Here is a 55,735-nt window from a genome sequence, read left to right as displayed (position 1 = left end):
GCCAGCTCACCGTGGGCGCGATCATGGGCGCCGCGCCCGACCTGCTCGCGCAAGCCGTCGCCACGCTCAAGACCGAACGGCCGCTGCTGCACGTGCGCATTCTCGGCGAAACGAGCGACCAGGTCGTGCAGCTGCTGCATCGCCGCGAAGTCGATCTCGCCCTCGGGCGCCTCACCACGCCGCTGCAGCACAACGACTTCAGCTTCGAACCGATCGCGCGGGAAACGCTCGTGCTCGTGGTGCGCGCGCGCCATCCGCTTGCGCGGCGCGAACAGGTCACGCTCGCGGAACTGATGGACTGGCCGTGGGTGGCGCAGCCCATCACGAGTCCCGCGCGTGAGTTGTTCGAAGGCGAACTCGCGCGCGCCGGTCTCGGCACGCCCGCCAATCTCACCGAGTCGGCCTCGATCTTCGCCACGCTGCAGCTGCTCGAAAGCTTCGACGCCGTGGCCATGCTGCCCGAGTCGGTCGTGCGCGACCATGTGCGCGGCAAGCTGCTCGTCGTGCTGCCGCTCGAAATCGGCAAGAGCCTGCCGGGCTACGGCGTGCTCACGCGCAAGAACGAGCCGCTCGCCGAGCCCGCCGAGCATTTCGTCGGCTTGCTGCGGCGCTTTTCGCAGCCCTTCAAGATGGACGATATCGCTCACGATGGTTCGCACGCGACCGCGCTCGCTCCTCATTGAAACGCTGGCCCTGGGCTCATTGCAGATTCACGAACAGCCCGCCGTCCACGAGCAGCGCTGCGCCCGTCACATAGCGCGCGCGGTCCGAGGCGAGAAACACGACGCATTCGGCCACGTCCTCGGGCGCGCCCAGCCGCCCGAGCGGAATGCGCTTTTCGAAGTACGCGCGCTTGCCTTCATCGCTGAGGTCTTCGGCGTTCAGGTCGGTGGCGATGGTGCCCGGCATCACCGAATTGCAGCGGATGCCATAGGGTCCAAGCGCGATCGCGCACGACTGCATCAGCGAATGCACGCCGGCCTTGGTGGGCGTGTAGTGCGTCTGCATGCCGCCGCCCACCAAAGCGCTGATCGAACTCGTCGCCACGATCGCGCCGCCCGTGCCCTGCTCCTTCATTTGCCGCGCAACGGCCTGGGTCACGTAGAACGCGCCGTTCAGATTCACGCCGATCGTGCGTTCGAGCACGGCGGGCGGCATGTCGAGAAACGAGTGGAACGGGCAGATGCCCGCATTGCTGGCGAGCACATCGACCTTGCCGAAGCGCTCCACCGTCTGGCGCACGAGATCCACGCCCGTCTGCGGCGCGGCCACGTTGCCTTCCAGCGCGATCGCGCGACGCCCTAGCCGCTCGATCTCGCCCAGCACCTCGTCGATCGCCGAGCGGCGGCCGTACGAGGCGTCGTTGTCGCCCCAGTAGTTGATCGCGACATCGGCGCCCTCGCGGGCGCTCGCAATCGCAATGGCGCGGCCGATGCCGCGCGAACCGCCGGTGACGATCACCACCTTGTCCTTGAGCAGCACGTGTTTCTCCTCGTAGCTTGTGATGCACCTCGCCTGGTGCGCGTTCGGTGCGCTCAGTGCGTGTATGGCCGCGAAAGTTTGCAGTCCGGATTGAGCCGCACGCCGAAGCCCGGTGCGTCCGGCACCTTGAGCCGTCCTTTCACCGGCACCGGTTCGTCGAGCAGCAGCGGCGTGAACATCGGCACCACCTTGTCGGCCTTCGGCGCCATCATGAGGAATTCCGCGAACGGCGAGTTATGGCGCGTCACGACGAAGTGGTAGCTGTACACCGAGGAGCCGTGCGGCACCACCAGCACGTTGTGGGCGTCGGCGAGCGCCGAGATCTTGATGAGTTCGGTCATGCCGCCGCACCAGTTCACGTCGGGCTGGATCAGATCGCAGCAGCCCATTTCCAGCAGCATGCGAAAGCCCCAGCGCGTGGCCTCGTGCTCGCCGGTGGATACCATCATGCCGCGCGGCACATTGCGGCGCAGTTCGGCATAGCCCCAGTAGTCGTCGGGCGGCAGGCATTCCTCGATCCACTTGAGGTCATACTCTTTCGCGGCCTGGGCAAGGCGCGTGGCATAGCGCACGTCGAGGCTCATCCAGCAGTCGTACATGAGCCAGAAGTCGTCGCCCACGCGCTCGCGCATCGTGGCAAGCAGTTCGAGATTCTTTCTGAGGCCCTCCTCACCTTCGGCCGGACCATGCAGCAGCGGCAGCTTGCCGCCGATAAAGCCCATTTCCTTCGCGAGATCGGGTCGCGCGCCGGTCGCGTAAAACATCAATTCGTCGCGCACGGGGCCGCCGAGCAGCTGATACACGGGCTCCTTGCGGATCTGCCCGAGCAGGTCCCACAGCGCGAGATCGACGCCCGAGATGGTGTTGAGCACGACACCCTTGCGGCCGTAGTAGAGCGTGGCGTAGTACATCTGATCCCACATCTTCTCGATGTCGGTCACGCGCTGCCCTTCGAGAAAGCGCGCGAGATGCTTCTCGACGATGAATGCGCCGATCTCGCCGCCCGTGGTCACGGCGAAACCCACGGTGCCGTCGCTCGCCTCGACTTCCACGACGAGCGTGCCGAGCACATCGATGCCGAACGAGCGGCGGCTCTGACGATACTCGGGATAGCGCGCCATCGGCGTGGAAATATGGTCGTCGATCCAGTGGCCGTCGGGTTGATCGTGATAATCGGCGCCGCCGCCGCGCACGGTGAAGGCTCGCACGTGTTTGATGGTTGGCATGGCCATGTTACGTAGCTCCTGGGTAGAGGATTAGCGCGCGCGCCGCACGGGCGGCTCGAACGAGCGAGCCGCCGGCGCAACGGCGCGCGGCGCGACGACAAGAATGAGCAGCGCGGCGGCAATGCTGGCAAGACCGAGCAGTTCGAGGCCCGCCGCGTGGGAAGCAAAGTGTCGATCGGCGGCGGCGCGCAGCATCGGCGCGACGAAGCCGCCCAGACCGCCGAGCGAATTGATGAGCGCGATGCCGCTGGCCGAGGCCGCGCCCGCCAGGTCGCGCGCCGGGAAGGTCCAGAAGAGCGGCTGCGCCGCGATGAAGCCGCTCGCCGCGCAGCACAGGCCGAGCATCGCGACGATCGCGCCCGCGGTGCCGCCAAGGCCTCCCGCCAGGCCCGACACGGCAATGCCGACACCCGACATCACGAGCAGCCGCGCAGCCCACGCGCGATGACCTCCGAGCCGGTCCGCACGGCGCGGCACGATCCACGTCAGCGCCACGGCGCACAGCCAGGGCACGGCCGCGAGCAGGCCCACCTTGAACCCCACGGAGGCGCCCACGAGCGAGGCCACCTGTTGCGGCAGAAAAAAGATCACGCCGTACACGCTCATCTGGATCAGCGCATAGATGCCGGCATAGGCGAGCACGCGGCGGTCGAACAGCGCGGCGAGCGCATCGCGCGGACCGTGTGCGGCGGCTTCACGCGCGTCGAGCTGGATCGCGCCCGTAAGCGCACCGCGCTCGTCGGCGGAGAGCCAGCGCGCGTCCGCGGGCTTGTCGACGAGATACCAGAAGGCCCACACGCCCACGACCGAGGCCAGGCCGCCTTCCACGAGAAAGAGCCACTTCCAGCCCGCGAGGCCGAAGGTGCCGTGCATCTCGAGCAGAAGCCCCGACAACGGTCCGCCGAAGATGAACGCCAGCGGCGCGCCGAAATAGAACAGGCCGATGGCGCGCGCCCGCGAGGACTGCGGAAACCACTGCGTGAGGTAATAGATGATGCCGGGGAAGAAACCCGCTTCGGCCACGCCCAGCAGGAAGCGCAGTACATAGAACGAGGTGGGCGACTGCACCCACGCCATCGCCGCGGATATCAAACCCCACGTGACCATGATGCGGCACATCCAGATCCGCGCGCCCACGCGGTGCAGCGCGAGATTGCTCGGCACTTCGAAGAGCGCGTAGCCGACGAAGAACACGCCCGCGCCGAAAGCGAATGCCGCGTCCGAAAGGCCCGTATCGTGCAACAGCGCCTTTTGCGCGAAGCCGATGTTCGCGCGGTCGAGAAACGCGAGCACGTACATCAAGAGCAGGAAAGGCAAAAGGCGGCGCATGGCCTTGCGGCCGGCGGCTTCTGCCAGCGTAGTTGCCAGCTTGGGTGCCTGGGTAGGTGCCTCGATCGACATCGATGTCTCCTGTCGGCGCTCTTCTATTACCACCGCGCCGTTATCGTGATCCCGCGCGTTATCCGGCCGATGCGCGCGGGTCCTGCTTCCCGCCTCAGTAAGTCGCGCGCCCGCCCGAAAGATCGAACACCGAGCCGGTGCTGAACGCGCAGTCTTCCGTCGTGAGCCACACGATCATCGAAGCCGCCTCGTCCGGCATCAGGAAGCGGTTCATCGGGATCTTCGCGAGCATGTAGTCGATATGCTGCTGCGACATCGAATCGAAAATCTCGGTCTTGGCCGCCGCCGGCGTCACGGCGTTGACGAGCACGCCCTTCGTGGCCAGCTCCTTGCCGAGCGACTTGGTCAGCCCGATGAGCCCGGCCTTCGATGCGCTGTAGTGCGAAGCATTCGGATTGCCTTCCTTGCCGGCCACGGAGGCGATATTGACGATGCGCCCATAGCCCTGTTCGATCATGCGCGGCACCACGGCGCGGCAGGTCAGGTAGCTGCCGATCAGGTTCACTTCGATCACGCGGCGCCACACGTCCACGGGCAGTTCCCACGTGAGGCCATTGCCGCCCGTGATGCCCGCGCTGTTCACGAGCGCGTGAATCGCGCCGTGCGTTTTCACGGTTTGCTGTGCGGCGGCCTCGACCGAGGCTTCGTCGGTCAGTTCGACCGTCACCACCGAGACGTTGCCCAGTTCCGACAATTCGGCGCGCGCGCGTTCGAGCCGTTCGACGTCGATGTCCCAGAGCGCGACCGACGCGCCCGAGCGCAGTGCGCGTTGCGCCACGGCATAACCCAGACCGCGCGCGCCGCCCGTCACGACCATCACTCGATTGTTCAGATCCAATTGATTCATTGCGCCTGCCCTCCTTGTTCCGCCACGAGGCGTTGCTGTTGTTCGCCCAGGCCGCTCACGCCCAGCCGCATGGTCTGTCCCGCGCGCAAATAGATGGGCTCCGGCTTCTGCCCCATGCCCACGCCGGGCGGCGTGCCGGTCGAGATCACGTCGCCGGGCTGCAGGCTCATGAACTGGCTGATATAGGAAACGAGCGTGGCCACGTCGAAGATCATCGTGCGCGTGTTGCCGTTCTGGTAGCGCTTGCCGTCGACTTCGAGCCACATGTCGAGTGCCTGCGGGTCGGCGACTTCGTCGCGCGTGACGAGCCAAGGGCCGAGCGGCGCGAAGGTGTCGTAGCCCTTGCCCTTGTCCCACTGGCCGCCGCGCTCGATCTGCCACGCGCGCTCCGAAACATCGTTGACGACGCAATAACCGGCCACATGATCGAGCGCGCGCTCGCGCGGCACATTGCGCGCTGCTTCGCCGATCACCACGCCCAACTCGACTTCCCAGTCGACCTTCGTCGCGCCCGGGGGAATCAGCACGTCGTCGTTGGGGCCGGTGATGGAACTCGTTGCCTTGAGGAAGAGCACGGGCTCCGTGGGCACGGGCATGTTCGATTCGGCGGCGTGATCGGAATAATTGAGGCCCACGCAGACGATCTTGCCGACGCTGCCCACGCAAGGCCCCAGGCGGGTGTCCGCGGGAACAAGCGGCAAGGCGGCGAGATCGCAGCTGGCGAGTTGGCGCAGCGCGGCCGCGCCGAGGCCTTTACCGGCCACGTCCGGGGTGACACTGGAGAGATCGCGCACGCGCCCCTCGTTATCGATCACACCCGGCTTTTCAGCCCCCTTACTGCCCCAGCGGACCAGCTTCATGCGGCGTCTCCTGAGATTGGAATGGATCGTTGACAGCCAATATAGGGGTGCCGCGATAGCCGAACAATCCGAAAGCCGCATGAGGCGATAGCGAAACCGGATCGCGCCCTTTGCACGGTGATGCGCCGTGGGTGCGCAGAAAAACAAAAGCCCGCGAACGCCGGGGCGTACGCGGGCTTGGTGCACGGCAACGCGCCTGTCGCGCAGGCGCGGTGCGGGTCAGTGCATGGCGTGCAGGTAATGATAGAGACCGGCCGCCGCGGCACCGCCGGCAAGCGGCCCGAACACCGGAATCCACGCATAGCGCCAGTCGCTGTCGCGCTTGCCCGGAATCGGCAGCAGCGCGTGCATGATGCGCGGCGAGAGATCGCGCGCCGGGCTCATTGCGTAGCCGGTCGGGCCGCCGAGCGAAATGCCGATGCCGAGCACGAGCAGGCCGACGGGCAGCGCGTCGAGCGCGCCGAGTCCCACCTGCGGCGAGGCCAGATAGAGCACGCCGAGGATCAGCACGAAGGTGCAGATCGCTTCCGTCAACACGTTGTGCCGCTTGCTGCGAATGGCGGGTGCCGTGCAGAACACCGCGAGCTTGATATCCGGGTCGGCTTCGTTCGCGAAGTGCTGTCGATAGGCAAGCCACACGAGCAGCGCGCCCGCCATGCCGCCGAGCATCTGCGCGGCGATATAACCCCCGACCTTCGACCATGCGAACTTGCCCGCGAGCGCGAGGCTGATCGTGACGATCGGGTTGAGGTGCGCGCCGCTGAACGAGGCGGTCACGTAGACCGCCACGAACACGGCCATGGCCCAGCCCATCACGATGACGATGAGGTCGGCGCCCTTGCCCTTCGTTTTTGCCAGCAGCACGTTTGCAACGGCGCCGTTACCGAGCAGCACGAGAATGGCCGTGCCGATGAATTCAGCAATATAGGGTGACATGATTGTCGTAGTCTCTCTCTGCCCGCGCGGTGCATGTGCACGAAGCGCATGCGATCCCGCTGCGGGTTATGTTAATTAGTTATGCTTGTAGGTTGTAAAACTGACTGCGCTGCTCAGTGCGAGTCGTCCGCCCAGGCCTTGGCCGCGCGCACCGCACGCTGCCAGCCCGCGCGACAGGCGTCGACCTGCGCGCCCTGCATCGACGGCGCGAAACGGCGGTCGAGCTTCCACTGGCTCTGCAGTTCGCCCACGTTCTGCCAGTAGCCGGTTGCGAGGCCGGCGAGGTAGGCCGCACCGAGCGCCGTGGTTTCGGTGATCTTCGGGCGCACCGCATCCACGCCGAGCAGATCCGCCTGGAACTGCATGAGCAGATTGTTCGCGCTCGCGCCGCCGTCCACGCGCAGCTCGCCCACGCTGATGCCCGAATCCGCTTCCATGGCCGCCAGCACGTCGAGCGACTGGTACGCGATCGAATCGAGCGCCGCGCGCGCGAGATGCGCCGAGGTCGTGCCGCGCGTCACGCCGAACAGCGTGCCGCGTGCGTGCGCGTTCCAGTGCGGCGCGCCGAGGCCCGCAAACGCCGGCACGAGGTACACACCGTCCGTGTGCGGCACGCTCGCGGCGAGCGCTTCGATTTCCGGTGCGCTCTTGATGATGCCCATGCCGTCGCGCAGCCACTGCACCACCGCGCCGGCAATGAAGATGCTGCCTTCGAGCGCATAGTTGACTTCGTCGCCGATCTGCCACGCGATCGTCGTGACGAGGTTGTTCTTCGACTCGATGGGCTGCGTGCCCGTGTTCATCATCAGGAAGCAGCCCGTGCCGTAGGTGTTCTTCACCATGCCCGTGCTCGTGCACATCTGGCCGAACATCGCGGCCTGCTGGTCGCCCGCGATGCCGGCCAGCGGAATCTTCGAGGCGAACACCGTGGTTTTGGTCGGACCGTAAATTTCGGATGACGAACGGACTTCGGGCAGCATGCTGCGCGGAATTTCGAGGGCGTCGAGCAGCTCGTCGTCCCATTGGCGCGTGTGAATATTGAAGAGCATGGTGCGCGACGCATTCGTCACGTCGGTCACGTGCAGTTCGTGCTTCGTGAAGTTCCACACGAGCCAGCTGTCCACGGTGCCGAACGCGAGCTTGCCTTGACGCGCTTTTTCGCGTGCGCCGGGCACGTTGTCGAGAATCCAGCGAATCTTGGTTGCCGAGAAGTACGAATCGATCGGCAGACCTGTTTTCGCACGCACTTTCTCTTCGAGGCCGCGCGCCTTGAGCGAGTCGCAGAAGTCGGCCGTGCGGCGGTCCTGCCACACGATGGCGTTATAGATGGGATGGCCCGTCTCGCGGTCCCAGACGATCGTCGTCTCGCGCTGGTTCGTAATGCCGATCGCGGCGATGTTGGTGCCGTTCATGCCGGCGCGCGTCACGGCCTCGGCAGCGACGCCAGCCTGGGTCGACCAGATTTCCTGCGGATCGTGCTCGACCCAGCCCGGCTGCGGATAAATCTGTTCGAACTCTTTCTGGGCCACCGAAACGATGTTGCCCTGGCGGTCGAAAAGCATGGCGCGCGAACTCGTGGTGCCCTGGTCGAGCGCAAGAATGTACTGTTCCTGCATGTCTCTCATCTCCGTCTGTACTAGTTGTGATGACGCGCCGCGGGGACGGTGCGTGGGGGGTACGTGACCTACCTTGCGTGCTGCCGGCGAACTTCAGTGCTGCGCGGTCGCCGTCGCGCTTGTTGCGGCAAACCAGTGATCGATTGCGGCGGCCACGCCGTTGAGCGTGCCCGGCGCGACATGGAGGCCCAGCTTCGAGCGGCGCCACAACACGTCTTCGGCGCGCGTGGCCCATTCGGCGTTGCGCAGGTAGCGCAATTCGGCCTCGAAGATGCCCGGCGCGACTTCGGCGCCGAGGTCCGCGAGCGATTGCGCGTTGTCGAGGAGCCGTTCGGCGCGCGTGCCGTAGGCGCGTGCGTAGCGGCGCGCGAGCGCGGCGGGCAGCCACGCATGGCGTCTCGCGAAGTCCTGCGCAAAGGGCTCGAAACGCGCGTTCGCGATATCGCCGCCGGGCAGCGGCGCACCCGCCGTCCACGATGGCGCGGCGTGGTCGAGCACGCGGCACAGCACGTCGGAAGCCTCTTCCGCGAGCTTGCGGAAGGTCGTGATCTTGCCGCCGAACACCGATAGCAGCGGCGCGCCGGCAGTTTCGTCGAGTTCGAGCTTGTAGTCGCGCGTGACGGCGGACGCATTCTCCGCGCCCTCTTCCTCGAGCAGCGGACGCACGCCCGAGTAGGTCCATTGCACGTCGGCCGGCGAGATCTTGCGCTTGAAATAACGGTTGATCGACTCGCACAGATAGCGCGTTTCGTCGCCGTCGATCGAGACCTTCGCGGGGTCGTTGTGATACTCCACGTCGGTCGTGCCGATGAGCGTGAAGTCGTGCTCGTACGGAATCGCGAAGATGATGCGCTTGTCCGGGTTCTGGAAGATGTACGCGTGGTCGTGCTCGAACAGGCGCTTCGTGACGATATGGCTGCCCTTCACGAGCCGCACGCTGTGTTGCGCGCCGCGCCCGAGCGCACCGTGGAGCACTTCGCCCACCCACGGCCCGGCCGCGTTGGCGATGGCGCGGGCGCGCACGTTGAAGGTGCTGCCGTCCGGACGGCGCAGCAGCGCCTCCCATTCGCTATCCGCGCCGTTCGTGGCGCTCGTGCGCACGGCGGAAACGAGCTTCGTGCGCGTGAGGATTTGCGCGCCGCGCTCTTGCGCGTCGAGCGCGTTGAGCACGACGAGACGCGCGTCGTCGACCCAGCCGTCCGAATACACGAAGCCGCGCTGGATCGAGTCGATGAGCGGCTCACCGGCCGCATGGCGGCGCATGTCGATGCCGCGCGAGCCCGGCAGCAATTCGCGCTTCGCGAGATGGTCGTAGAGAAACAGGCCCATGCGAATGAGCCAGGCGGGGCGCAGATTCGGCATGTGCGGCATGACGAAACGCAGGGGCCACATGATGTGAGGCGCCGCGCGCAGCAGCGTTTCGCGCTCCTGCAGCGCCTTGCGTACGAGCCCGAATTCCTTGTACTCGAGATAGCGCAGCCCGCCATGAATCAGCTTGGTGCTGGACGACGAGGTATGCGAAGCGAGATCGTCCTGCTCGCAAAGGAGCACCGACAACCCGCGGCCGGCCGCGTCGCGCGCGATGCCCGCGCCGTTGATCCCGCCGCCCACGACGAGCAGATCGTACCGGTTCTGTTGAGTCACCCTGCTGTGTCCCTGAAAGAAAAACGAACCTCGAAATGTTCGAATTCGAAATTTATCGAACATGAACGAAAAAGTAAAGTTTCGTTTTACGGGAAATTGACCGAAAGCAGTGCGTAAACGAGCATGCACCGAACAGGATCGAACGGTCGTCAGGCGCGAATGAAAACGGGGCCTTGCGCGTTGGCACGCGCATCCGATGGGCAACACCTCGCCCATTCGCGAAACGCGCCGGATTTCAGATCGAAGACGGAGAAAACGCGCGGACGACGCGCCCGGAAAAGGCGCGGACGAAAATCCCGCGGCTTACGCGGCGACGTGAACCTGCGTGCCCGCTGCGAGCACCGCCTCGTTCATTTCCTCGGGCAGCGGCTGGTCGGTGAAGAGCGCGTGAATCTGGCTCAGATGCCCCTGGCGCACGAGCGCCGGGCGGCCGACCTTCGAATGGTCGGCTACGAGATAGACCGTGCGTGCATGCTCGATGATGGCCTGCGCCACGCGGACTTCGCGCGTGTCGAAGTCGCGCAGCGTGCCGTCGGTCTCGATGGCCGAGGTGCCGATGATCGCGTAATCCACCTTGAACTGGCGGATGAAGTCGATGGTGTGTTCGCCGACGATGCCTTTGTCCCAGGGCCGCACGACGCCGCCCGTGATCATCACTTCGCAGTCGGGGTAGCCGCTCATCACGCTCGCCACGTTGAGGTTGTTCGTGACGACGCGCAGGCCCTGATGATGATTGAGCGCGCGCGCGACTTCCTCGGTCGTGGTGCCGAGGTTGATGAAGAGCGAGGCCTGGTCGGGAATGTGCTGGGCCGCCAGCGCCGCGATGCGGCGCTTCTCATCATGGAACATGTGCTGCCGCGCGCTGTACGAGACGTTCTCCGAACTCGTGGGCAGGCTCGCGCCGCCGTGATAGCGGCGCAGCAGATTCATGTCGGCGAGCCAGTTCACGTCGCGGCGAATGGTTTGCGGCGTGACGTCGAAATGCGAGGCGAGATCGTCGACCGTGACGAAGCCGTCGCGTTGCACCCATTCGAGCATTTCCTGCTGGCGCGCGTTCAGGGTGAGGCGAGGATCTCGTGTCATTGGCTCGTTTGGCAGGCAAGTGAGGACCGACCTATTGTAAGGGCTTGCCCACCCGAATCAGGAGAAAGCCGATGCATGCCGTACGCAAATGGATTGCAGGCGCCGCCGTGGCCGCCATGCTGGCCCCGCTGTGGGCCCCGCTGCCCGTCGCCGCGCAAACGAACCCCGGCGCGACGCCCCCGGCTGCGCCTGCCGCCCCCGCCACGCCCGCCGGCGACGGCACCTTCCTCCTGACGATCTTCCTGAAGCACGACGAGTCGAAGCCGCTGCCGAAGATCAATCAGCAACTCGCGGAACAGGGCTTCTACAAGGCCTTTCCGCCGCCCGGCATCGAAGTGGTCTCGTGGTACGTGATGATGGGGATCGGCCAGGTCGTGACGCTGCGCGTGCCCGCCGACCGGCTGCGCGAGGTGAACCGCGCGATCGAGCAGACCGCGTGGGGCGGCTATCGCACGGAGTTCTATCCGACCTACGACTACAAGGCGCTCGCCGAGCAGGCGCGGGAGCGCAACGGCAAATAGCGGGACGCCGGCGCGCCGTTCCTGGGCGCGCCCTGAAGCGGGCGCGCCCAGGGTTCCCCCTGAGCTTCCGTTAGAATGCTGCGCTTTCCCTTTTCACCCGCCGCGCCCGATGCACTCCGCTCCATCGACCTCGCCCGCCGCTACCCGCGACGCGAACGACACCGAACTCACCCACGACCTCGTCTACGGCCCCAACGACCGCCCCGCGCCCACCATCGCCTTCGTGGCCGCGCTCCAGCATCTGCTCGCGATCCTCGTGCCGATCGTGACACCTGGGCTCCTGATCTGCCAGGCGCTGGGCGTCTCCAGCCGCGACACCACGCTGATCGTCTCGATGTCGCTGGTGATTTCCGGCATCGCCACGTTCCTGCAATGCAAGCGCGTCGGGCCGCTCGGCGCGGGCCTGCTCATCGTGCAGGGCACGAGCTTCAACTTCGTCGGCCCGCTCATCGCGGGCGGCAGCCTGATGGTCAAGCAGGGCACGGCCGTCGAAACCGTGATGGCCGCCATCTTCGGCGTCGTCATAGCGGGTTCGTTCGTCGAAATGGCCGTGTCGCGCATCCTGCCCTTCATCAAGCGGCTCATCACCCCGCTCGTCACCGGCATCGTCGTGCTGCTGATCGGCCTCACGCTCATCAAGGTCGGCCTGATCAGCATGGGCGGCGGCTATGGCGCCATCGCCAAAGGCAACTTCGCGAGCGTCCAGAACCTCACGCTCTCGGGCCTCGTGCTCGGCGCCATCATCGTGCTCAACCGCGTGCCCGTCGTCTGGGTGCGCAGCACGGCGCTCGTCATCGCCCTCGCCATCGGCTACATCGTTGCGGGCGCAATGGGCCGGCTCGACTTCACCGGCGCGCGCGAAGCCGCGCTGTTCCAGATTCCGACCCCGCTGCATTTCGGCCTGGGCTTCTCGTGGTCGCTCTTCGTTCCCATGCTGATCATCTACCTCGTGACCTCGCTCGAAGCGATCGGCGACGTCACCGCCACCAGCAAGGTCTCGAAGGAGCCGGTGGAAGGTCCCGTGTGGATGCGGCGCATCAAGGGCGGCGTGCTCGTGAACGGCTTCAACTCGCTGCTCGCTGGCTTTTTCAACACGTTTCCCAGCTCCGTGTTCGCGCAGAACAATGGCGTCATCCAGCTCACCGGCATTGCCAGCCGCCACGTCGGGCTCTGGATCGCGGGCATGCTCGTCGTGCTGGGCCTCTTCCCGCCCGTGGCCGGCGTGCTGCAGGCCGTGCCCGAGCCCGTGCTGGGCGGCGCGGCCATGGTGATGTTCGGCGCGGTGGCCGCTTCGGGCATCAACATCCTCGCGGGCACGCGCCTCGACCGCCGCGCGCTGCTCATCATCGCTGTGTCGCTCGCGCTGGGCCTCGGCGTCTCGCAGGTACCGGAGATTCTGACGAGCCTGCCGCATGCGCTCAAGAACGTGCTGGAGTCGGGCGTCGCAACGGGCGGCATCTGTGCGCTCGTGATGAACTGGTTCCTGCCGGAAAAGGCATAACCCTGCGGAGCGTGTGGCCCTGATACTGGGCCGCACGCTTTTTTATTGACCTTAATTTCCAATTTACTGGATAATGACTCCATCATCTTGGAAACAAACCCCATGGATACCCCGACCGACGCCGGCATCAACGAGCGCATTGCCCGCTGTGTGCGCGACCTGCGCGCCACGCGCGGCCTCACGCTCGACGCGCTTGCCACGCGCAGCGGCGTGAGCCGTTCGATGATTTCGATGATCGAACGCGGCGCCGCCAGCCCCACGGCCGTGGTGCTCGAAAAGCTCGCGGCGGGGCTGTCGGTCTCGATGGCGAGCCTGTTCGGCGCCAGCGGCGAGAGCGCGCCCGCCGAGCCGCTGGTGCGCCGCGCGCAGCAGGCGCAGTGGCGCGACCCGCAATCGGGCTATACGCGCCGGAGCGTGTCGCCGCCCAACTGGCCTTCGCCGATCCAGCTGGTCGAAGTGGATTTCCCGGCCGGCGCGCGCGTAGCCTACGAAACGGGCAGCCGCGAGACTGTGATTCACCAGCAGGTCTGGGTGATGGAAGGACGGATCGACGTGGAACTGGGCACTGAACGGCATGCGCTTCACGCGGGCGATTGCCTCGCCATGCGGCTCGATCAGCCGCTCATCTTCAGCAATCCGGGCTCGCAGGCCGCGCGCTACGTCGTCGCCATTTGCGACGCAAGCGGTCTTTGAACCCGCGTCATACGCCGCGATCTTTCACCCTATACATTTAAAGAGGATTCCCCATGAATTCGAACTCACGCAGCGATGGCGTCCGCTTCATCGATTGCAACGAAACGGACCACGCCTCGGCGATTCTCGAGATCCTCAACGACGCGATCGTCAATTCAACGGCACTCTACGACTACAAGCCGCGTCCGCCCGAGGCGATGGTCACGTGGTTCGGCACCAAGCGCGAGAACGGTTTTCCGGTGGTGGGCGCCGTAGACGAGGCCGGCACGCTGCTCGGCTTCGCGAGCTGGGGTACGTTTCGCGCGTTTCCCGCCAACAAGTACACGGTCGAGCACAGCGTGTACGTGCACCGCGACCAGCGCGGCCGTGGCCTCGGCGAACGCCTGCTGCTCGAGTTGATCCGCCGCGCCCGTGAGGAACAGATTCACGTGATCGTCGGCTGCATCGACGCCACCAATGCCGGCAGCATCGCGCTGCACGACAAGCTGGGCTTCACGCACTCGGGCACGATCAAGGAAGCAGGATTCAAGTTCGGACGCTGGCTCGACGCCGCGTTCTACCAGCTCAATCTGGAGATGCCCGCCCCGCCAGTGGACGGCTGACGCTCGCGCGCCCGGCGCCTCAACGTGCGCTGGAACGGGCCGCAGCCACTGTCATCGCGTTGCGGATATGGCGCGCCCGCAGCGGCGCGCGGGCCGCGCGCTTCGAGGCGCACGCCGCGCGCGTGGCACGCAGCTTCGCCTGACTGCGGTTGCGGGACTCGGCCTCGCGCGTGGCACGCCGCGCCTGCCGGCGCACGACGAGCAGCACGCAGACGATGGCCGCGACCACGGCCACGCGAAACGGCGACGACTCGAAGGCGCGTTCCGGCACGTGCAGCAGGAGAATGGAAATGAACACGGCGACCTGAATGAGGATCGCCGAAAGTGAAGCGACGAACAGGTAGGCGTGCAGGCGATCGGTCGGCGGCTTCATGGGGCTGCACTCCAGAAAGTTGCGCGGACAACGATATCGAGTCTGGCTGGTTACACCCCACGCCTCGCGAATGTCATACGCATGGCAACGCGCGAAGCTGGGCAGCGATCATGGGATCGTGCCTGCCCCAAGCTGAAGAGAACCTTAAGGAAAGGCGCCTGCGATAACGCTTTTATCGTCGGACGATAATTCTTTGCGCACCTTACCGACCAACGCCTTTCAGCGCCTTTCGTCTTGCCTCGATTCGTGTGCAACGCAGAAAGGTCTCTTCCGGTTCATGCAGTGCTTACCTAAGGTTGACTTAAGCTCGCACGCCGTACCCTTGCAGGTTGTAATCCGTACGGCAATGCAGTCATGAATCGCACCTATGAATATCGCGGCTACGCAATCCGCGTTGGCGTCGAAGCAAATGGCACGGTCCCGCTCGAGCGCCTGGAAATCGAACGGCCTCGCTATGCAGCGGTGGTAAGTATCGCGGCGCTCGACGAGCGCGCCTTCCCCTCGCCCCTGAAAATCGACAACGCCGCCGGGCTGCCCTTCCACTCCGATATCGACGCCCTGATGGGCGGCTACAGTGAGGCCCGCCGCCTGATCGACGAACAGCTCGCCGCAACGGCGCCCTGACCCGCCAAAGAAAAAACGCGCGACAGCCAGAAGCCGTCGCGCGTTTTTTATCGGGACGCACTGCGTGCGTCCTATGCCTGCACTCAGTCGCGGTTCGCCTGCAACACGGTCAAAGCGGCCATGTTGATGATGCGTCGCACCGTCGAGCTCGACGTCAGCACGTTCACCGGCGCGTTCACGCCCAGCAGGAACGGGCCGACCGCCACGTTGCTGCCCGCCCCCGTCTTGAGCAGGTTGTAGGCGATGTTGCCCGAGTCCACGTTCGGGCACACGAGCAGGTTCGCCGCGCCCTTGAGCTTCGAATGCGGCAGGATACGCAGGCGCAGGGCCTCGTCCAGCGCGCAGTCGCCGTGCATTTCCCCGTCGATTTCCAGATCGGGATTCGTTTCCGTCACGAGCTTGAGCACTTCACGCATCTTCGTGCCCGAGGCCGAGCTGCCCGAGCCGAAGTTCGAACGCGAGAGCAGCGCGACCTTCGGCTGCAGATTCAGCCATTCCATCTGGCGCGCCGCGGCCAGCGTGAACTCGGCGATCTGCTCGGCGTTCGGGTTGTCGTTCACGTGCGTGTCGACGATCGCGACCGTGCGCTTGTCGAGCAGCAGGATGTTCATCGCCGCATACGTATTCGCGTTGCGCTGCTTGCCGATCACCTCGTCGACGAAGCGCAGGTGGTCGTGATACGCGCCCACCGTGCCGCACACCATGCCGTCCGCGTCGCCGAGGCGCACCATCATCGCGCCGATCAGCGTGAGGCGGCGGCGCATTTCCACGCGTGCCATTTCCTTCGAAATGCCGTCGCGGCAGCGCAGTTCCCAATAGGTCGTCCAGTACTGATGGAAGCGCTCGTCGTACTCGGGGTTCGTGACTTCCACGTCTTCGCCGAGCTTCAGGCGCAGGCCGAACTTCTCGATGCGGGCGAGCAGCACTTCCGGACGGCCGATCAGGATCGGACGCGCGAGCTTCTCGTCGACGATCACCTGCACGGCGCGCAGCACGCGCTCTTCCTCGCCTTCGGCGAACACGATGCGCGACTTGCCGCCGTCACGCACGAACTGCTTCGCGGCCGCGAAAATCGGCTTCATGAACGCGCCCGAGTGATACACGAACTGCTGAAGCTCGTTCGTGTACGCGCCGAAGTCGTCGATCGGGCGCGTGGCCACGCCGTCTTCCATCGCCGCCTTCGCGACGGCCGGGGCGATACGCACGATCAGACGCGAGTCGAACGGCTTCGGAATCAGGTACTTCGGGCCGAAGCGCAGATCATAGGCGCCGTAGGCGGCCGCCACCGAATCGTTCAGCTCTTCTTCCGCGAGCTTGGCGATGGCGTGCACCGCCGCGATTTCCATGTTGCGCGTGATGGTCGTTGCACCCACGTCGAGTGCGCCGCGGAAGATGTACGGGAAGCACAGCACGTTGTTGACCTGGTTCGGGAAGTCCGAACGGCCCGTGGCGAGCACCGCGTCCGGGCGCGCTTCGAGCGCGACCTCGGGGAAGATTTCCGGCGTGGGATTGGCAAGCGCGAGAATCAGCGGCTTGTCCGCCATCTTCTTGACCATTTCGGCCTTGAGCACGCCGCCGGCCGACAGGCCGAGGAACACGTCCGCGCCTTCGATCACGTCGGAGAGCGAGCGCGCCGAGGTGTCCTGAGCGAAGCGTTCCTTGTCCGGGTCCATGAGCGTCGTGCGGCCCTGGTAGACCACGCCATCGATGTCGGTCACCCAGATGTTCTTGAGCGGCAGGCCCAGATCCACCATGAGGTCCAGACAGGCCAGCGCCGCTGCGCCCGCGCCCGAGGTCACGACCTTGACCTTCGAAATGTCCTTGCCGATCACCTTCAGGCCGTTCATGAACGCGGCCGAAACGGTGATGGCGGTGCCGTGCTGATCGTCGTGGAAGACCGGAATCTTCATGCGCTCGCGCAGCTTGCGCTCGACCGTGAAGCAGTCGGGAGCCTTGATGTCTTCCAGATTGATGCCGCCGAACGTGGCTTCGAGGCTCGCGATGATGTCCACGAGCTTGTCCGGGTCGCTTTCGGTGATTTCGATGTCGAACACGTCGATGCCGGCGAACTTCTTGAAGAGCACCGCCTTGCCTTCCATGACCGGCTTGGAGGCCAGCGCACCGATGTTGCCGAGACCGAGAACCGCTGTGCCGTTCGTGATCACGCCCACCAGATTGCCGCGCGCCGTGTAGCGGAACGAGTTCTGCGGATTGTCGACGATCTCCTCGCAGGCCACGGCCACGCCCGGCGTATAGGCGAGCGCGAGGTCGCGCTGGGTGACGAGCGGCTTGCTGGCCGTCACCGAAATCTTGCCCGGGGTGGGGAATTCGTGATATTCGAGGGCGGCCTGACGATCGGTCTTGTTCATGTTCCTCACTCTGGTGGTGTGCCCCGCGCACGGAAGGCGCGGCGGTCGTGTTCGAATGAGGCGATTCTAGAGAGCCCTCATAACGTGTCCATTTTGATTTAGTATGGGGCCATCATTTTTTGGTAATACCTTGGGGAATCGTGTCTTTCAGCATTGACGACGTGACGAGGCGGTTGAATACGCGCCTGAAAATGCGCCATCTGGTCCTGCTCCTGCAGATCCGCCAGCACGGCTCGCTCACGCGCGTGGCGGAACACATGGCGACGAGCCAGCCCGCCGTCACCAACGCGCTGGCTGAAATGGAGAGCATGTTCGGCGCGCCGCTGTTTGACCGTACGCCGCGCGGCATGACGCCCACGGCGCTCGGCAACGTGGTGCTCGCACGCGCCCAGGCCATGCTGCACGACCTCGACCACCTCGCGCGCGACATCGAAGCCGTGGTGGCCGGCCACGCCACGCGCGTGCACGTGGGCGTGATTCCGTTCATCTCGGGACGCACGCTCGCCGCCGCCATTCGCCTCACGCAGTCGCGGCTGCCGCAACGCGTGACCATGACGATTCACGAAGGCACGAGCGACGCGCTCCTGCCGCAGCTGCGCGACCATACGCTCGATATCGTGATCGGGCGAGCGTCCTCGGCCGTTGACGTCTCGCAATTGCGTTTCGAGGTGCTGCATCAGCAAAAGCCGCGGCTCATTGCCAGCCGCCGGCTCGCGGCGCGGCTCGCGCGCGGCAAGCTCGACTGGGAAAAGCTGGTCGAACTGGACTGGATCCTGGGCGCGCCACACACGCCCATCCGCGAGCAGATTTCCGACCTCTTCCTGCATGCGGGCGTGGCGCCGCCCGTGCCGATCGTGGAGAGCTACACGTCGCGGCTGATCGGCGAGATGATCAGCACGAACGAGAACGCCGTGTCGATCGTGCCCGCCGATATTGCCGAGGAACTCGTGCACTTCGCGGGCGTGGCGATCGTGCCGTACACGCTCGACTGGACGCTGCCGCCGGTGGCGATGTTCACGCGCGCGGGCGTGCTGCGCGATGTCGACGCCACTTTCGGGCAGTCGCTGCGCGAGCTGTATCAGGAGGCGGAGAAGGCGCGGGGTTAAGCCGCTTCCTGCAGCTCGCTTTCCAGCTCTTCCAGCTCCAGGCCGTGCGTACGGTCGTGGTCGAGCAGCTCGCGCACGAGTTCTTCCAGCGTCATGCGCCGCACGCCGTCGCGCAGCCCGCAGCGCAAGCGCTGCTCGGGCGTGAGACGTTTGAGCGAGGTGCAAAGACGGCGCCGCCCTTCGCTGAATTCGCCCATCGCGGCGGCGAGATCCTGCTTCATGTATTCGCGTTCTTCCGCGATCGCCGTGCCGTCCACCGATGCGATTTCCGGCAGCTGAGCCTTGCGTACGACGCTGAAGCGCTCGGCGAAAACGGCGTCGAGATCGCGCAAATGGCATGCGTGTTCGAGCAACGAGAAGCCCGTGCCGCCTGGCCGGCGCCCCCATTGGTTCGTGGGCACGCGCTTGACGAGCGCCTCGAAGCGTTCCGGCATGGTTGCGAGCGCTTCGATCACCGCTTCGAACGGCAAGACGACCGGCTGCGCGCTGAACACGGCGCCATAGCTGAACAGTGCCCCGCTCACGCGGCCGCGCGCCTGCGCGACTTCGTGGCCGTGGCGGCGCATCACCTCGGCAACCAGCGCGCCGCAGTACTGGCGCGCTGTGGTGTCCTCCCCGATTTCCGGAAACTTCTGCGCGATTTCCTCGGCCACGGCGGCAATCGCCGCCACACCGACGCGCGAAAGCACCGCGTATTCCACATAGCGCCCAGGCGCGTCGATCAAGGCTTCCAGCTGGCTGGCGAGCGGAGTCGCCTTGAAACGGTCGAAGCGTGAATGCACGTTGCCTCCTAATAGCTCGAATCGTAACGTATCAAAACAATACGTTACAAAACGCGAAGACGCAAGTGCTTGAACGTGAACGGGCGCAGGCTCGATCGCTGCGACGATTTAGGTGTTTACCCGTAATCGTATTGTCAGCTGGTTATCGGTATGCCGATAATACTCTCATGGATGTGAAAACTGCAGTGCGCGTCTTCGACGTGATCAACCTCTTTGCCGAAGTCCGGCAACCGATGATCTACAGCGAGATTGCGCGTCGAACCGAGATCCCGCTGTCGAGCTGCCACGCGCTGTTGCAGACGATGGTGGCCAAAGGCTATCTGTACGCGCCGGGCGTGAAGGCGGGCTACTACCCCACGCAGCGTCTCTTGCACGTGGCGCGCGACATCTGCAGCGAGGACCCGCTCACGCTGATGTTTCAGCCGCTGCTTTCGGCGTTGCGCGACGCGACCGGCGAAACCGCCGCGCTCGCCACGCTTGCGGGCAACCGCGTGGTCTATCTCGACGTCATGGAGTCGCGCCAGAAGATCCGCTACAGCGACGAGCCGGGCGGCTTCATGACGATTGCGAGCGCCGCGGGCAAGGCGCTGCTCGGCGCTCTCGCCCCGGCCGCGCGCCGCAAACTGCTCGACAGCTGCGAGCCGCAGCTGCACTCGGCCAACGGCGCGGTGATCGACCGCGGTGCGTTCGAGCGCGACGTCGAGCAGGGCGTGACGGACGGCTGGCATCGCTCGACGGGCGAGAGCGTGGAGGACGTAGCCGGCCTCGCGCGCGGATTCCTGATTCATGGCGAGGCGTTTGCGCTCGTCATCGGCGCGCCCAAGGCGCGTCTTCTCAAGAACGAGCAGCACGCCGTGAAGGCGCTGCTCGAGGTGTACGCGCAAATTCCGCCAACGCTGCTGGCCGCGTGAGGCACATCGAGCGCCTCGGGCGCTGAATGCAGCGAGGCGCGTAGCGCGAAATTCCTGAAGTGGAGGGTCAAGCATGCGTTGGAAGAACCGGCCGGAAGGCTCGAACTGGGGCGACTTCGGTCCCGGCGATCAATTGGGGCGCCCCAATCTCATCGGCGCCGAGCAGGTGCTCAAGGGCGCGCAGGAAATTCGCGCGGGTCTCACGTTCACCCTTTCGCTGCCGCTCGACTTTCCCGGCGACAGCAAGCTCAACGTGCGCCGCCATCCGCCGGTGCTGCGTCCCACCTTCCGCGACGGCCTGCCCTATGTGAACTTCCCGTTCGCACGGAACGTTGCGGGCGCGACCGACGTGGTGAGCGACGATCAGGTGCTGCTCTCGCTTCAATACTCCACGCAGTGGGATTCGCTCGCGCACGTGGGCGCGCGCTTCGACGCCAACGGCGACGGCGTGGCCGAGAGCGTCTACTACAACGGCTATCGCGCGAACCTGGACGTGGTCGGCCCGATGGAATATCGCGCGGACGACAACTTCGCGCCTCACGCGTGCGGCGGCGAGCATAGCCATGCCGATGTGCTCGGCATCGAGCATCTTGCCGTGAAGGGCATGCAAGGCCGCGGCGTGCTGATCGATTTCGCCGCGCATTTTGGCCGTGAGTTTCGCACCGTGGGCTACGACGACCTGATGCGCGTGATCGAGGCCGACGGCGTGGAAGTCGAGCGCGGCGACATGCTCGTGCTGCGCACCGGCTTCGCGGAGATGGTGCTCGAAATGAACCGCCAGCCCGACGAAGCCGTGTTGTCGAGCCACTGCAGCGCACTCGACGGGCGCGACGAGCGCCTGCTGCAATGGATCACCGACTCGGGCATCGCGGCGCTCGCCGCCGACAACTACGCCGTCGAACGCTATCCCGCGCGTGCGCCCGCGGCACCCGGCGACCACCCGCTCATGCCGCTGCATCACCACTGCCTGTTCAAGCTCGGCCTGCCGCTGGGCGAGCTCTGGTATTTGCGCGATCTCGCCCAGTGGCTGCGCGAGCACCAGCGCTCGCGCTTCATGCTCACCGCGCCGCCGCTGCGGCTGCCGGGCGCCATGGGCTCGCCCGTCACGCCTGTCGCCACGGTTTGACGAACTGCTTCGCTTTCCTTTGTTTTATCCGTATTCCCGAAAGACATGGCTAAAGAAAGAGTCCTGATTACCGGCGGCGCTGCCGGCATCGGCGCCGCCTGCGCCGCGCGTTGCGAGGCCGACGGCTACGAGGCCGTCGTCATCGACCGCGTGGGCGACGGCATCATCGCCGATCTCTCCGACATCGAGGCCACGGCAGCCGCGCTCGCCCGCGCGCTCAAAGGCGGCCCGATCACGCGCCTCATCAACAACGTGGGCGTGGTCGTGCCCAACGACGCCGAGCACCAGTCGCTCGAAGAACTCGAACGCGCATGGTCGCTGAACGTGCGCTGCGCGCAGCAGTGCATGCAGGCGCTGTTGCCCGGCATGAAGGCCGCGGGCTTCGGGCGCATCGTCAACATGTCGTCGCGCGCCGCGCTCGGTAAAGAGCTGCGTACGGCCTATTCGGCCACCAAGGCCGCGTTGATCGGCATGACGCGCGTATGGGCGCTCGAACTCGGCGCACTCGGCGTGACCGCGAATGCCATTGGCCCGGGTCCGATCCGCACCGAACTGTTCGACCGCGCCAACCCGCCCGGCGCGCCGCGCACCGAAGCGATCATCAACGCCGTGCCCGTCAAGCGCGTAGGCACGCCCGACGATGTCGCGCACGCGGCCTCGTATCTGCTCGACGCGCGCAGCGGCTTCGTGACCGGCCAGGTGCTCTACGTGTGCGGCGGCATGACCGTCGGCGTCGCGGGAGTTTGACGATGGCGGCTCCCCAAACGCCTGTGCAAGCCTGCGAACCACGACGCGCCGGCATTATCGGCGCGGGCAGCATCGGCGTGGCGTTCGCGATCTGCTTTGCGCGGGCCGGCTGGCGCGTGCGCCTCTACGATCCCGACGTCGCACGCCGCGCCGCGGCGCGTGCAGAGATTGCGCTGCGTCTCGACGATCTCACGCAATACGCCCTGCTCGACGAAAGCGCGCAGGCAATCGCCGCGCGCGTCACGATCGTCGAGACGCTCGAAGCCGCCGTGGCGCAAACCGATCTCGTGCAGGAATGCGCACCCGAGCGCGCCGAACTCAAGCGCGAGCTCTTCGCGCAGCTCGACCGCGCCGCGCCGCCCGAAGCGATTCTCGCGAGCGCTTCGTCGTTTCTCGCGGCCTCGAAATTCGTCGACGCTACGCTGCCCGGTCGCGCGCGCTGCCTCGTCGCCCATCCCGGCAACCCGCCCTACCTCGTGCCCGTGATCGAGGTCGTGCCCGCACCGTTCACGTCCGAAGCGGCGGCCGCGCGCGCAATCGCGCTCTACGCCGAAGCGGGAATGAAGCCCGTGCGCGTGAAGCACGAAGTGGAAGGCTTCATCTTCAACCGCCTGCAAGGCGCCGTGCTGCGCGAAGCGTATTGCCTCGTGCGCGACGGCGTGGCGTCGGTGGAAGACATCGACACCGTGATGCGCGAAGGCCTCGGCCCGCGCTGGTCGGTGATCGGCCCATTCGAGACCGTCGATCTGAACACACGCGGCGGCATCGCCTCGCATGCGCAGAAGATGGGCCCTTCGTACGCACGCATGGGCGCCGAACGCGGCCAGCACGACCCGTGGACGCCCGAACTCGTCGCCCAGGTCGAGGCGGCGAGGCGCGCGGCGCTGCCGCTCGATCAATGGGACGAGCGTGTGGGCTGGCGCGACCGCCAGCTCATGCATCTCGCCCGCCATCGCAAGACCCAAAGCCACGACGACTCATAAGCGCGTCCAACGCGCGCCGAGAGCCGAAGAGACCCGACAACTACTACGATTCAAATAGAGACACTTCCATGCAGAAAGTCACCGCTTTCTTTACCGAGCTGATGCGCCGGTATTTGCCCGATCCGTTCGTGTTCGCGATCGGCCTCACCTTGCTGACGATGGCCCTTGCCGTGATCGTGCAGGGACAAGCCGTCACGGCGCTCACCACGAGCTGGGGCAAGGGCTTCTGGGCGCTGCTCGCGTTCACCACGCAAATGGCGGTGATTCTCGCGATGGGCTACGTGCTCGCGACCGCGCCGCTCACCGACCGCTTTCTGAACCGCCTGGTGGCGCGCGTGAACGATCCGCGCATGGCGATCGTCGTCGCCACGCTGGTGGGCGGCATCGGCAGCTATCTGAACTGGGGCTTCGGCCTCGTGGTGGGCGGCATCGTCGCGCGCAAGCTCGCGCTGCGTGTGAAAGGCGTGCACTACCCGCTCATCATCGCTTCGGCGTATAGCGGCTTTACGCTCTACGGCCTCGGGCTTTCGGCCAGCATTCCCGTGCTGATCTCCACGAAGGGCCATCCACTCGAAGGGCAAATGGGCGTCATTCCGCTCTCCGAAACGATCTTCTCGCCCACCATGCTCATCACGAGCCTCGTGACCCTCATCACGCTGCCGCTGCTGAACGCATGGCTGCACCCCAAGCCCGGTCAGCCGATCAAGGAAATCGACCGCGCCCAGGAAGAAAAACAGCAGAAGGCCGCGGCGCTCGGCGTGGATCTTGACGAAGGCAACACGCTCGCCAACCGCCTGAACAACAGCCGTCTGCTGAGCTACGTGATCGGCCTGATCGGCATGGGCTATGTCGCGCTGCACTTCGTGCAGGGCGGCTCGATCGACCTGAACGTCATCAACTTCTTCATCCTGTTCCTCGGCATCCTGCTGCTCGGCACGCCGATCCGCTATGTTGAGAAACTCAACGAAGGCATTCGCACGATCAGCGGCATCATTCTGCAGTACCCGTTCTACGCGGGCATCATGGCGATCATGGCGTCTTCGGGTCTCGTCAATACGTTTTCCGAGGCCTTCGTGAAAATCGCGACGCCGGCCACGCTGCCGTTCTGGGGCTTGATCAGCTCGTTCGTCATCAACTTCTTCGCGCCTTCGGGCGGTGGCCACTGGGTCATCCAGGGACCGTTCATGATCGAAGCGGCGAAGACCATCGGCGCCTCCGTGGGCCATACCTCCACGGCCGTGATGCTCGGCAATGCCTGGAACGACCTCGTGCAGCCGTTCTGGATCTTGCCCGCCCTCGCGCTTTCGAAGCTCAAGCTCAAGGACATCATGGGCTACACGTCATCATGATGTTCTGGATCGGCATCGTGTATTCGGTCGCGATTCTCGCCTGGGGCTGATTGGCTCTTATCGGCGCCCCTTACTGAACCCCATCCTCACCGGAGACTATCCATGCTGTTTCTCGTGCACATGCAGGTGCAGATTCCGCACGGCACCGACGCCGCCTTCGCCGACGCCCTCAAGGCCGAGGAAAAAGCGTTTTCGCAGAAGCTGCAACGAGAAGGCAAGTGGCGCCACCTGTGGCGCGTGGCCGGCGAATACGCGAATTACAGCGTGTTCGATGTCGAATCGAACGACGAACTCCATACGCTGCTTACCGCGTTGCCGCTCTTCCCGTTCCTGAAGATCAGCGTGACGCCGCTCGCCCAGCATCCGTCGGCCATCGTGCCCAACTGAGAGGAACGCGCCATGCCTTTTCTGATCGAAACGTTCGACAAGCCCGGTCACGCCGAAGTGCGGACACGCGAGCGCGATGCGCATCTGGCGTTTCTCGCGCAAAACAAGGCCCTGTTGCTGGCCTGCGGCGCGAAGCTCAACGACGACGGCAGCAGCGCAGGCGGCGGCATCTATATCGTCGACCTCGAAACCCGCGAGGAAGCCGAACGCTTCATCGCGCAGGATCCGTTCACGCACGTCGGCCTGTTCGAGAGCGTGAAGATCGTGCGCTGGCGCAAGGCCTATATCGACGGGACGTCCTTCCTGTAAGCGCTACGCGCCTGCAGTCGCGCGACCATTCAGTTCGTTTTCGACCCTCGACGGCGCCGTGCTCCCCTGTGCGGCGCCGTGTTGGCCCGGCGTGTGCCTCCGCACGCCGGGCCGTTTTTCCTTCCCGCCCGGTTGGGCGCCCCCGCCGGGCACATCGATTGCTGGACAGGTGCGCTGTCGTCCATCGAGCAGCGCGGCCCATGTGGCGGCGCCTTCACGCGAGGAGGAAACCGATCATGCTAAAAATGGCCCTGTTCTTTGCCGTGATCGCCGTGATCGCGGCCCTGTTTGGCTTCACGGGGATTGCGGCCGGCGCGGCCGCGATTGCGAAGATCCTGTTCTTTATCTTTGTGGTGCTGTGCGTGGTGTTCCTCGTGATCGCGCTCGTGGTGACGAAGAAGATCGTCGATTGACCGAAGCGCGAACGACGCCCGGGGCGCCGGCGCTGCCTTGGGCCCCATCAAGCCGCACCCGCGCACGGGAAGCCGTGGCATCTATGGTTGACTTATCAACAAAATATGGCGACGCGATTTTCCCATGAACCGAACGTATCAAGAACCTGAACGAAGTTTCATTTTAGGGGCCATTTTCGACACGTTCGCGTAATCGCCCTCGCCTAAATTTCCGGTTCCGCCACACACGAAGCATTCTCCTTCTCAACGGAACCGAAATGAAAAAAGCGTTGTTGAATCTCCTCGCGCTCGCGGCGGCCGCCGCCTGCACGAGCGCTCACGCACAAAGCAGCGTGACGCTCTACGGCACGGTCGATGCGGGCCTCGACTACGTCAGCAATCAGAAGTCGCCCACGGATCATGGCACGACGTGGGGCATGCAGTCCGGCAACGTGAGCACGAGCCGCTGGGGCCTGCGTGGCACGGAAGACCTGGGCGGCGGCCTCAAGGCGATCTTCGACCTCGAGAACGGTTTCTCGGTCGTCAACGGCAAGGGCTCCAACGGCGGTTATCTGTTCGGCCGGCAGGCGTGGCTGGGTCTCTCCAGCGACCAGTACGGCACCCTCACGCTCGGGCGCCAGTACGACGCGCTCGTGGACATGGTCGCGCCCATGTCGGCCACGGGCTCCGGCTTCGGCGGCAATATCGCGATGCACCCGTTCGACAACGACAACCTCAACAACGACGTGCGCATGAACAACGCCGTCAAGTTCCGCAGCGCAACCTACGCGGGCTTCCAGGTGGAAGGCGCCTACGCGTTCAGCAACCAGGGCGGCGGCTTCGCGAACAATAACGCCTACACGATGGGCGCTTCGTGGAACGGCGGCCCGATCGACCTGGCCGTGGCGTACTTCCAGGGCAACGAGCCCGGTTCGACCACCAACGGCGCGCTGAGCGCCGGCAGCGGCACCGACAACGATCCGATGTCCGTGGCGGCACGCACGCGCACGCTCGGTGCGGGCGGCAGCTATACGATCGGGCCGGCGAAGGTGGGCCTCGTGTTCACGCGCACGATGGTCGCCGAGCCCACGCAGATCGCCCAGGGCGGCTCGCTCAATGCGTTCGACGCCGACTACCTGACGTTCAATAACTTCGAAGTGAACGGGCGTTACGCGCTCACGCCGCAACTGAGCCTGGGCGGCACCTATACGTATACGGACGGGTCGGTCAGCCGTGCGGAGGGCAACGCGTCGCCCCACTGGAACCAGTTCATGCTGCAAGCCGACTACGCGCTGAGCCGCCGCACCGACGTGTATCTGGAAGGCGTCTATCAGCGCGTTTCGGGCGCGCAAGGGATTCCGGTGCTCGGCAATGCGTCGATCTACAACCTCGCGGCTTCGTCCAGCAATACGCAGGCGGTCGTCGCGGCAGGCATGCGCCTGAAGTTCTAAGCCCATGCTTAACGGCTAGGCGAGGGCCGCGCGATCCAAGCGCGGCCCGTCGTGCTGCGTAAAATAAGGGCAGTGTCATCGCCAGGTCATGCAAGCGCGCCATCGTTGCGCAGACACTCACCCTGCGATGCTTGCGCCCGCGCGCGTCAGTCATGCAAGTCCGCCAGCGCAGGCTTCGCCTTCTGCTCCCGAGGCGAGACGACATGACGAATAAAGACATCCCCGAGAATGCATCCACCGAAAGCGGCGCCAGTGTCTCGCGCCGCGGCTTCCTCAAGCTTGCCGGCGCTTCCGGCTTCGCGAGCGCGGCCGGCGCTTTCGCGGGCAGTGCGAAAGCCGACGCCAACACACCCGACGGCACGCCCGAGCAGATCCACCTCACCTGGGGCGAAGACCCGACACGCGAAGTCGTCGTGTCGTGGGCATCGCTCGCCTCCTCCACGAATCCGCGCGTGATCTACAGCGCCGATCGCGGCAAACGCGAGACGGTGCACGCCATTCAACGCACCTATACCGACGGGCTCACCGGCGTCGTCGTCTTCACGTATCACGCGCGGCTGCATGGGCTGGACCCGGCCACCACCTACCGCTATGAAGTCACCGCCGATAACGACAGCCACGCGGGCAGCCCGTTTTCGTCGAGCTTCACCACGGCGCCGCGCGGGCGCGCCAAGTTCCGCTTCACGAGCTACGGCGACCTCGCCACGCCGAACACGGGCTGGGTGCTGTCGTCGCCGCAAAGCCGCTTCGCCGTCGAGGCCGTGGAGCGCTTCCAGCCGCTCTTTCATCTGCTCAATGGCGACCTCTGCTACGCGAACCTGAATCCCGCGCACCAGACCGACGTGTGGCGCGACTTCGGCAACAACAATCAGACGTCGTCCGCGAATCGTCCGTGGATGCCTTGCCCCGGCAATCACGAGATCGAGTTCTACAACGGCCCGCAGGGTCTGAATTCGTATCTCACGCGCTATACGCTGCCGCATAACGGCACGCAGTTTTCGGGCCGCTGGTACAGCTTCCGCGTGAGCAACGTGCTGTTCGTCTCGCTCGACGCCGACGACGTGGTCTACCAGGACGCCGCCGCGTTCGTGGCCGGCCCGTCGCCGCTCGTGCCCGCGGCGAGCACGGGCAACGCGCCGGTTCAGCCGGGCACGTCGTTCTACGTGCGCGGCTACAGCAACGGCGTGCAGACGCGCTGGTTAGAGCAAACCCTGAAGCTGGCAAGAGAGGACGACGATATCGACTGGATCGTGGTGCAGATGCACCAGGACGCGCTCAGTTCGTCGAAGACTGGCAACGGCTCGGACAAGGGCATACGCGAAGCGTGGCTGCCCCTCTTCGACCGCTATGGCGTGGACCTCGTAGTGTGCGGCCACGATCACGACTACGAGCGCAGCTACCCGGTGCGCGGCTGCAATCATCACGCGGGCGTCGATGCGAAGACCGGCGCGAGCGTCGACACGCTTCAGCCGCGTCCCGTCACGCACGCCCAAGGCACGGGCAACACCTTCGACACGAGCCACGGCACGATCCACCTGATCCTCGGCGGCGGCGGCACGAGCGCGCCGCTCGACGTGTATGGCGTGGACGCCGGCAACGGCAATCCGCAGGCCCAGGTGTTCACGAAGCCCAACCACCCGGTGGCGGGCACGACCGCGGGCACGTTCGCACGCCCCACGGCGGATGCGCTCGAAGACGCGATCTGGTCGGCGCAGCGCGATACGGGCACGGGCTACGGCATTGCGGTGTTCGACGTCGATCCCGGCTCGCACGGCGGCAAGACGACGATCACGATGAACTACTATCACGCGCCCGGTGCGGATCAAACGCCGACCGGCAATTATGAGTTGTTCGAAACGATTACGCTGGCGAAGTCACGCTAAGCGAACCGCGCGGGGCGCTTGCGCCCCGCTTCGCATTCAGACTGCGAGCGCGGCTTCTTCCGCTTCCCGCACCGCGACCGCACCGCCCTCGAGCCGCCGGTAACGCGACAGCGCCCACAGCGGGAAATAGGCCGTGTACCCGTGATACTTGAGGTAGTAAATGCGCGGGAACCCCGGCGCATTGTGCGAGCGATGCCACCAGAATCCGTCTTCCTGCTGCACGGATAGCAGATACGCCACGCCGCGCCGCACCGACTCGGATTCCCAGTCGCCGAAGGCCATTTGCGCGAGCAGCGCCCATGCGGTGAAGTTCGACGCGCTTTCGCCGCCGTTGGTGCCGGCAAGACGCGGGTCGAGATAGCTGTCGTTGGTCTCGCCCCAGCCGCCATCGGCATGCTGGCGTGCGCGCAGCCAGGCGAGCGCGCGTGCGATGTACGGCTGATTTGGGTCTTCGCCCGCGAGCGCGAGACCCGCCAGCACGCTCCACGTGCCGTAGATGTAGTTGGTGCCCCAGCGGCCCCACCAGCTGCCGTCGGCGCGCTGGGTGGCCTTCACGTACTGAATGGCGCGCGCGAGCGAGGCCTTGTCCTCCTCGCGGCCCGTCACGCCGAAGCACAGCAGCACGCGGCCCGACACGTCTTCGGTAGGCGGGTCGAGCAAGGCGCCGTGATCCGCGAAGGGGATCGCGTTCAGATAGAGACGGTCGCAATCGGCGTCGAAGGCTCCGAAGCCGCCGTTGCGCGATTGCAGGCCGCGCATCCAGTCGAGCGCGCGCGCGACGCGCGCCGCATACGGGTCCACGCCCGTTTTGCGCGCCTCCCCAAGGCCGCGCCGATGGAGCATGGCGGCGACCACGGCCGTATCGTCGATGTCGGGATAGTACGGGTTCTCGTACTGAAAGGCCCAGCCGCCAACCGGCGTGTCGGGCTGCGCGTTCTCGATCCAGTCGCCGCGCACGTCCTCCACCTGGCGCTCGGCGAGCCAGTCGTACGCGCGCGCAATGCGCTGCTGCAGTTCCGTGTCGCTGATCGCGGCCGACGCCGGATCGGCGGGCGCGACCGTGCGCGCCTGCTCGAGCGCCATCGTGCTCCACGCCGTGTCCCACACCGGCGAGAGACACGGCTGGCAATACACGCTGCCGTCCGGGCGCTCGACGAGCAGCTTTTCCAGCGCATTCTCGCAATCGCGGCGTAACGGATGATCCTCAGGATACCCAAGCACCTGCATCATCTGGTAGCTGTAGACGATAGGCGGAAAGATGCCGCCCATGCCGTCCTCGCCGTTCATGCGCTCGGCGCACCAGGCTTCGGCGTGCTTCATGGCACGTTGGCGCAGCGCGCGCGGCAGCAGCGGCTCGAGATGGCGCAGCGCGCGGTCAGCCGCGAGAAAGAACCGGCGGATGCCCTTGCCGCGCGCAAAGTATTCGCGCTCCTCGTCGGGGGGCGTCACGAACAGTTCGGCGATCGACACGTCATGCGGATTGGCCGCGCGCGCCTTCAGCGAACAGAGCGCGAGCAGTGGCACCATGGTCGTGCGCGCCCAGTAGGCGACCTTGTACATCGAAATGGGCACCCACCTGGGGAACAGCACGAATTCGATCGGCATGAACGGCGTGGCGCGCCATGGCACCTGACCGAAGGTGGCGAGCAGAATGCGCGTAAACACGTTGGACTTCGCCGCGCCGCCGAGCTTCAGAATGGTCTCCCGCGCACGCACCATGTGTGGCGCATTCGCCGAATCCCCCGCCGCCTTCAGCGCGAAGTACGCCTTCACGCTGCACGAGACATCGGGCGCGCCATCCACGTAGAGGTCCCATGCGCCGTGCGTTTGCAAACGCTGGATCGCGCGCAGATAGCGCGCCATCTTCTCCTGACGCACCACGTCGATCTTGCCCATGAAATGCATCATGAGGATGTATTCGGCAGTGATCGTAGCGTCCGATTCGAGTTCGAAGCACCAGCTTCCATCGGCGTCCTGCTCTCGCACGAGCGCCTCGCGGCCGCGAACGATCGAGGCGTCGAGCGCCGCCATGGCGGCTGCAGAGGCGGTAAAAGGCGGGTTGGAATTTTTCATCGGCGGATCATACCATCCGTACGGAATGTTTAGCAGCGACGCCTGCAATGGTATGATCGCCGCCATGAAAGACTCCTCCGTCAAGGCGCCCGCGCGCGCGACAAGGCGCAGCGCGAAGGCGGCTGACGCAGCGGCCCCCTCGGCTCCACCGGCCTCTCCGGCCCCGAAGTCCCGTTCCCCACGCAAGGACGCGGCGCCCGCCGCCGGCACGCGCCGCAAGAAAGCCCCGGTCCAGGTGCGCGCGCAGTTGCTGCAAGCGGCTTCCGATATCGCCACCGATCAAGGCGTGCCCGCCGTGACGCTCGATGCCGTGGCCGAACGCGCGGGCGTGACCAAGGGCGCGCTGCAGTATCACTTCGCCAACAAGCAGGGCTTGCTCGATGCCCTCTTCGAGCAGACGCTCACGCGCTTCGAGCAGCAGATGCACACGCGCATCGACGAAGGCGTGGCGCAGGGCGCGCCGAAACACGGCGCCGCCGCGCGCGCCTACCTGCACACCACGCTCGACGAAACGAGCCCCGCTGCCAGCACCAACGTGCTGCGCGTGCTGGTGGCCGCGATGATGACGGACCCCGCGATTCGCGAGCGCTACGCCGCGCCCATGCGCAAGTGGACGCGCCCCGACCCGCTGCCGCTCGAAGCCGCCGCCCGCCTCATGATCTGCCGGCTCGCCGCGGACGGCTTGTGGATCTCCGACCTGCTCGGCTACCAGAACATGCCGCCGCGCCTGCGCGCCGAAGTCGTGCGCCAGCTGGAGCAACTGGCGCTCGTGAAAGACTGAAGAAAGCACGCGCCAGGGTTCCCCCGGAGCGCCGCGCATTCACGCCCGGCGCACTATGCCGAAATCGTCACCGCGCATGGGTCGTTCGAGCAAGACGGCCAAAATGGCGCGACCTACGATTGTCGCCATGAAAACCCTGACCGTTATCGACTCCCACACGGGCGGCGAGCCCACGCGCCTCGTGATCGCCGGCGGCCCCGAGCTGGGCCGCGGCCCGCTCGCCGAACGCCTCGCCGTATTCCGTCGCGACTTCGACCGCGTGCGCGCGGGCGTCGTCAACGAGCCGCGCGGCTCCGACGTGATGGTCGGCGCGTTGCTATGCGAGCCGCATGATCCGTCCTGTTCCGCGGGCGTGATCTTCTTCAACAACGTCGGCTTTCTCGGCATGTGCGGGCACGGCACCATCGGCCTCATCGCCTCGCTCGCGCATCTCGGGCGCATCGCGCCCGGCGTGCATCGCATCGAAACGCCGGTCGGCAACGTCGAAGCCGAACTGCACGCCGACGGCAGCGTCACCGTGCGCAACGTGCCCGCGTATCGCTACCGCCAGGCCGTGCCGCTCGACGTGCCCGGCTACGGCCGCGTACACGGCGATATCGCCTGGGGCGGCAACTGGTTCTTCCTCGTCGCCGACCACAACCTGACGCTCGAAGCGCGCAACGTCGAAGCGCTCACCGAAGCCACGTGGGCCATGCGCCAGGCGCTCGAGGCGAACGGCATTACCGGCGCGGACGGCGCGCCGATCGACCATATCGAACTGTTCGCGCACCCGGACGTCGCGGGCATCGACAGCCGCAATTTCGTGCTGTGTCCCGGCAAGGCCTATGACCGTTCGCCGTGCGGCACCGGCACGAGCGCGAAGGTCGCGTGCCTCGCCGCGGACGGCAAGCTCGCGCCCGGCGCGCAGTGGCGCCAGGAAAGCATCATCGGCAGCGTGTTCGAAGCCTGCTATGAAATCACGCCCGAACTCCCCGCCGGGCATATTCGCCCGAGCATACGCGGCAGCGCGCATATCAGCGCGGAGTCCAAACTGATTTTCTCCGATGACGATCCGTTCGCGTGGGGCATTCCCGCGTGATGCAAGGGTCGAGCGGTCAATACGATGTCGTCGTGATCGGCGCAGGCATCGTGGGCGCGGCTTGCGCGCACGAACTCGCGGCGCAGGGCCTGAACGTGCTCGTCATCGAGCGCGCCGGCATAGGCGGCGGCGTGACGGCCGCCGGCATGGGCCACCTCGTCGTGATGGACGACACGCCCGCCGAATTCGCGCTGAGCGCGTGGTCGCTGGCGCTGTGGCACGCGCTGGCGCCGCGTCTCGACGCGCGCCATGCGTTCCTGCGCTGCGGCACGCTCTGGGTCGCCGCCGACGAAGAAGAACTGGCGCTCGCGCAGACGCGTCAGCAGGCGCTGCAACGCCAGGGCGTGGCGTGCTCGATGCTGGACGCGCGCCAGTTGCGCGAAGCGGAGCCGGGGCTGCGCAAGGGCCTCGTGGGCGGCATGATCGTCGACAACGACGCCGTGGTTTACGCGCCGGCCGTAGCCGCATGGCTGCTCGAGCAGCCCGTTAGCGGCCGCTTGACCTGCCGCACGCAAACGCAGGTCGCACGTATCGATCGCGCGGGCGTGCACTTCGCCGATGGCGAGGTCGTCGGCGCGGGCGCAGTCTTGATCGCGAACGGCCTGGCGGCGCTCGATTTGCTGCCGCGCCTGCCGCTCCAGGCGAAGAAGGGACACCTGCTCATTACCGACCGCTATCCCGGCACGATTCGCCATCAGATTCTCGAACTCGGCTACATCAAGAGCGCGCACAACGCGAGCGGCACCTCGGTGGCGTTCAACGTGCAGCCGCGGCCGACCGGGCAATTGCTGATCGGCTCGTCGCGCCAGTTCGACACTACCGACCCCGCCGTCGAGCCGGCGATCCTCGCGCGCATGCTGCGCCGCGCCGCCGAATATCTGCCGCAACTGCCCGCCCTCAACGCGATTCGCGCATGGACGGGCTTTCGCCCGGCATCGAGCGACGGCATGCCGCTGATCGGCCCCGCGGCCTCGTTCGCCGACGACGACAGCCATCCGTCCACGTGGCTCGCCACCGGACACGAGGGCCTCGGCGTCACCACGGCGCTCGGCACCGCGAAGCTGATTGCTGCGCAAATGCTCGAACGCGCCGCCGAGATCGACGCGACGCCCTATCTCCCCGCGCGCTTCGCTGACCAGGGGGCCGTGCATGCCTGAAGCCAATACGACGTTGACGATCGACGGGCGCAAGGTGGGCGTCGCGCCGGGCAGCTCGGTTGCCGCCGCCATCGCCATTGCCGCACATGCGGAACATGCGGCGCCCGTCACGCGGCGCTCGGTGAGCGGCACGCTGCGCGGGCCGTTGTGCGGCATGGGCATCTGCCAGGAATGCCGCGTCACCATCGACGGCGTGCCGCATCGGCTTGCCTGCCAGACGGTTTGCGTCGCGGGCATGAAGGTCGTCACCGGGAATGCGGCACCATGAAGTTCGATATCCTGATCATCGGCGCCGGACCGGCCGGATTGAACGCCGCGCGCATCGCCGCCGAGGCGGGCGCGAGCGTCGGCATCGTCGACGACAATGCCCTGCCCGGCGGCCAGATCTGGCGTCAGGGTCCCGGTCATCGCGCCACTGGCCCCGCGCGCGTCGTGCTCGACGCCCTCGCCGCACGCACCAACGTCACGCTGCTGAGCGCAACCCGCATCGTGCAGGCGCTGCCCGCGCGGCAACTGCTCGCCGAGAGCCCCGACCGTGCGCTCACGCTCGCTTACGGCAAGCTCATCGTCGCCTCGGGCGCGCGCGAGCGCTTCCTGCCCTATCCCGGCTGGACCTTGCCGGGCGTCACGGGCGCGGGCGGCTTGCAGGCGCTCATCAAGGGCGGCATGCCCGTGCGCGGCGAACGCATCGTCATCGCGGGCAGCGGGCCGCTGCTGTGGGCCGCCGCCGTGACCGCGCGCCAGCATGGCGCAACGATCGCCGCGATCCTCGAGCAGGCGGCGCCCCAGGCGGTGCGCCGCTTCGCGGCCGGCCTCGTCCATACGCCCGCGAAGCTCGCGCAGGCGCTGCGCATGCGCTTCGACTTGCGCGCGACGCCTTACTGGTGCGATGCGTACGTTGCCGAAGCCATCGGCATGACGCGCGTGACGCAGGCGCGCGTGCGGCGCGGCAACGACGACATGCTGGTCGATTGCGACCGGATCGCGTGCGCCTATGGCCTCGTGCCGAATACGGGCCTCGGCGCGACGCTGGATTGCCGCCTCGAAACCCATGCGGGCTCTCCCGCCATCGCCGTGAACGAGTGGCAACAGACCTCCGCCGAAGCCATTTACGCGGCCGGCGAATGCACGGGCGTGGGCGGCATGGAACTCGCAGCAGTGGAAGGACGCATCGCGGCCTACGCCGCGCTCGGCGACCACGCGAACGCCCGGCGCCTGTTCACCGAACGCGAGCGCTACCGCCGTTTCGCGATGCGCCTGCACGCGGCGGTCGAACTCGCCCCCGCGTTGCGGTCGCTCCCGCAGCCCGACACCGTGTTCTGCCGTTGCGAGGACGTCGCGTATCGCGACGTCGCGCGCCATGCGTCGTGGCGCGACGCCAAGCTGCAGACGCGCTGCGGCATGGGCCCCTGCCAGGGCAAGATTTGCGGCGAAGCGGCGGCGTTCTGCTTCGGCTGGCCGCAAAACGGCCAGCGCCCGCCGTTCTCGCCGGCGCGCATCGACACCTTGCTGCACGCAGAAACGGCGCAATAGCGCCACAGCCGTTTTTTGTTGCAGATGCGCGCGCGTGCGCAAATCGGCACAATGGTATTTTCCGCCGATCCCGCCCCAGGCGCCTCGCGATGCCCGAACTGGTCCTGCCCGCCGCCCTCGATAACGCCACGTTTGCGCAGATGGTCGCGCATTTCACCATGCTCGAGCCGCTGTTCGACGCCATGCCCGACGTGGTGTTCTTCGTGAAGGACCACGAGGCGCGCTACGTGATCGCCAACACCACGCTCGCCGCGCGCTGCGGCTTCAAGGAGAAGCGCGCGCTGCTCGGCAAGACAGCCGAGCAGGTCTTTCCCTCGCGCTTCGGCCACAGCTATACCGCGCAGGACCAGGCCGTGGTGCGGCTCGACAGCAGTCTCATCGACCAGCTCGAACTGCATCTGTATCCGGGCCGGCAGCCGGGCTGGTGTCTCACCTCGAAAGTCCCGCTGCACGACGCGCGCGGCCGCGTGCTGGGCGTGGCGGGCATTTCGCGCGATCTGCAGGCGGCCGAAGGCACGCATCCCGCTTACCAGCGGCTCGCGGTCGCCGCGAAGTACATCCAGGACAACTATGCGCAACCGCTCAAGCTCGCGCACCTGGCGAAGCTCATCAACATGTCGGTGGCGCAGATCGAGCGCTACTTCCACAAGATCTTTCACCTCACGCCCCGCCAGATGCTGCTGAAAACACGTCTGGACGCGGCCTCGGTGCTGCTCGCGAGCGACCTGAGCATCACCGACATCGCCACGCAGTGCGGTTATAACGATCACAGCGCGTTCACGCGGCAATTCAAGGCCACGGTGGGGGTCACGCCGAGCCAGTACCGCGCGCTGCTGCAAACGCCCGCAAGCGCGCAGACGTCCGGCGCTTGAGCCTCGCGCCCAGGGTTGTCCCTGGACTGCTTTAAGAAAGCGCTGGACTATGCAGATTTCGTCTTTTTGAGGCGCGAAAGGCCCCAAGCGTCAAACCATCTGGACAGCGATACTTCACTCATATTCAACAGGTACCGGCGCGAGCCGCTACGCATTCAAGGAGTGAGTCACAGTGAGCGCTATCCAGTGGAGCGGGGTGTTTCCCGCCGTCAGCACGCAGTTCAAGGCGGACTTCTCGGTCGATATCGACGCCACGCACCGGGTGGTGAGCAATCTCGTCAAGGACGGCGTGTCGGGCCTCGTGGTGTGCGGCACCGTCGGCGAGAACACCTCGCTCGCGACGCATGAAAAGATTGCGGTGATCGAGGCCGCGCGCGACGCGGCAGGCGGCAAGGTGCCGGTGATCGCGGGCATCGCCGAATTCACCACGGAGTTCGCGCGTCAAACCGTGAAAGAAGCGGCGCGCGTGGGCGTGGACGGCGTGATGGTCATGCCGGCGCTCGTGTATTCCTCGAAGCCGCACGAAACGGCCGCGCATTTTCGCGCCGTGGCGTCCAGCACCGACGTGCCGGTGATGGTCTACAACAATCCGCCGATCTACAAGAACGACGTGACGCCCGACATCCTGATCGCTCTTCAGGATTGCGAAAATATCGTCTGCTTCAAGGATTCGTCGGGCGATACGCGCCGCTTCATCGATCTGCGCAACGCCGTGGGCGACCGCTTCGTGCTGTTCGCGGGCCTCGACGACGTGGTGGTCGAGAGCGTCGCGGTGGGCGCGCAAGGCTGGGTCTCGGGCATGTCGAACGTGTTCCCGAAAGAAGGCGAAACGCTGTTCCGCCTCGCCAGGCAAAAGCGCTTTGACGAAGCGCTCGCGCTGTACCGCTGGTTCATGCCGCTGCTGCACCTCGACGCGCGCCCGGACCTCGTGCAATGCATCAAGCTGTGCGAGGAACTGGTGGGCCGCGGCAGCGCGGTCACGCGTCCGCCGCGCCTGCCGCTCGAAGGCGAAGCGCTCGCGCATGTGAAGGCCGTGGTCGAGAAGGCGCTCGCCACGCGCCCCGCCCTGCCGGACGTCGGTCTGTAAGCGTCACGCATTCAGCGCGCCTCTCTCCCAATCTTCATTCGAATCACCGAAACCGGGCCGCGTTGGCCCGGTTTGTTTTTTTACACGGGATGCCATGTCCGCCACCATCGTCCTCACGCTCGACGAAGTCTTCACGCTCTCGCGTAACGTGCTGCTGCGGCACGGCATGTCCGGGGCGCACGCCGATGCGATCGCGCGCGTCATCACGCACGGCCAGCGCGACGAATGCCATTCGCATGGCATCTATCGCCTGCTCGTCTGCGCACGTTCGCTTCAGAGCGGCAAGGTCGATGCGCGCGCCGAGCCCACGCTGCGCGATATCGCGCCCGGCGTGCTGGCCGTGGACGCGCACTATGGCTTTTCGCTGCTCGCCTTCGAAACCGGCCTGCCCGTGCTCGCGCAGAAAGCGCGCAGCCATGGCATCGCGGCGATGGCCATCAATCATTGCTTTCATTTTTCGGCGCTGTGGCCCGAGGTCGAAGCCATCGCGGTGCAAGGGCTCGTAGGCATCGTCATGAATCCGAGCCATAGCTGGGTCGCGCCGGCCGGCGGCACGCGCGGCGTGTTCGGCACGAATCCGCTCGCGTTCGCGTGGCCGCGCGAAGGCGGCCCGCCGTTCGTGTTCGACTTCGCCACGAGCGCGATTGCGCGCGGCGACATCGAACTCCACGCGCGCGAGGGCAAGCCCATTCCGCCGCATTGGGCGCTCGACCGCGACGGCCAGCCCACCACCGACGCGCGCGCCGCGCTGGACGGCGCGATGCAGACGTTCGGCGGCCACAAGGGCTCGGCGCTCGCGGCCATGATCGAGCTGCTCGCGGGCGCGCTGATCGGCGACCTCACGAGCATGGAGTCGCAGGCCTTCGACGGTGGCGCGGGCGCGAGCCCTTGCCATGGCGAACTCGTCATCGCCATCGATCCCCGGCGCTTTGGCGGCGACGGTTACGCAGCCGGCCAGGCGCGCGCCGAGCGGCTGTTCGCCGCCATCACCGACCAGGGCGCGCGCTTGCCGTCGCAGCGCCGTTTCGAGGCGCGCGAGCGCAGCGAACGCGATGGCGTGACGGTGCCGCGCACACTTTATGACGACGTGCTGAAACTCCTCGACTGATTGCCAGGCTCCCTTTCAGCGTGCCGCTTAAGCACCGGTTAAGCCGGGATGAGCGACAATGTAAGGCTGGAAATTGAGGGAGCGAGCGATGCGCCTGTTGCTGGTGGAAGACGACGAAATGATTGCCGAAACGGTGCTCGACTCGATGCGCCGCGAGGGTCATGCCGTCGACTGGGCGCGCGACGGGCGGGAAGCGGAGCTTTCGCTCGACAACGACGTGTACGACCTCGTGCTGCTCGACCTCGGGCTGCCGAAGAAAGACGGGATCGAGGTGCTGAACGGCTACCGCCGCAAGGGCGGCGAAGCGGCCGTGCTGATCCTGACCGCGCGCGACTCGGTGACGGACCGCATCGCCGGGCTCGACGCCGGCGCCGACGACTACCTAATCAAGCCCTTCGATCTCGACGAGCTGGCCGCCCGCACGCGCGCCATGCTCCGCCGGCGCACGGGCCAGAAACAGCCCGTCTACACGCACAGCGGCCTCGCGCTCGACCCCGCCGCGCACGAGGTAACGAAAGACGGCGAAAGCGTCGCGCTCGTGCCGCGCGAATTCGCGCTGCTGCGCGTGCTCATCGAGCAGCCTGCGCGCGTGTTCACGAAGGCCGAACTCGAAGAGCGCATGTACGGCTGGGGCGAAGAAGTCGGCAGCAACGCGATCGAGGTGCACGTGCACAGCTTGCGCCGCAAGATCGGCACCGACCAGATCGTGACCGTGCGCGGCGTGGGCTACCGGCTCAAGAGATCGGAATGAACTCCATCCGCCGCCGCCTGCTGGGCTGGCTCATCTGCGGGTTCGCGGCCGCTTCGCTCGTGGCCGGCTTCGGCATTTTTCACAGTGCGCGCGAAGAAGCGGGCGAGCTGTTCGATTACGAGCTGCATGCCGTGGCGCAATCCATGCCCGCGAGCGCCGCGACGGCACGCGAGGTGGAGCAGTCCGGCCCCGGCTTCGACGAGATCGCCGACGACCGCATTCTCATCCAGATCTGGGACCGCGACGGCAAGCTGGTTTACCGCTCGCAGGAAACGCCCGTGCTGCCGCGCCAGGCCACGGGCTTTCGCACGATCGAGCACGACGAGGTGCATTGGCGCGTGTACGGCATCGAGCAACCGGACCGCTTCGTTCAGGTCGCGCAGCCCATTTCCGTGCGCGACGGGCTGGCGCTGCACCTCGCGCTGCATACGTTGTGGCCGCTCGCCCTGCTCGTGCCGGTGGCCATCGTGCTGCTGCTGTTCGTGGTGACGCGCGGGCTCGCGCCGGTGGGCGCGTTGTCGGCGCTGCTCGCCTCGCGCTCGGCGCATGAGCTGGAGCCGTTGCGCCTCGACGGCTCGGTGCCCGTCGAACTGCGCCCGCTCGTCGTCGCGCTCAACGATCTGCTGGACCGCCTGAATACGGCCTCGCAGGCGCAGCGCACCTTCATCGCCGACGCGGCGCACGAGCTGCGCTCGCCGCTCGCCGCGCTCAAGCTGCAATGGCAGGCGGCGCTGCACGACGGCACGCTCAACGGCGAGCCGCGCACGCTCGAACGCATGCAAACGCGCCTGAACCGCACGATCCGCCTCGTGCAGCAATTGCTCACGCTCGCGCGCGAAGATGCACAGGCGAGCACGCCCGCCACCGTCGTGAGCCTGCGGCGGCTGGGCGAGCAGGCCATCGGCGACTTCTCGCTGCTCGCGGAAGAGAAAGGCATCGACCTGGGCCTCGAGTCGCGGCCGCCCGTGACGCCCGAGTGCATCTGCAACGTGAACGCCGACGCGCACGGCCTGAACACCCTGCTGAACAACCTGCTCGACAACGCGATTCGCTACACGCCGGCAGGCGGCAAGATCGATCTCGTGCTCACGCGTTCGCAGGACGCGCTCGGCTTCGAAGTCATCGATAACGGGCCCGGCATTCCCGAAGCCGATCTCGAACGCGTGCTGGACCGCTTCTTTCGCGGCGATCATGCCCAGGGCACGGGCAGCGGGCTCGGTCTCTCGATCGTGGCGCGCATCGCGCAGCGTCATGGTCTCACGTTCACACTGCGCAACAACCCCGGTGGGCGCGGGCTCACCGCCGCGGTGAGCGGGCTGCCTGTGCACGACAGCCCGGCGGCCAAAACGAATGCGCCCGCGAGCCGAACCGCCCGCGCGACGAGCGATTCGGCCTAAGGCGCAGGCGCGCCCTGCACCAGTTCCAGCACACGATATGCGAACCGCACGCGCGACTCGGTGGGGTGATTGCGGTTGGCGAGAATGACGATGGCCGTCTTGCGCGAAGGCTCGAACGCCAGATAGCCGCCAAAGCCATTGGTCGCGCCCGTCTTGTCGAGCAACGCATCGGGCTGCGGCGGCAGCGGCGGGTTCAACGCCGTGGCCGGGTTGTCCTCCAGCACCATCACGTTCGCGTTGCCTTTCACGAGATCGTTCAGGCCCACCGGCTGCGTGTATTGCTCCCATACGAGGTCCTGAATGAACGGACCCGTGCGGAAATAGCCCACATGCGTGGCCTCCAGCGCGCGCTGCAACTCCGGCTCCACCACGACCTGGCCCAGGTTCGCTTCGAGAAAGCGCAGCATGTCGCGCGTATCCGATTTCACGCCGTAGGCTTCGTCGGCGAGCACGCCGGGATTCAGACGCACCGGCGCGTCCTTGCTGTTGTAGCCCTGCGCATAGGCCGCGCGCTCCGAGGCCGGCACGCGGATGAACGTGTGCGCGAGCCCGAGCTTCGGAAAGAGCAGCTTCTCCACGGCATCCGGGTAGCTCATACCGAGCTGCTGCGCCGTGATGCGCGCGAACATGCCGATGCTCGGGTTCGCATAGGTGCGCTGCGTGCCCGCCGGATAGCGCGGCCGCCATGCCTCGAGCCACGCCGTCAGCTGTGCGTCGTTCGTGACTTCATCGGGCACCTGCAGCGGGAAGCCGCCGCCCGTGTGCGTACCGAGATTGACGAGCGTAAGCGCGCCGAACGGCGTGCCGCGCATCTCGGGCACATAGGTGCTCACCGGCGCATCGAGCGAGAGCTTGCCGGTCACCTGCGCCCACCCGCCGAGGGTGGCGGCAAACGTCTTGCTCATCGAGCCGAGTTCGAACAGCGTCTCGTTCGTGACCGGCGCGCCCGTTTCCTTCGATGCGACGCCGAAGTTGTAGAAGCGCTCCGTGCCGTTCACGGCGACGCCAATCGCGAGACCTGGGATGCCGTTCTCGCGCATGAACGCGAGCGCAGCTTCGCGGATTTGTGCGTCGCTGCCGGTGGCGGGTTCAGCGGCAAAGGCAGGGGTGTTGAGCGTGATGGCGAACAGTAGAACGCCCGCACAGCCCCTTACGAGTGAACGAAGCAAGATCGCCTCCTTACGCGGTGCGCAAAAGCCGTGATCTTACCCGGTCTGCGCGCAGCGGCCTCCGGGGAGGCGACCCGTGCTGACAGACTTACTCGGCGTACTCCGGGCTGCGCTGCAGTTCATGCACCGCGCCAGCCGTGTGCTCCTCGCGCATGCGTTGAGCATGTACCGGTTCAAGTGCCTGCCCGCGCGAGCCGCGTACGAAGCGGCGCCCTTCCCGGCCATACACGGCATCCGACTCTGGGACCATCGTCAGCAGTACGACGTAGATGATGCCGCCCACCGCCAGCGAAACCGGCACGCTCAGATCGAGGCCGCCCGCCAGCGAGCCAAGCGGACCGACGAATTGCCCCGGCAGATTCACGAACGAAAGACCGAGGAACGCCGCCGGCAGCCACGCGCCCATCGCGCGCAGATTCCAGCCGTGCGTGAACCAGTAGTGCCCGCCACGGCCGCCGCGATTGAAGACCTGGAGATCGTCGGCGAGATAGTGGCCGCGGCGCGTCATGAAGCCGATCACCATGATCGCCATCCACGGGCAGCTGAACGTGCAGATCAGCGTCGAGAACGTCGAGACGCTTTCGACGAGATTGAACGCGAAGCGGCCGACGAAGATGAAGCCGATGGCGGGCGTGCCGATCAGCATGGTCGCGCGCACGCGGTTCAGGAGCTTGGGGAACATGCTCGACATGTCGAGGCCGGTGCCGTAGAGCGCGGTCGTGCCGGTGGACATGCCCCCGATGATCGCAATGAGGCAGGTAGGCAGCAGGAACCAGCGCGGCGAAACGGCCAGCAGTCCGCCCACATAGTCGTTCGAGGCGATATAGCTCGGCGCCTTCGTTGCGATGAGCGTGGCCGTGACGAGGCCGAAGAAGAACGGCACGAAGGTGGCGATCTGCGCGGCGAATACAGCGCCCATCACGCGGTGGCGCGGCGTGTGCTGCGGAATGTAGCGCGCCCAGTCGCCGAGCGTCGAGGCGAACGACACGGGGTTGCTCAACGCGACGAGCACGGCGCTCACGAAGGCCACCCAGAATCCCGCGCCGCCCTCATGCAGCGTGCCGGCATAGCCGGGATCGAACGCACCTGCGAACGCGAAGGCGCCCACCACGAACATGAGGCTCGCTGCCCACACGGCAATCTTGTTCACCCAGAGCATGAAGCGAAAGCCGTAGATGCACACCACCACCACGAGCACGGCGAACACCATGTAGGCCGTGCCGAGCGTCCAGGTGTTGACCGGCACGCCGACCATGTCGTGCGCGCCGCCCACGAGTGCGTCGCCCGAACTCCAGACCGCGAGTGCGAAGAACGCGATCGACGTGAGCAGCGCGAGGAACGAGCCCACGATCCGCCCGTGAATGCCGAAGTGCGCCCCCGACGAAACGGGATCGCTCGTGCCGTTGCGCGGACCGAACAGGCTCATGGGCGCGAGAATGCAGGTGCCGGCGAGCACGCCGAGCACGATGGACCACACGCCGGCCTTGAACGAGAGGCCGACCAGCACCGGAAAGCTGCCCAGCACCGAGGTGGAGAAGGTATTGCAGCCGCCGAACAGCAGCCGGAACAGATCGATGGGCCGCGCGTAGCGCGATGCATCGGGAATGCGTTCGAAACCGAATGTTTCGATCTGGGTAATGCTGTTATTGCTCATTGTCTCACTCCTTGCCGCGCCAATCTGGTTGTGTTTGCAAGCAACCGGTCAACGCACTATCAACGTCTCTCGCCCACTTTAATCGATCGCAGTGGGCTAATTATTCTGCATTCCATACGTTTACATCTTGCGCAGCCAATGTATGGCACGCAGCGCTTCTTTCATTCAACGAGCGCTCCGGCACGGCGGCATGCTGCCCATAGACGCCCAGCAGATCGTCGCAGAACGCGCGCACGATGGGCTTTTCCGCAGAGCTGCGCTTGACGGCCAGATGCATCGGCACGTCGAAGCCGAACGTGGTGCGTCCGAGCGCCCGGATGAGGCCGCGCTGCTCGAACGGCTCGGCGTGATGCGCGGGCAGGTAGCCGATATGGCTGCCCGACAGGATCAGGACCGTGGCGGCGTCGATGCTGTCGGCAATCGCCGTCACCTGCCGGTCGCCGATACCGGCCAGCTCCTCCGGTATCGGATAGCTGCGCCAGACCCAGTCGTGCTCGCGCAGGTCATCGACGTTGACGTGCGGGGCATGGTGGAACAGCGCGTGCCCGCGCCCGCAGCACAGCACCTGGCGCTCGCTGAACAGCTCGGTGTAATCGAGGCCCGCCACGCGATGCCAGAAGTAGCCGATTGCAATGTCGAGGTGGTTGTTGACGAGACTTTCTTCGAGTTCTTGCGGGGCCGCGACCTTCATCGTGAAGCGCACGGCCTGATCGCGTTGGCGGAATGCGCCTATCGCTTCGGCGAGCCGCGCGTTCTCGACGTGCGAAGCCTGGCCAATCAGGCCGATGCCGAGCGTACCGACGAGCTTGCGGTCGATATCGCGCACGCGCGCCACGAACTCGGTGGTGGCCGCAACGAGCGCGCGCGCCGAGGGCACGAAGCGTTCGCCCTTCGACGTGAGACGAAAGCCACCGCGCCCGCGCTCGCAGAGCTTGAAGCCCACACGCGCCTCAAGCGCCGAGAGCTGCGTGCTGATGGTGGACTGCCGCACGCCGAGCGTCGCTTCGGCCGCGGTGATGCCGCGCGCGTCCACCACGGCGAGAAACACGCGGATGAGCCGCAGGTCGAGATCGGAGGTATTGGAGAACATGCCGCTCATCCCTCACATCGGAAAGCCCATCGCCTTGATACCCTTGATCCACGCGCGCTTCCAGCCGCCTTCGGCGTCGGCGCCGTCGAACGCATGGAACGTCACCTTGGCGGCCAGCCAGCGCACCGGCTCCGGGGGGATATAAGTCGGGCTCTGGTTGGCGATATCGAGCGCGCGCTCGGGGCTGTTGCGGTCGAACAGGATATTGAGGCCCATGAAGGCGCCGAAGCGGCTCGCCGCCACGCCAAAACCCGTGTAGCCCGCCACGAAAACGGCCTTGTCGTTCAGATAGCGCTTCGCGAACACGGAGCCGCGCGAGCAGTAGTCGATCGGGCCGCCCCACGCATGCGAGAAGCGCACGTCGGCAAGCTGCGGGAAGGTGCGGTAGAACGCCTGCGCGAGCCGATAATAGGTCTCGGCCTTCTGGTCCTGCGGAGGATTCGGATCGCCGTCGAAGTGATAGCTCACGAGGCCGCCGAAGATGATGTTGTTGTTCTTCGTGAGGCGGAAGTAATTGAGCTGCGTGCGCGTGTCGTAAATGCCCTGGCGATTCTTCCAGCCGATACGCGCGAGCTGCTCTTCGGTGAGCGGTTCGGTGGCGAGCACGTGGTCGCGCACCTGCAGCACGCGCCGGTTGATATCGGGAATGCCGACCTTCGCCGTACCGCTGCCGAACACCACGCGCGGTGCGCGCACGCTGCCTTCGGGCGTCTTCACGTAAACAGTCTGGCCTTCGTCGATGACATCGATGAGCGGCGTGTGCTCGTAGAGCTTCACGCCGAGCGAAAGCGCCGCGCGCTTGAGGCCCCACGCAAGCTTGGCCGGATGCACGACGCCGCTGCGATTGCGCGACCACAGCGCGCCGGCGAACAACGGCGAATCGAGTTGCTCGCGCGTCGCTTCGGCATCGAGCAGCACGACGTCGTGCCCGTAGCGTTGGTGCAGCTCGTAGTCGCCGCGCAAATGCTCGATATGCTCGGGATCGACCGCAACGGTCATTTCGCCGTTCCATTCGATGTCGGCGTCGATGTTGTAGCGCTTGAGCGTTTCCTCGAAGCCGTCGAGATTGTGATGGCCGAATGCTTCGAGTTGCGCAATATCGTTGGGGAATACCCGGACGGCATTGGGCAGTCCATGCATCACCGAAGTCGAGATGATGCCGCCCGCGCGGCCCGACGCGCCGTGCGCAACCTTGCCCGCCTCGATCAGCACGACGTTCAGATGCGGCATCTGCTCCCTGGCCTGCACGGCGGCCCAAAGCCCCGTGAAACCACCGCCGATGATCAGCAGGTCGGCCTCTACATTGGCGGTAAGCCTGGGCTCAGTCGGCGGCTCGGCGGGGTTGTCGAGCCAGTACGGAAAGAACCGTGTGCGCGAAAGCGCCTCTTGCACGCCGAGCGTGACGCCCGGGCGCGATTCGACTTCAACTTCTGCAGGGGTACTCATGATTGGCTTCACTGCGCGGAACGGGAGAAACAGAACCACCTCCTATGGAAGGCGGCTCACCATGGTCCTTAGGCCTGTTCGAGCACGACGTAGAACTTCTTCGCGTCTTCGAGGGTTTCCCAGCGGCCTGCAAAGCCGGCGGGCAGGAGGTAGCCCTGGCCGGCCGCAAATTCCTTGCGGGCGCCGTTCGCGTCGGTCAGGGCGATCTTGCCTTCCACGAGCCATACCGCTTCGTCGGCGGTCGTGGCCGGAAAGTCCACCGCGCCGACCTTGCCTTCCCACCAGCCGATCACATAGTGATTGTTCTTGCCGACGGTCGCGCGCCAGTCGCTTTCGTCCATGCCATATTCCAGCCTGGTGAATTCGCCGATGCCGGCGCCCAGCGGCACGATGTCCTGAATCAGTTTGCTCATTTGCGTCACTTCCGGTTGATTGATTGAGTGACGCCAAAGTTACCGACTGGCGCGGTTGCGGTATGCCCCCCCTCAGGGGGGGCAAGCGGTGTTTTGCTGCCCGATTTGGGCATTTTTGGCGGCCAATAGCCTTCGGCTATAATCAATCAGCCATTACGAATGGGCGTGCCATGCTGCTCGACGTCCCCGCGCTCAACCGCGATCAACCGAACTTTCCGCTCTCGTTCAAGACCCTCGGCAACGTGATCGAGGCCGTCGGCACGCCCGATTTCGTGCCGCGTCTCACGCTGTTGCTCAACGAGGTCGTGCCCGTCAATGTCGTGCATATCGAGCGCTCGCGCGCGGATAGCACGATGCCCACGGGCTTTCGTTGCGAATGGATCGGCAGTGGCGGGGTCGGAATGGATTCGGGCGCGATCTCGGACGTGATGACCCTGTATTACGACCGCTTCTACGAAAGCGATCCGCTGTTCGCGGGCATTCGCGGCAAGCTCGGCACGATGCTGGTGGTGCGCGACATCGGCGCGATACCGCCGGGCGAATTCCGCCAGCGGCTCTTCGACGAGGCGCGCATTGCCCACGAATGCGTGCTCGCTCGCGGAACGCGCCACGCGCAGGACTCCATCGCGCTCGAACGCGGTCTGCGCGAACCGCCGTTTACGCTCGTGGAAATGAACCGTTTTCGCAGCGTGAGCGAGTTTCTGTTTCCGCTGCTCGAACTGCACGCCTCGACGAGCGCGGCCCGGCGTATTGCCCATGCGGCTCCCTTCATGCATCCGCTCGCGCAGTTCGACGCCCGCATTGCGGCCGACACCGTGCGACTGTCCAAACGCGAATACGAAACCTGCGCGCATCTGATCACGGGCAAGACCGTGCCCGAAGCCGCGCAGATCCTCGGCGTGCAGGTGGCTACCGCCGAGTCATACGTGAAGCGCGCCTTCGCGAAGCTGGGCGTGCGCACCAAGCGCGAGCTGATCGCCTGGGGCCACGCCGCGGTTTAAGCAGGCCGTTTAAACGCGGCGTTTGACCGATTAAGGGCTTGCATACATCGATTTCCATCGATGTAAACATCTCAACTTCCATATCTGGCCGCGCGGGATCTCCCCTACCATCGCCCGATCGATTTGACTCTAACGATCGGAGACATACCAGATGGAACGCCAGTTCAACCAGCCGCTGGGCGGCAACGAGATGCCGCGGTTCGGCGGCATCGCCACGATGATGCGTCTGCCGCAGGCCGAGACCACTGAGGGCCTCGACGTCTGCTTCGTGGGCGTGCCGCTCGATATCGGCACCTCGAATCGCTCCGGCACGCGCTTCGGGCCGCGCCAGATCCGTTCGGAATCGGTGCTGCTGCGCCCGTACAACATGGCCACGCGCGCAGCGCCGTTCGATTCGCTGCAGGTGGCCGATATCGGTGACGTCGCAACGAACCCATATGATTTGAAGGATTCGATTCGTCTGATCGAAGCCGCCTACGACCGCATCGTCGAAACAGGCTGCCGCCCGATCACGCTCGGCGGCGACCACACGATCGCATGGCCGATCCTGCGCGCGCTGCACAAGAAGTACGGCAAGGTCGCGGTCGTCCACATCGACGCTCACGCCGACGTCAACGACACCATGTTCGGCGAACAGATCGCGCACGGCACGCCGTTTCGCCGCGCCGTCGAGGATGGCCTCCTGCAATGCGACAAGGTCACGCAAATCGGACTGCGCGGCACCGGCTATCACGCCGAAGATTTCGACTGGTGCCGCAAGCAGGGTTTCACCGTCGTGCAGGCCGAGGCCTGCTGGAACCGCTCGCTCGCGCCGCTCATGGAAGAGGTGCGCGAGCGCGTGGGCGACACGCCCGTGTACCTGAGCTTCGATATCGACGGGCTCGATCCCGCCTTCGCGCCCGGCACCGGCACGCCCGAGGTGGGCGGACTGACCGTGCACCAGGGCCTCGAAATCGTGCGCGGCATGAAGGGGCTCAACGTGGTGGGCGCCGATCTCGTCGAAGTCTCGCCGCCGTACGACCAGGCCGGCACGACCGCGCTCGTGGGCGCGAATCTGGCCTTCGAAATGCTTTGCATCATGCCCGGCGTGGCTTACCGCTAGGGCGCGAGGAGACCCATCATGGCTACGAATAATGAACGTCAAATCGCCGAACGTCGGATCGACGGCGAGGCCTTTGTGCTGCCCGCCGCCACGATTGCGGGCGCAACCTTCTGCGCGGCGGACAACGAAGTGTGCACGCGCATCTGCAATGCGGCCACGGGCGCAACGATCGGCTGGCAGGAGCACGCCACAGCCGGGATGGTCGATCGCGCCGTGCACGCCGCGCACGATGCGCTCATCGCGTGGCGGCACACGACGCCCGCCGCGCGCGGCAAGCTGCTGCGCAAGATCGCTGAGTTGCTGGAAGCCGACCGCGCACGCCTCGCTGCCATGCAGATGCAGGTGAGCGGCAAGCCGCCGTTCGAAGCGGACCTCGACGTGAGCGACGCCATCGCGACGTTCAACTATTACGCGGGCCTGTGCGAAGACGCGTCGGTGTTCGCCGCCGAACCGGTCGCGCTGCCGGACGATGCGCTGCAGGCCGAACGCATGCACGAGCCGGTGGGCGTCGCGGCATTGATCGTGCCGTGGAATTTCCCGATGGTCACGACGGCATGGAAACTCGCACCCGCGTTGGCCGCGGGCTGCACGGTCGTCATCAAGCCTTCGGAATTCACCTCGCCCACCGAGCACATGCTCGCCGCAATCGTGAGCGAAGCGGGCGTGCCCGATGGCGTCGTGAACGTGGTCAACGGCGGCGGCGAAGTCGGCGCCTGGCTGACGACGCATCCGCTCGTCGACAAGATCTCGTTTACCGGCAGCACGGCGTCGGGCCGCAAGGTCATGCAGGCCGCCGCGCAGGACATGAAGCGCCTCACGCTCGAACTGGGCGGCAAATCCGCGCTGATCGTGCGCGAAGACGCCGACGTCGTGCAGGCCGTCTCGCTCGCGGTGGGCGGTGCTTTCACCAACGCCGGGCAGATGTGCTCGGCCACCGCGCGCATCCTCGTGCACGACAACGTGTATCGCAAGTTCATGGCCGCGTTCGAGACAGCGGTGCGAGCCGTCGTGGTCGCGCCGCCTCAGGGTGCGGACGCAGCGATGGGGCCGCTCATCAGCGCGGCGCAGCACGCGCGCGTGGCCTCCCTCGTGGCGCAAGGCGTCGAAGCGGGGGCGCAGATCGCGTTCGCGGGTCAGCTCGATCCCGCGTGCGGCGAGGGCTTCTTCATGGCGCCAGTCGTCATTGCGGAACCCGCGGCGGACAACGTGCTGTGGACCGACGAAATCTTCGGCCCGGTCGCGTGCGTGAAATCATTCCGTTCGGATGACGAAGCAATCGCCCTCGCCAACGATACGCGTTACGGACTGGTCGCCACGGTCGTGACGAGCGACGACAAGGCCGCGCGACGCTACAAGGCGCAGCTGCGCGCCGGGCTCGTCTGGGTCAACACCCCGCAACTGATCTTTCCGCAAGTGTGCTGGGGCGGCTTCGGCCTGAGCGGCATCGGCCGCGAACTGGGCGTCGCGGGCTTGCGCAGCTACCAGGAATTGCGGCACACGGTCGGCCTGCGCGCCTGATCGCTTCATGCCGGCTGCATGCCCGCCTCGCGCGGGCTCGATCGCGGCCTCGCACGCCACGTGCGCGGCCGCGACGCTTTGACGGGCGGCGCTGCCGTAAGCGGCGCGGCGGGGGTGCGGTCTGCGTGGCATAATCCCCGCAATATTTCCGCCACTTCACGCCGTGCGCCGATTCCATCTCAGGCTGGGCAGTCTACTGGGGACGCTTGCGCTCCTCATGGCGACGCTCGCGCCCGTGGTTTCGCACCTGCTTGCCGCCCAGGCCATGCAGATGGCGCCCGGCACGGTGGAACGCGCGCCCTGCGGCATGCCTTCGATGGAGCACCACGTGCACGGCGCGAGCGGCACGGCGGGCGCGCACGCCACGTCGGGCGACATGCAGGACTGCGGCTATTGCAGCTTCTTCGCGCACCTGCCCGTCGTGTCCGGCGTACCCGTGGCGCTGTTCGTCGTCGGCCGGCTCGTGCAGGCACGTATCGCGGCGCAGTTCGAGAGCGTTCGCCTCGTCGCGCCCGCGGGCCACATCCACGCACGCGCCCCACCCCTGTCCTGACTCGATCGATCATGCCAATCCCGGACGATGCGCCCAGCGTGTCGCCGGGTCTGCCCGCGCGCCGCCCTGGCTCGCGCGCGTGCCTCGCTCCTCGACAGGACAACTCATGTCTGACCAATCGCCTTCCAGCCGCATGGCGCCGGGCGTTCTTGCCAACCTTCGCGCACTGAGCCGGCTCCTCGGCTGCGCGCTGCTGCTCGGACCGTGCGCGGCCCATGCGCACGCCATCGCGGGCGACCGCGTGTTCCCTTCCACGCTCTCCGTCGACGACCCCGGCGTCGGCGACGAAGCCAACTTCGAATTCGGGCACCAGCGCGTGCCGGGAGACGCCGGCGACCAGAGCATCAACACGTTCAGCTTCGAGTACGACAAGCTCATCACGCCGCGGCTCGCCTTCTCCGTGGACGGCGGCTACGTCATGCAGAACAACCCCACCGCGCGCGGCTTCGACAACTTCGGCGTGGGGCTCAAGTACTTGCTCTACGTGAACGACGCGCATGAATTCATGACCTCGGTCGGCGTGAACGCCGAACTCGGCGGCACGGGCAGCCGCGCGATCGCCAACAACTTCTCGACGATCTCGCCCACGGTCTTCGCCGGCAAGGGCATGGGCGATCTGCCCGACTCGCTCGCCTGGCTGCGGCCCATCGCCATCACGGGCGAAGCGGGACCGTCGTTCACGACCGGCGGCGGGCAGCCGAACTCGTTCGACTATGGCTTCACGTTCCAGTACAGCCTGCCCTACCTGCAACAACACGTGCACGACCTCGGCTTGCCGCAGCCGTTTTCGAACCTGATCCCGCTGATCGAAGTGCCCCTCTCGCGCAGCCAGGGACAAACGACCGGGACCGTCAACCCCGGCTTCATCTGGATGAATCGTTACGGCCAGCTCGGCATCGAAGCGCAGATCCCGATCAACCGGGCGAGCGGCTCGCACGTCGGCATCCTCGCGCAGGTGCACATCTTCTTCGACGATGTCGCGCCGCACACGATCGGCAAGCCGCTGTTCCAGTAAGCCCGCACAATCACACAGGAATATCGCCATGAAACTCGTTACTTTGCGCACGGCCGTCGCTTCGATCGCGCTGCTCGCCGCCCACCTCGCGTGGGCGCACGCCTATCCGAAGCATCAGGAACCGCCCGCGGGATCGACCGCGCCGGCCACGCTCAACGCGGTCGTGATCGACTTCGACGACGGACTCGAGCCCGCGTTCAGTTCGATCGACGTGACCGACGCGCAGGGCAAATCCGTCATTCATGACAAGGCCAAGGTCGATGCGGGCAACAACAAGCGCATGTCGGTTGCGCTGAACGCGCTGACGCCTGGAAAGTATTCGGTGGTGTGGGTCGCGGTCGCCGCCGATGGGCACCGCACGACCGGACATTACTCGTTCGACGTGAAGTGAACGCGTAACGACGAGAGGAGGCCATGCTGCGAGTTCTTGCGCATTCGCAGCGTGGCTCGTGGGTGGGTTATCCGGTAGGGTGCCGGCTTAATGCGGCGTGGTGGCGGTAAAGGCTTCGGGCGAGCCGTTCAAGGCGTCGTACAGCTCCCCAACGGGCAAATCGCCGATTTCGTTGTGGATATAGGCGTTAAACGTACGCTCGTAGAGCGCGCGCCCGGCGTCGGTTTCCATCGTCATGTCGAAGCCGTTGAGAACCAGGCCGGCGATCTCGTCGGCTTCGAGCAGGATGTGTTCAGCTTTCTTTCGTTCCATGGTAGCTCCGGTACGGCAAGATCAGGCAATTTTAAGGGGAACGGCGCAGAAATGCTGACGAAAAAACGGGGGCGATTCGATTTCGTTCCCGCAATGCGGCATGCGCCGACGCCTCGAAATGCTTAGTTATCCGATTAATTTCCGAAGCGCCCACACCCTGACGGTTTGGACAGCCCGGGCGCGGGCACACCCAGGACCCTGCAAGAAATCGAACGGCGGGCAGGCAGGGATGCATGGCGGCACGTGCGGGAAAACGCTAATGTCCCGCCAGCCTCCTGCTATCCAGCTGCAAAAAGTGCCATCGAATCTCCCTTTTGTATAGGGACGCGCCTGGTCAGGTCAAATATTCTCTCTCCATCGAAGTGTTCCGTCCGGCATCGCCCCCTATCCGGGCCCCCGACGGCAAAAATTGAGGGAGAAGGATGTTGGCTCAGAAAGTGCGGCTCAAACTTGCGGTCGGTGAACACCCGCATACCTCGGCAATTCGCAACGGATCGATCCCCATCGAAGGCGTGGACGCCGAATTCGTCACGGTCCAGCCGCAGATCGGCGCATTCCGCCGCATGGTGCGCGACGTCGAGTTCGACGTCTGCGAACTGGCCCCGACCACCTATATCATCGCTCGCGCCTACGGCGCGCCCTTCGTCGGCCTGCCGATCTTCGTCACGCGCCGCTTCCACCACGGCGGCCTGCTCGTGCGCCCCGAAGCCGGCATCAAGCACCCGAAGGACCTCGAAGGCCGCAAGGTCGGTGTGCGCGCCTACTCCGTCACGACGGGCGTCTGGACGCGCCAGGTCCTGATCGACGAGTTCGGGCTCGATTCGTCCAAGGTCACGTGGGTCGTGGACGACGAGGAGCACGTCACGCAACTCGAGTTGCCCGCGAACGTCGTGCACGCGCCGGCCGGCAGTTCGCTTGCCGACATGATGGCGAGCGGCGAACTCGCGGCGGGCTTCGCGGCGGCGGCCGGCATCGGCCGCACGGGCGCGCCCACGGGCGGCTGGAAGGAAGTCGAGGCCGATTACCCCGACCTGCTGCCGCACGCCGCCGACCTCGAGAAGGAGTATTACGCGCGCACCGGCATCTACCCGATGCACGGCACCATCGTCGTGAAGGACTCAGTGCTCGCCGAGCATCCGTGGATCGCGAAATCGCTCTACGACGCCTTGGCGCAGGCCAAGCAGGAATGGCTCGCGCGTCTCGACGCCGGCGAAGCCGTCAGCGCCGGGGACAAGAAATATCTGGAACTGCGCAAGATCGTCGGCCACGACCCGCTGCCCTACGGCATCGAGGAAAACCGCAAGACCATCGAAGCGCTCGAAGCGACCGCGTTCAAGCAAGGGCTCACGCCGCGCCGCATGGCGATGAGCGAGCTGTTCGTCGACCCGCTGGCCCGCTGATCCGCAGGAAGACACCATGATCATCGATTGCCACGGCCACTTCACGACGGTTCCCGCCTCGTTCAGGAACTGGCGCGCCACCCAGGTCGAATTCGCCGACGACCCGACCAACGCGCCTTCGCGCGCTGGCGCCTGGGTCAGCGACGAGCAGATCCGCGAAGCCATCGGCGACGGCCAGCTCAAGCTGCAGCGCGAACGCGGCAGCGACCTCACGCTGTTCTCGCCGATCGCCGGTCTCATGAGCCACCACCTCGGCAACGAGCGCACGAGCCTCGAGTGGGCCGAGATCTCAAACGATCTCGTCTACCGCGTGACCGAGATGTTCCCGGACAACTTCGCGCCGGTCTGCCAGTTGCCCCAGTCGCCGGGCGTGGCGCCTGCCAACAGCGTGGCCGAACTGCGCCGCTGCGTCGAGCAGATGGGCTTCGTGGGCTGCAACCTGAACCCGGACCCGAGCGGCGGCTACTGGACCGGCAACCCCGTGACCGACCACGAATGGTATCCGCTCTACGAAGCGCTCTGCGAACTCGACGTGCCCGCCATGATCCATGTGGCCGCGTCGTGCAACCCGTGCTTCCACGGCACCGGGGCGCACTATCTGAATGCGGACACCTCGGTGTTCATGCAGATTCTCCAGTCCGATCTGTTCAGGGACTTCCCCACGCTGCGCCTCGTGATTCCGCACGGCGGCGGCGCGGTGCCCTACCACTGGGGCCGCTACCGCGGCATGTCGCTCGAAATGCGCGACCGCCCGCTCGAAGGACTGCTGAACAATATCTACTTCGATTCGTGCGTGTATCACCAGCCAGGCGTGGAACTGCTCACGAAGGTGATTCCGTCGAGCAACGTGCTGTTCGGCTCGGAGATGATCGGCGCGGTGCGCGGCAAGGACCCCTGCACGGGCCACTATTTCGACGACACGAAGCGCTACCTCGACGCCTGCCCGGCGCTCACCGACGAGGACCGCTTCAGGATCTTCGAAGGCAACGCTCGCCGCGTCTATCCGCGACTCGACGCACGGCTGAAGGCGCGCGGCAAATGATTTTCGCTCCTCCCGCAGGCACTCGAAAAACAACCGGGACACCCATGCCATCCCCAATCGTTGACATTCACCCGCACATCATTTCCGATAACGAAGACCGCTATCCGCCCGCGCCCCTCTTCGGCAAGCGCTCGGAGTGGTCGCAGGAGCGCCCCATCACCGTCGAAACGTTGCTCGCCGCGATGGACGAAGCCGGCGTGGGCAAGGCCGCCGTGGTGCATTCGTCGACCACCTACGGGTTCGACAACAGCTATGTGGCCGACAGTTGCGCGCGCTACTCCGATCGCCTCGTGGCCGTGGGCTCCGTGGACGTGCTGCAGCCCGACGCGCCGCAGCGCATCCGCGAATGGGTCGAGCGCGGCCTCGAAGGGCTGCGCCTCTTTACCGGTGGCAGTACGAAGGAATTCGACCCGAGCGAGCTGGACGATCCGCGCGCGTTTCCGGCGTGGGAACTGTGCGCGGACCTCGGACTGCCGATGTGCATCCAGACGGGTCCGGTCGGTCTGCCGCAGGTCACGGCGCTCGCCAGGCGCTTTCCGGGCGTGCCCATCGTCCTCGACCACCTTGGCCGCCCCGATGTAACCGATG

54 protein-coding genes and 1 pseudogene (2 of these 55 cut by a window edge) are annotated in these 55,735 nt (G+C 66.0%); 36 read left to right on the top strand and 19 right to left on the bottom strand.

The window, feature by feature from the left end; genetic code table 11:
* Nucleotides 1–683, top strand: partial view of a LysR family transcriptional regulator gene (locus tag AB4Y40_RS13925; RefSeq protein WP_368688180.1) — the 3' portion only. Its footprint begins 310 nt before the window's first position; only the last 683 of its 993 coding nucleotides appear in the window; the start codon falls outside the window, past its left edge; it ends in the stop codon at nt 681–683.
* A 16-nt stretch (nt 684–699) separates the two neighbouring features.
* Here AB4Y40_RS13925 and AB4Y40_RS13920 read toward each other — a convergent pair whose 3' ends face one another.
* The 9 genes from AB4Y40_RS13920 to AB4Y40_RS13880 all read right to left on the bottom strand — a co-directional run bounded on the left by AB4Y40_RS13920 (nt 700) and on the right by AB4Y40_RS13880 (nt 11,095).
* Entirely contained in the window at nt 700–1,482 is a 783-nt protein-coding gene (locus tag AB4Y40_RS13920) for an SDR family NAD(P)-dependent oxidoreductase (protein WP_069266104.1), read from the bottom strand.
* Nucleotides 1,483–1,535: 53 nt separating this feature from the next.
* On the bottom strand, nt 1,536–2,714 hold the full coding sequence (rhmD, locus tag AB4Y40_RS13915) for an L-rhamnonate dehydratase (RefSeq protein WP_201696319.1): 1,179 nt from the start codon (nt 2,712–2,714) through the stop codon (nt 1,536–1,538).
* 24 nt (nt 2,715–2,738) lie between these two features.
* On the bottom strand, nt 2,739–4,037 hold the full coding sequence (locus AB4Y40_RS13910) for an MFS transporter (protein WP_368688411.1): 1,299 nt from the start codon (nt 4,035–4,037) through the stop codon (nt 2,739–2,741).
* A gap of 166 nt (nt 4,038–4,203) precedes the next feature.
* The gene (locus tag AB4Y40_RS13905; protein WP_368688179.1) at nt 4,204–4,956 is read right to left on the bottom strand and encodes an SDR family NAD(P)-dependent oxidoreductase; all 753 of its coding nucleotides are present in this window, start codon (nt 4,954–4,956) and stop codon (nt 4,204–4,206) included.
* Entirely contained in the window at nt 4,953–5,816 is an 864-nt protein-coding gene (locus tag AB4Y40_RS13900; RefSeq protein WP_368688178.1) for a fumarylacetoacetate hydrolase family protein, read from the bottom strand. The genes AB4Y40_RS13905 and AB4Y40_RS13900 overlap by 4 nt, the downstream gene beginning before the upstream one ends.
* 219 nt (nt 5,817–6,035) lie before the next feature.
* Nucleotides 6,036–6,752: an MIP/aquaporin family protein gene (locus tag AB4Y40_RS13895; protein ID WP_028203061.1), complete on the bottom strand. Its 717-nt coding sequence runs from the start codon at nt 6,750–6,752 to the stop codon at nt 6,036–6,038.
* Between the two features lie 113 nt (nt 6,753–6,865).
* A complete protein-coding gene (gene glpK, locus AB4Y40_RS13890) occupies nt 6,866–8,368 on the bottom strand; it encodes a glycerol kinase GlpK (RefSeq protein ID WP_368688177.1) in 1,503 nt (500 codons plus the stop codon).
* 93 nt (nt 8,369–8,461) lie between these two features.
* The gene (gene glpD / locus AB4Y40_RS13885) at nt 8,462–10,012 is read right to left on the bottom strand and encodes a glycerol-3-phosphate dehydrogenase (RefSeq protein ID WP_368688176.1); all 1,551 of its coding nucleotides are present in this window, start codon (nt 10,010–10,012) and stop codon (nt 8,462–8,464) included.
* 303 nt (nt 10,013–10,315) lie between these two features.
* A complete protein-coding gene (locus AB4Y40_RS13880; RefSeq protein WP_254316502.1) occupies nt 10,316–11,095 on the bottom strand; it encodes a DeoR/GlpR family DNA-binding transcription regulator in 780 nt (259 codons plus the stop codon).
* 71 nt (nt 11,096–11,166) lie between these two features.
* Between AB4Y40_RS13880 and AB4Y40_RS13875 the strand changes: the two genes are divergently transcribed.
* The 4 genes from AB4Y40_RS13875 (at nt 11,167) to AB4Y40_RS13860 (ending at nt 14,412) form a co-directional block, all read left to right on the top strand.
* Nucleotides 11,167–11,616, top strand: coding sequence for a hypothetical protein (locus AB4Y40_RS13875; protein WP_368688175.1), 450 nt, complete (start codon nt 11,167–11,169; stop codon nt 11,614–11,616).
* 109 nt (nt 11,617–11,725) lie between these two features.
* Entirely contained in the window at nt 11,726–13,117 is a 1,392-nt protein-coding gene (locus tag AB4Y40_RS13870) for a uracil-xanthine permease family protein (protein WP_368688174.1), read from the top strand.
* A gap of 102 nt (nt 13,118–13,219) precedes the next feature.
* Nucleotides 13,220–13,810 (top strand): helix-turn-helix domain-containing protein, encoded by a 591-nt coding sequence (locus tag AB4Y40_RS13865; RefSeq protein ID WP_368688173.1) that lies wholly within the window; start codon nt 13,220–13,222, stop codon nt 13,808–13,810.
* A 53-nt stretch (nt 13,811–13,863) separates the two neighbouring features.
* Nucleotides 13,864–14,412 (top strand): N-acetyltransferase family protein, encoded by a 549-nt coding sequence (locus tag AB4Y40_RS13860; RefSeq protein WP_368688172.1) that lies wholly within the window; start codon nt 13,864–13,866, stop codon nt 14,410–14,412.
* 19 nt (nt 14,413–14,431) lie between these two features.
* On the opposite strand, the gene AB4Y40_RS13855 is transcribed toward AB4Y40_RS13860, so the two are convergent.
* A complete protein-coding gene (locus tag AB4Y40_RS13855; protein WP_368688171.1) occupies nt 14,432–14,785 on the bottom strand; it encodes a hypothetical protein in 354 nt (117 codons plus the stop codon).
* Nucleotides 14,786–15,139: 354 nt separating this feature from the next.
* Between AB4Y40_RS13855 and AB4Y40_RS13850 the strand changes: the two genes are divergently transcribed.
* Nucleotides 15,140–15,409, top strand: coding sequence for a hypothetical protein (locus AB4Y40_RS13850; RefSeq protein WP_368688170.1), 270 nt, complete (start codon nt 15,140–15,142; stop codon nt 15,407–15,409).
* 83 nt (nt 15,410–15,492) lie between these two features.
* On the opposite strand, the gene AB4Y40_RS13845 is transcribed toward AB4Y40_RS13850, so the two are convergent.
* Entirely contained in the window at nt 15,493–17,778 is a 2,286-nt protein-coding gene (locus AB4Y40_RS13845) for an NADP-dependent malic enzyme (protein WP_368688169.1), read from the bottom strand.
* Nucleotides 17,779–17,918: 140 nt separating this feature from the next.
* Here AB4Y40_RS13845 and AB4Y40_RS13840 point away from each other — a divergent pair, with 140 nt between their 5' ends.
* The gene (locus AB4Y40_RS13840) at nt 17,919–18,884 is read left to right on the top strand and encodes a LysR family transcriptional regulator (protein WP_069266119.1); all 966 of its coding nucleotides are present in this window, start codon (nt 17,919–17,921) and stop codon (nt 18,882–18,884) included.
* On the opposite strand, the gene AB4Y40_RS13835 is transcribed toward AB4Y40_RS13840, so the two are convergent.
* Nucleotides 18,881–19,666, bottom strand: a complete 786-nt coding sequence (locus tag AB4Y40_RS13835) for a DinB family protein (RefSeq protein WP_368688168.1) — start codon at nt 19,664–19,666, stop codon at nt 18,881–18,883. The genes AB4Y40_RS13840 and AB4Y40_RS13835 overlap by 4 nt on opposite strands.
* 167 nt (nt 19,667–19,833) lie before the next feature.
* On the opposite strand from AB4Y40_RS13835, the gene AB4Y40_RS13830 reads away from it, so the two are divergent.
* From AB4Y40_RS13830 to AB4Y40_RS13785, 10 genes and pseudogenes are all read left to right on the top strand, one after another.
* Complete coding sequence (locus tag AB4Y40_RS13830) at nt 19,834–20,577, top strand: IclR family transcriptional regulator (RefSeq protein ID WP_368688167.1); 744 nt, start codon at nt 19,834–19,836, stop codon at nt 20,575–20,577.
* A gap of 73 nt (nt 20,578–20,650) precedes the next feature.
* Nucleotides 20,651–21,703: a cyclase family protein gene (locus tag AB4Y40_RS13825; RefSeq protein WP_368688166.1), complete on the top strand. Its 1,053-nt coding sequence runs from the start codon at nt 20,651–20,653 to the stop codon at nt 21,701–21,703.
* Nucleotides 21,704–21,748: 45 nt separating this feature from the next.
* Nucleotides 21,749–22,450, top strand: coding sequence for an SDR family oxidoreductase (locus AB4Y40_RS13820; RefSeq protein WP_368688165.1), 702 nt, complete (start codon nt 21,749–21,751; stop codon nt 22,448–22,450).
* 2 nt (nt 22,451–22,452) lie between these two features.
* Nucleotides 22,453–23,433 carry a 3-hydroxyacyl-CoA dehydrogenase gene (locus AB4Y40_RS13815; protein WP_368688164.1) on the top strand — a complete coding sequence of 327 codons (981 nt, stop codon included), beginning with the start codon at nt 22,453–22,455 and terminating at the stop codon, nt 23,431–23,433.
* A 68-nt stretch (nt 23,434–23,501) separates the two neighbouring features.
* A pseudogene (locus AB4Y40_RS13810) lies at nt 23,502–24,832 on the top strand (short-chain fatty acid transporter).
* Between the two features lie 52 nt (nt 24,833–24,884).
* Nucleotides 24,885–25,169, top strand: coding sequence for a muconolactone Delta-isomerase (gene catC / locus AB4Y40_RS13805; RefSeq protein ID WP_069266126.1), 285 nt, complete (start codon nt 24,885–24,887; stop codon nt 25,167–25,169).
* A 12-nt stretch (nt 25,170–25,181) separates the two neighbouring features.
* Nucleotides 25,182–25,478, top strand: a complete 297-nt coding sequence (locus AB4Y40_RS13800; protein ID WP_368688163.1) for a YciI family protein — start codon at nt 25,182–25,184, stop codon at nt 25,476–25,478.
* A gap of 236 nt (nt 25,479–25,714) precedes the next feature.
* Nucleotides 25,715–25,891, top strand: coding sequence for a DUF1328 family protein (locus AB4Y40_RS13795; RefSeq protein ID WP_028203043.1), 177 nt, complete (start codon nt 25,715–25,717; stop codon nt 25,889–25,891).
* 257 nt (nt 25,892–26,148) lie between these two features.
* Nucleotides 26,149–27,321, top strand: a complete 1,173-nt coding sequence (locus tag AB4Y40_RS13790; protein WP_368688162.1) for a porin — start codon at nt 26,149–26,151, stop codon at nt 27,319–27,321.
* Nucleotides 27,322–27,524: 203 nt separating this feature from the next.
* Nucleotides 27,525–29,204 (top strand): purple acid phosphatase family protein, encoded by a 1,680-nt coding sequence (locus AB4Y40_RS13785; protein WP_368688161.1) that lies wholly within the window; start codon nt 27,525–27,527, stop codon nt 29,202–29,204.
* 36 nt (nt 29,205–29,240) lie between these two features.
* Here the strand turns inward: AB4Y40_RS13785 and shc are convergent, their stop codons facing one another.
* Nucleotides 29,241–31,277, bottom strand: coding sequence for a squalene--hopene cyclase (shc, locus tag AB4Y40_RS13780; RefSeq protein WP_368688160.1), 2,037 nt, complete (start codon nt 31,275–31,277; stop codon nt 29,241–29,243).
* A 64-nt stretch (nt 31,278–31,341) separates the two neighbouring features.
* On the opposite strand from shc, the gene AB4Y40_RS13775 reads away from it, so the two are divergent.
* The 10 genes from AB4Y40_RS13775 (at nt 31,342) to AB4Y40_RS13730 (ending at nt 41,041) form a co-directional block, all read left to right on the top strand.
* Nucleotides 31,342–32,058 (top strand): TetR family transcriptional regulator, encoded by a 717-nt coding sequence (locus AB4Y40_RS13775; RefSeq protein WP_368688159.1) that lies wholly within the window; start codon nt 31,342–31,344, stop codon nt 32,056–32,058.
* Between the two features lie 118 nt (nt 32,059–32,176).
* Nucleotides 32,177–33,136, top strand: coding sequence for a 4-hydroxyproline epimerase (locus tag AB4Y40_RS13770; protein ID WP_368688410.1), 960 nt, complete (start codon nt 32,177–32,179; stop codon nt 33,134–33,136).
* On the top strand, nt 33,136–34,293 hold the full coding sequence (locus tag AB4Y40_RS13765) for an NAD(P)/FAD-dependent oxidoreductase (protein ID WP_368688409.1): 1,158 nt from the start codon (nt 33,136–33,138) through the stop codon (nt 34,291–34,293). Before AB4Y40_RS13770 ends, AB4Y40_RS13765 begins: the two co-directional genes overlap by 1 nt.
* Nucleotides 34,286–34,561, top strand: a complete 276-nt coding sequence (locus AB4Y40_RS13760) for a 2Fe-2S iron-sulfur cluster-binding protein (RefSeq protein WP_368688158.1) — start codon at nt 34,286–34,288, stop codon at nt 34,559–34,561. The genes AB4Y40_RS13765 and AB4Y40_RS13760 overlap by 8 nt, the downstream gene beginning before the upstream one ends.
* Entirely contained in the window at nt 34,558–35,826 is a 1,269-nt protein-coding gene (locus tag AB4Y40_RS13755) for an FAD-dependent oxidoreductase (protein ID WP_368688157.1), read from the top strand. Before AB4Y40_RS13760 ends, AB4Y40_RS13755 begins: the two co-directional genes overlap by 4 nt.
* 89 nt (nt 35,827–35,915) lie before the next feature.
* Nucleotides 35,916–36,698 carry a helix-turn-helix domain-containing protein gene (locus AB4Y40_RS13750; protein WP_368688156.1) on the top strand — a complete coding sequence of 261 codons (783 nt, stop codon included), beginning with the start codon at nt 35,916–35,918 and terminating at the stop codon, nt 36,696–36,698.
* A gap of 172 nt (nt 36,699–36,870) precedes the next feature.
* Nucleotides 36,871–37,785, top strand: coding sequence for a dihydrodipicolinate synthase family protein (locus tag AB4Y40_RS13745; RefSeq protein ID WP_368688155.1), 915 nt, complete (start codon nt 36,871–36,873; stop codon nt 37,783–37,785).
* A 94-nt stretch (nt 37,786–37,879) separates the two neighbouring features.
* Entirely contained in the window at nt 37,880–38,893 is a 1,014-nt protein-coding gene (locus AB4Y40_RS13740; RefSeq protein WP_368688154.1) for an Ldh family oxidoreductase, read from the top strand.
* Nucleotides 38,894–38,981: 88 nt separating this feature from the next.
* Nucleotides 38,982–39,644 carry a response regulator gene (locus AB4Y40_RS13735; RefSeq protein WP_028203032.1) on the top strand — a complete coding sequence of 221 codons (663 nt, stop codon included), beginning with the start codon at nt 38,982–38,984 and terminating at the stop codon, nt 39,642–39,644.
* Nucleotides 39,641–41,041, top strand: a complete 1,401-nt coding sequence (locus AB4Y40_RS13730) for an ATP-binding protein (protein ID WP_368688153.1) — start codon at nt 39,641–39,643, stop codon at nt 41,039–41,041. Before AB4Y40_RS13735 ends, AB4Y40_RS13730 begins: the two co-directional genes overlap by 4 nt.
* On the opposite strand, the gene ampC is transcribed toward AB4Y40_RS13730, so the two are convergent.
* From ampC to AB4Y40_RS13705, 5 genes are all read right to left on the bottom strand, one after another.
* Complete coding sequence (ampC, locus tag AB4Y40_RS13725; protein ID WP_368688152.1) at nt 41,038–42,210, bottom strand: class C beta-lactamase; 1,173 nt, start codon at nt 42,208–42,210, stop codon at nt 41,038–41,040. The genes AB4Y40_RS13730 and ampC overlap by 4 nt on opposite strands.
* An 88-nt stretch (nt 42,211–42,298) precedes the next feature.
* The gene (locus AB4Y40_RS13720; RefSeq protein WP_368688151.1) at nt 42,299–43,864 is read right to left on the bottom strand and encodes a cytosine permease; all 1,566 of its coding nucleotides are present in this window, start codon (nt 43,862–43,864) and stop codon (nt 42,299–42,301) included.
* Between the two features lie 100 nt (nt 43,865–43,964).
* Entirely contained in the window at nt 43,965–44,954 is a 990-nt protein-coding gene (locus AB4Y40_RS13715) for a LysR family transcriptional regulator (RefSeq protein ID WP_368688150.1), read from the bottom strand.
* Between the two features lie 12 nt (nt 44,955–44,966).
* Entirely contained in the window at nt 44,967–46,400 is a 1,434-nt protein-coding gene (locus tag AB4Y40_RS13710; RefSeq protein ID WP_368688149.1) for an NAD(P)/FAD-dependent oxidoreductase, read from the bottom strand.
* Between the two features lie 68 nt (nt 46,401–46,468).
* Nucleotides 46,469–46,813 carry a cupin domain-containing protein gene (locus tag AB4Y40_RS13705; protein ID WP_368688148.1) on the bottom strand — a complete coding sequence of 115 codons (345 nt, stop codon included), beginning with the start codon at nt 46,811–46,813 and terminating at the stop codon, nt 46,469–46,471.
* Nucleotides 46,814–46,983: 170 nt separating this feature from the next.
* Between AB4Y40_RS13705 and AB4Y40_RS13700 the strand changes: the two genes are divergently transcribed.
* From AB4Y40_RS13700 to AB4Y40_RS13675, 6 genes are all read left to right on the top strand, one after another.
* Nucleotides 46,984–47,814, top strand: a complete 831-nt coding sequence (locus AB4Y40_RS13700) for a helix-turn-helix transcriptional regulator (RefSeq protein WP_368688147.1) — start codon at nt 46,984–46,986, stop codon at nt 47,812–47,814.
* Nucleotides 47,815–47,965: 151 nt separating this feature from the next.
* The gene (gene speB / locus AB4Y40_RS13695; protein ID WP_368688146.1) at nt 47,966–48,916 is read left to right on the top strand and encodes an agmatinase; all 951 of its coding nucleotides are present in this window, start codon (nt 47,966–47,968) and stop codon (nt 48,914–48,916) included.
* Between the two features lie 18 nt (nt 48,917–48,934).
* A complete protein-coding gene (locus AB4Y40_RS13690) occupies nt 48,935–50,434 on the top strand; it encodes an aldehyde dehydrogenase family protein (protein WP_368688145.1) in 1,500 nt (499 codons plus the stop codon).
* A gap of 163 nt (nt 50,435–50,597) precedes the next feature.
* Nucleotides 50,598–50,987, top strand: coding sequence for a DUF2946 domain-containing protein (locus AB4Y40_RS13685; protein WP_368688144.1), 390 nt, complete (start codon nt 50,598–50,600; stop codon nt 50,985–50,987).
* Nucleotides 50,988–51,120: 133 nt separating this feature from the next.
* Nucleotides 51,121–52,002: a hypothetical protein gene (locus tag AB4Y40_RS13680; RefSeq protein WP_368688408.1), complete on the top strand. Its 882-nt coding sequence runs from the start codon at nt 51,121–51,123 to the stop codon at nt 52,000–52,002.
* Nucleotides 52,003–52,030: 28 nt separating this feature from the next.
* Nucleotides 52,031–52,393 carry a copper resistance protein CopC gene (locus AB4Y40_RS13675; RefSeq protein WP_368688143.1) on the top strand — a complete coding sequence of 121 codons (363 nt, stop codon included), beginning with the start codon at nt 52,031–52,033 and terminating at the stop codon, nt 52,391–52,393.
* Between the two features lie 87 nt (nt 52,394–52,480).
* Here AB4Y40_RS13675 and AB4Y40_RS13670 read toward each other — a convergent pair whose 3' ends face one another.
* Nucleotides 52,481–52,705: a hypothetical protein gene (locus tag AB4Y40_RS13670; RefSeq protein ID WP_368688142.1), complete on the bottom strand. Its 225-nt coding sequence runs from the start codon at nt 52,703–52,705 to the stop codon at nt 52,481–52,483.
* A 422-nt stretch (nt 52,706–53,127) separates the two neighbouring features.
* Between AB4Y40_RS13670 and AB4Y40_RS13665 the strand changes: the two genes are divergently transcribed.
* The 3 genes in view from AB4Y40_RS13665 to AB4Y40_RS13655 are tightly spaced (at most 44 nt apart) and all read left to right on the top strand, a layout consistent with a single transcriptional unit that may run on beyond the window.
* The gene (locus AB4Y40_RS13665; protein ID WP_368688141.1) at nt 53,128–54,105 is read left to right on the top strand and encodes an ABC transporter substrate-binding protein; all 978 of its coding nucleotides are present in this window, start codon (nt 53,128–53,130) and stop codon (nt 54,103–54,105) included.
* Nucleotides 54,106–54,121: 16 nt separating this feature from the next.
* A complete protein-coding gene (locus AB4Y40_RS13660) occupies nt 54,122–55,147 on the top strand; it encodes an amidohydrolase family protein (RefSeq protein ID WP_368688140.1) in 1,026 nt (341 codons plus the stop codon).
* Between the two features lie 44 nt (nt 55,148–55,191).
* Nucleotides 55,192–55,735, top strand: the 5' portion of a protein-coding gene (locus AB4Y40_RS13655) for an amidohydrolase (protein ID WP_368688139.1). It continues 308 nt past the right edge of the window; only the first 544 of its 852 coding nucleotides appear in the window; its start codon is at nt 55,192–55,194; the stop codon falls past the right edge of the window.

It is taken from the genome of Paraburkholderia sp. EG287B (assembly GCF_040965595.1).
Classification (GTDB): Bacteria; Pseudomonadota; Gammaproteobacteria; order Burkholderiales; family Burkholderiaceae; genus Paraburkholderia.
Note: the sequence above shows the minus strand (reverse complement) of the source record. Positions and strands in the feature narration are given on the sequence as shown.

What these genes read in the sequence shown, in the direction of transcription:
- rhmD (WP_201696319.1), bottom strand. Translation starts at nt 2,714, where the DNA reads ATGGCCATGCCAACCATCAAACACGTGCGAGCCTTCACCGTGCGCGGC.
- AB4Y40_RS13910 (WP_368688411.1), bottom strand. Translation starts at nt 4,037, where the DNA reads ATGCGCCGCCTTTTGCCTTTCCTGCTCTTGATGTACGTGCTCGCGTTT.
- AB4Y40_RS13905 (WP_368688179.1), bottom strand. Translation starts at nt 4,956, where the DNA reads ATGAATCAATTGGATCTGAACAATCGAGTGATGGTCGTGACGGGCGGC.
- AB4Y40_RS13900 (WP_368688178.1), bottom strand. Translation starts at nt 5,816, where the DNA reads ATGAAGCTGGTCCGCTGGGGCAGTAAGGGGGCTGAAAAGCCGGGTGTG.
- AB4Y40_RS13895 (WP_028203061.1), bottom strand. Translation starts at nt 6,752, where the DNA reads ATGTCACCCTATATTGCTGAATTCATCGGCACGGCCATTCTCGTGCTG.
- glpK (WP_368688177.1), bottom strand. Translation starts at nt 8,368, where the DNA reads ATGCAGGAACAGTACATTCTTGCGCTCGACCAGGGCACCACGAGTTCG.
- AB4Y40_RS13880 (WP_254316502.1), bottom strand. Translation starts at nt 11,095, where the DNA reads ATGACACGAGATCCTCGCCTCACCCTGAACGCGCGCCAGCAGGAAATG.
- AB4Y40_RS13875 (WP_368688175.1), top strand. Translation starts at nt 11,167, where the DNA reads ATGCATGCCGTACGCAAATGGATTGCAGGCGCCGCCGTGGCCGCCATG.
- AB4Y40_RS13870 (WP_368688174.1), top strand. Translation starts at nt 11,726, where the DNA reads ATGCACTCCGCTCCATCGACCTCGCCCGCCGCTACCCGCGACGCGAAC.
- AB4Y40_RS13865 (WP_368688173.1), top strand. Translation starts at nt 13,220, where the DNA reads ATGGATACCCCGACCGACGCCGGCATCAACGAGCGCATTGCCCGCTGT.
- AB4Y40_RS13860 (WP_368688172.1), top strand. Translation starts at nt 13,864, where the DNA reads ATGAATTCGAACTCACGCAGCGATGGCGTCCGCTTCATCGATTGCAAC.
- AB4Y40_RS13855 (WP_368688171.1), bottom strand. Translation starts at nt 14,785, where the DNA reads ATGAAGCCGCCGACCGATCGCCTGCACGCCTACCTGTTCGTCGCTTCA.
- AB4Y40_RS13850 (WP_368688170.1), top strand. Translation starts at nt 15,140, where the DNA reads ATGAATCGCACCTATGAATATCGCGGCTACGCAATCCGCGTTGGCGTC.
- AB4Y40_RS13845 (WP_368688169.1), bottom strand. Translation starts at nt 17,778, where the DNA reads ATGAACAAGACCGATCGTCAGGCCGCCCTCGAATATCACGAATTCCCC.
- AB4Y40_RS13830 (WP_368688167.1), top strand. Translation starts at nt 19,834, where the DNA reads ATGGATGTGAAAACTGCAGTGCGCGTCTTCGACGTGATCAACCTCTTT.
- AB4Y40_RS13825 (WP_368688166.1), top strand. Translation starts at nt 20,651, where the DNA reads ATGCGTTGGAAGAACCGGCCGGAAGGCTCGAACTGGGGCGACTTCGGT.
- AB4Y40_RS13820 (WP_368688165.1), top strand. Translation starts at nt 21,749, where the DNA reads ATGGCTAAAGAAAGAGTCCTGATTACCGGCGGCGCTGCCGGCATCGGC.
- AB4Y40_RS13815 (WP_368688164.1), top strand. Translation starts at nt 22,453, where the DNA reads ATGGCGGCTCCCCAAACGCCTGTGCAAGCCTGCGAACCACGACGCGCC.
- catC (WP_069266126.1), top strand. Translation starts at nt 24,885, where the DNA reads ATGCTGTTTCTCGTGCACATGCAGGTGCAGATTCCGCACGGCACCGAC.
- AB4Y40_RS13800 (WP_368688163.1), top strand. Translation starts at nt 25,182, where the DNA reads ATGCCTTTTCTGATCGAAACGTTCGACAAGCCCGGTCACGCCGAAGTG.
- AB4Y40_RS13795 (WP_028203043.1), top strand. Translation starts at nt 25,715, where the DNA reads ATGCTAAAAATGGCCCTGTTCTTTGCCGTGATCGCCGTGATCGCGGCC.
- AB4Y40_RS13790 (WP_368688162.1), top strand. Translation starts at nt 26,149, where the DNA reads ATGAAAAAAGCGTTGTTGAATCTCCTCGCGCTCGCGGCGGCCGCCGCC.
- AB4Y40_RS13785 (WP_368688161.1), top strand. Translation starts at nt 27,525, where the DNA reads ATGACGAATAAAGACATCCCCGAGAATGCATCCACCGAAAGCGGCGCC.
- shc (WP_368688160.1), bottom strand. Translation starts at nt 31,277, where the DNA reads ATGAAAAATTCCAACCCGCCTTTTACCGCCTCTGCAGCCGCCATGGCG.
- AB4Y40_RS13775 (WP_368688159.1), top strand. Translation starts at nt 31,342, where the DNA reads ATGAAAGACTCCTCCGTCAAGGCGCCCGCGCGCGCGACAAGGCGCAGC.
- AB4Y40_RS13765 (WP_368688409.1), top strand. Translation starts at nt 33,136, where the DNA reads ATGCAAGGGTCGAGCGGTCAATACGATGTCGTCGTGATCGGCGCAGGC.
- AB4Y40_RS13760 (WP_368688158.1), top strand. Translation starts at nt 34,286, where the DNA reads ATGCCTGAAGCCAATACGACGTTGACGATCGACGGGCGCAAGGTGGGC.
- AB4Y40_RS13755 (WP_368688157.1), top strand. Translation starts at nt 34,558, where the DNA reads ATGAAGTTCGATATCCTGATCATCGGCGCCGGACCGGCCGGATTGAAC.
- AB4Y40_RS13750 (WP_368688156.1), top strand. Translation starts at nt 35,916, where the DNA reads ATGCCCGAACTGGTCCTGCCCGCCGCCCTCGATAACGCCACGTTTGCG.
- AB4Y40_RS13740 (WP_368688154.1), top strand. Translation starts at nt 37,880, where the DNA reads ATGTCCGCCACCATCGTCCTCACGCTCGACGAAGTCTTCACGCTCTCG.
- AB4Y40_RS13735 (WP_028203032.1), top strand. Translation starts at nt 38,982, where the DNA reads ATGCGCCTGTTGCTGGTGGAAGACGACGAAATGATTGCCGAAACGGTG.
- AB4Y40_RS13730 (WP_368688153.1), top strand. Translation starts at nt 39,641, where the DNA reads ATGAACTCCATCCGCCGCCGCCTGCTGGGCTGGCTCATCTGCGGGTTC.
- AB4Y40_RS13720 (WP_368688151.1), bottom strand. Translation starts at nt 43,864, where the DNA reads ATGAGCAATAACAGCATTACCCAGATCGAAACATTCGGTTTCGAACGC.
- AB4Y40_RS13715 (WP_368688150.1), bottom strand. Translation starts at nt 44,954, where the DNA reads ATGTTCTCCAATACCTCCGATCTCGACCTGCGGCTCATCCGCGTGTTT.
- AB4Y40_RS13710 (WP_368688149.1), bottom strand. Translation starts at nt 46,400, where the DNA reads ATGAGTACCCCTGCAGAAGTTGAAGTCGAATCGCGCCCGGGCGTCACG.
- AB4Y40_RS13705 (WP_368688148.1), bottom strand. Translation starts at nt 46,813, where the DNA reads ATGAGCAAACTGATTCAGGACATCGTGCCGCTGGGCGCCGGCATCGGC.
- AB4Y40_RS13700 (WP_368688147.1), top strand. Translation starts at nt 46,984, where the DNA reads ATGCTGCTCGACGTCCCCGCGCTCAACCGCGATCAACCGAACTTTCCG.
- speB (WP_368688146.1), top strand. Translation starts at nt 47,966, where the DNA reads ATGGAACGCCAGTTCAACCAGCCGCTGGGCGGCAACGAGATGCCGCGG.
- AB4Y40_RS13690 (WP_368688145.1), top strand. Translation starts at nt 48,935, where the DNA reads ATGGCTACGAATAATGAACGTCAAATCGCCGAACGTCGGATCGACGGC.
- AB4Y40_RS13680 (WP_368688408.1), top strand. Translation starts at nt 51,121, where the DNA reads ATGGCGCCGGGCGTTCTTGCCAACCTTCGCGCACTGAGCCGGCTCCTC.
- AB4Y40_RS13675 (WP_368688143.1), top strand. Translation starts at nt 52,031, where the DNA reads ATGAAACTCGTTACTTTGCGCACGGCCGTCGCTTCGATCGCGCTGCTC.
- AB4Y40_RS13670 (WP_368688142.1), bottom strand. Translation starts at nt 52,705, where the DNA reads ATGGAACGAAAGAAAGCTGAACACATCCTGCTCGAAGCCGACGAGATC.
- AB4Y40_RS13665 (WP_368688141.1), top strand. Translation starts at nt 53,128, where the DNA reads ATGTTGGCTCAGAAAGTGCGGCTCAAACTTGCGGTCGGTGAACACCCG.
- AB4Y40_RS13660 (WP_368688140.1), top strand. Translation starts at nt 54,122, where the DNA reads ATGATCATCGATTGCCACGGCCACTTCACGACGGTTCCCGCCTCGTTC.